The organism is Microbispora triticiradicis (assembly GCF_005864065.1).
Classification (GTDB): Bacteria; Actinomycetota; Actinomycetes; order Streptosporangiales; family Streptosporangiaceae; genus Microbispora; species Microbispora triticiradicis.
Map to the genome: position 1 here is coordinate 1 of NZ_VANP01000002.1, position 57,063 is coordinate 57,063.

Genomic DNA, 57,063 nt, shown 5'->3' on the forward strand with positions numbered 1-57,063 from the left:
GGTGTTGGTGGCGATGGTGTCGGTGGATGGCATTGCGGCCCCCGAATGACGATCGGTTCGGACACCGCTGATCTGCCACCGGGCCTGGTCAGGAACGGGACAAGATCAGTTGCCGCCGCGGCCCGCGCCCGGCGGCCTGCGTCGGCGGCGCACCCGGCGCGCGGGGGCCGCGGCCCGCCGGTCTCCCGGCGGCCCGCGTTCACGCCGTGTCCCCGGCTTCGAGAGGACCGGTCTCCACGTGACCCGTCTTCCCGCGACCGGTCTCCACGTGACCCGTCTCCCCGAGGCCGAAATGGCCGGTCCCCGCGCGGCCGTGCGCCGCGTGCGTCCCGCCACGGCCGTTGTCCGCCGCGTCGCCAAGGTCGCCAAGGTCGCCAAGGTCGCCGGGGGCGCGGGGGTCGCCGTCCGTCGTGTCCCCGCCGCCCGGGGGTCCGACGGCCCCGCCGGCCAGGACGTACGCGGTGAGCGCGGCCACGAGGCGGGCCCGGACCGGCATCTCGGCGACCACGACGTGCTCTCCGGCGGCGTGCGCGCCGCCGCCGACCGCGCCCAGGCCGTCGAGCGTGGGGCAGCCGGCCCCGGCGGTGAAGTTGCCGTCGGAGCCGCCGCCGACCGCCACCCCGCGCAGCGGCGCCATGCCCAGCTCGCGCGCGGTCCGTACGGCGACCTCGAAGAGCCCGGCGGAGGCGGCGGGGTCGAGAGGCGGGCGGTTCGGCCCGCCCCGCAGCTCAAGGCGTACGCCCGGGGTGCGGGGGGTGAGCGCGCGCATCAGCTCGTCCACCCGCCGCTGCGCGGCCTGGTCGGGCACCCGCACGTCGACCGCGACCCGGGCCCGCGCGGGCACGGTGTTGGTGCTCGTCCCGGCGGACAGCATGGTGGGGGTCACCGACGTGGCCCCCGCTCTGGACGACGACCCGACCTGGTCCCCGATCGCCGCGACGGCCAGCACCTGATGGGCCAGCTCCACAGCGGCGTTGGCGCCCAGCTCGGGTTCGAGTCCGGCGTGCGCGGCCCGGCCGTGCACGATCAGCTCGTAGCGGGAGATGCCCTTGCGCGCCGTCTTGAGCGCGCCCCCGTCCGCGCTGGCCTCCAGCACGAACGCGGCGGCGCACCGCGCCGCGATCGACTCGATCAGCGGGCGGGAGGTCGGCGAGCCGAGCTCCTCGTCGCCGACAATGAGCACGCTTAGGCCGTTGGCGGACGGCAGCGAGGCGGCCGCGTGGAACAGTTGTACGAGCCCGGCCTTCATGTCGAACACCCCCGGGCCGCGTGCCACGCCGTCCGTCACCGACCAGGGGTGCTCGCGCAGCGTGCCGACGGGCCAGACGGTGTCGTGGTGGCCGAGCAGCAGCACCCGCGGGGCGCCGAACGACCAGAGCAGGTGCGTCACCCCGTCGATCACCAGGATCTCCGGGTCCGCCCCGAGCAGCCTGCGGCCCTGCGCGGCCACGACCCGGGCGCTGCGCGCCACCGCGTCGTGGTCGCTGGAGTACGACTCGCAGAGCACCAGATCTTCGAGGTCGGCCAGCATCGCGTCCAGGTTCACCGCGCGGGCTGTTCCTCTCCCGCCCCTTCGGGCGCCGGCCGGCCAAGCTCGGCCCGGAACAGGCGCATCACGTTCGCGCCCAGGATCTTCTGGATCTCCTCCTCCGAGAATCCCCGCTTGACCAGCGCGTCGGTCACCAGCGGAAGCCCGCGCGGCCCCTCCAGGCCGGGGATCGCCGCCGCGGCGTCGATCCCCGGATAGCCGAAGCCCTCGCAGCACGGTGGGGTGAGGTCTTCGTGGACCTCGCGCATGAAGTCGGGGCCGAGACCCACGTGGTCGATCCCGGCGACGGAGGCGACGTGCTCGATGTGGTCCACCAGATGGTCGGCGGTGGCCGAGCGCGCGTCCTCGGTGAGGAAGGCGGCCAGGAAGTTCACGCAGATCACGCCGCCGCCCGCGGCGACGCCCCTGAGCTGCTCGTCGGTGAGGTTCCTGTGGTGGTCGCGCAGGGCGCGGGCCGAGGAGTGGGTCGCGATGACCGGCCGGGCCGCGATCTCCAGCACGTGCGCGACCCCCGCCGCGCCCAGATGCGAGATGTCGAAGAGCATGCCGAGCCGTTCCATCTCGCGCAGCGCCTGGACGCCGTGGCTGGTGAGCCGGGAGCCGGCGCCGTCCTGGCCGCTGCCGTCGGCGAGAGCCGTACGGCCCCAGTGGGCGATCGACGCGACGCGGACCCCGAGCCGGTGCAGGGTCGGGATCAGCTCCACGCTCTCGTCGATCCCGGGCATGCTCTCCAGGGCGAGGACCAGGGCGATCCTGCCGAGGGCGAGCGCCTCGTCGATCTGCTGCCCGTCGTGGCACAGCGCGACCGCGTCCGGGTTGCCCTCGGCCAGCACGTGGGCGCACTCGATCATGCGCAGGGTCTGGCGCAGCGCCCCCTCCGGGCGGAACCGGCTCTCCACGAACACCGGCAGCACCTGCACGTCGACCCCGCCCTCGGCGAGCTGGGGCAGCCATCGGTCGCGGAAGAACGAGGACCAGACCTCGGGGGGCCTGGCGGAGACTGCCATCAGAAGGTCGTTGTGCGTGTCGGCGACCACGAATCTGTCGTGCGGGCTCTGCTGACCATCGGGCACGGCGGGGTCCCTCCCTGTGTCGAGTCCTCGGTTGGGACGTTACCTTTCCCGGGCCGCCCCGCGGCCAGGCTGTAGTGTGCGCGGGTGGATTCGATCTCCTCCTGCGCCCTCGCCGAGGTCGTCGCGCGCCTGGACGCGTTGTACGACCCCTCCTGGGCCGAGTCGTGGGACGCGGTGGGCCTCGTCTGCGGCGACCCGGAGCAGCCCGTACGGAAGATCCTCTTCGCGGTCGACCCGGTCGCGGTCGTCGTCGACGAGGCCCTCGCCTGGGGGGCCGACCTCGTCGTCACCCACCATCCGCTCTATCTGCGCGGCACCACGAGCGTCGCCGCGACCACGTTCAAGGGCCGGGTCGTCCACCGGCTCATCCGCGGCGGCGCCGCGCTGTACGCCGCGCACACCAACGCCGACGTGGCCGATCCGGGCGTCTCGGACGCGCTCGCGCGGGCCGTCGGCCTCGCGGGTGAGCTGCGGCCACTCCAGCCCGCCGCGGACGATCCGCGCCGGGGGCTCGGCCGGATCGGGGACCTGCCCGCCCCGATGCCGCTGCGGGAGTTCGCCGCGCTGGCCGCCGCCGGACTGCCGCGTACGGCGGCTCCGCTCCGCGTCGCGGGCGACCCGGACCATACGGTGCGGACCATCGCCGTCTGCGGCGGCGCCGGCGACTCCCTCCTGGGCACGGCCCGGGCGGCGGGGGTGGACGTCTTCCTGACGGCCGACCTCCGGCACCACCCCGCCGGTGAGCACCTGGAGGCGGGCGGGCCCGCATTGGTCGACGCCTCCCACTGGGCCACCGAATGGCCGTGGCTCGCCGACGCCGCCGAGCGTCTGACGTCAGCGTTGGCGGCAGGGGGCATTACTGTTGAGGCGCGCGTCTCGGGCGCCGTCACCGACGCCTGGACGGCGACGACCACCGACTTGGACCCCCGAGCATCTTGAGGGATTTGGGATGAAGGCCGCACCGGAAGCACAGAAGCGTCTGCTCGATCTCGCGGAGCTCGACACCAGTCTCGACCGGGTGCGGCATCGCCGCCGCACCCTGCCCGACCTGGCCGAGATCGACGAGCTGTCCAAGAGGCTCGCACGGCTCGCCACACAGGTCATCGCCGCCGAGACCGAGGCCGGCGACCTCGCCCGCGACCAGGCCAAGGCCGAGTCGGACGTGGACGCCGTACGCGTCCGGGTCGACCGCGACACCAAGCGTCTCGACTCCGGGCAGGTCTCCTCGCCCAAGGACCTGGCGAGCCTCCAGTCCGAGATCACCTCGCTGCGGCGCAGGCAGTCGGACCTGGAGGAGGTCGTCCTGGAGATCATGGAGCGCCGGGAGGCGGCGGACGCCCAGGTGGAGTCGCTCAGGTCGGAGCGCGACAAGGTCACCGGGACGCTGCGGGCCGCCGAGGAACGGCGTGACGCGGCCTTCGCCGAGATCGACAAGGAGGCCGGCGAGCTGACCGGCGGCCGGACCGCGATCACCGCCGACATCCCCGCCGACCTGCTCGCCCTGTACGAGAAGCTGCGCGAGCAGAGCGGCGTCGGCGCCGCCATGCTGCACGGCGGCCGGTGCCTCGGCTGCCGTACGACCCTGTCGATCGCCGACCTCAACCGGATCAGGGCCGCCGCCCACGACGAGGTGGTCCGCTGCGAGGAGTGCCGCCGGATCCTCGTCCGCACGGCCGAGTCCGGGCTGTGACATCGGCTGCGTGAACGAGGGTGTGCGGATGACGAGGGCGTGCGGGTGACGGGGGTGCGTGGATGACCGGGGGGTATGTCGTCGAGGCCGACGGCGGGTCGCGGGGCAACCCCGGCCCGGCCGGGTACGGCGCGGTGGTCAAGGACGAGGCCGGGCACGTGCTCGCCGAGGCGGCCGAGTCGATCGGCACCACGACAAACAATGTGGCCGAGTACCGCGGCCTGATCGCCGGGCTCGAGTCGCTGCTCGCCCTCGGCGTGGAGGGCGCGCGGGTCGAGGTGCGGATGGATTCCAAGCTGGTCATCGAGCAGATGGCCGGGCGCTGGAAGGTCAAGCACGAGGGGCTGCGCCCGCTCGCCCTGGAGGCGGCGGCCCTGGCCCGGCGCCTGCGCGTCACCTGGACCTGGATTCCGCGGGAGCGCAACACCCACGCCGACCGCCTCGCCAACGAGGCGATGGACGCCGCGGCCCGGGGGGAGACCTGGCGGGCGGGGCCGGCCACCTCCGCCCCGTGGACCCCGCCCCCTGCCGGGCCCGCCGTGGGCCCGGGCACCGACCCGTCCGACCCCGGCACGCTCTTCCCCGCCCCCGCCCCCGCACCCGCGTCGGACGCCGGCACCGGTGCCCCCGGCGGGACCGCATCCGTGGAACGCGGTGCGAGACCCGCGGATCGCGAGGCTCGGGGCACGGACTCCGGCGGTGACCGGAGAGCTCGGAGCGCGGCCGGCGCCGCTGTTTCCAGCGCGAATTGGGGCGGGGACGCTGCAGGTGGCGTCGCGGGTCCCGGCGGTGCTGCCGCGGGGGGCGTCGCGGGTCCCGGCGGAGACGCCGCGGGCGGCCTGGCGGGTTCCGGTGGAGTCGCCGTGGCCGACGATCGGCGCGGGCACGGATGGATGCCCGGGGCCACCCGGACCGCCACGTCGCTGCTGCTGCTCCGGCACGGGCAGACGCCGCTCTCGATCGAGAAGCGGTTCTCCGGGCTCGGCGACCCGGAGCTCACCCCGACCGGGCTGGCGCAGGCCGAGGCCGCCGCCGCACGCCTGGCCCGCGGGCCGCGGCGGGTGGAGGTGATCGTCACCTCCCCGCTCGCCCGCGCCCGGCAGACGGCGGAGGCCGTGGCGTCCCGTACGGGTTCGGCGGTGCTCGTGGACGAGGACCTGCGCGAGACCGACTTCGGGGCGTGGGAGGGGTACACGTTCGCGGAGATCCAGCGGCGCTGGCCCGATGAGCTGGCCGCCTGGCTGGCCGACCCTGACGTGGCGCCGCCGGGCGGCGAGAGTTTCGCCTCGACGGCCCGCAGGGTCGAGGAGGCGAGGGAACGCATCGTCAAGGCCCACGAGAGCCGCAGCGTCGTCGTGGTCTCCCATGTGACCCCGATCAAGACGCTGATCCGCTTCGCCCTGGGCGCGCCGCCCGAGGCCCTCTATCGGATGCACCTCGATCTGGCCTGCCTGTCGGCGATCGACTACTACGCCGACGGTCCTTCCGTGGTGCGGACGTTCAACGACACGGCGCACCTTGGCTGAGGCCACCCGCCCGGAGGAGTCGGCGCGCCGGTCGCCGGGTGGACGGGCAGGACGACGCGGAAGGCCGCCCCGGCGCCGGGCGCGGTCCGCAGTTCCACCCGCCCGCCGTGGGCGGCGACGATCGACCGGACGATGGCCAGTCCGAGGCCGGCCCCTCCCGCGCCGCCGCGGCTGCGTGATCCGTCCAGGCGGTAGAAGCGGTCGAAGACCCGCTCAGCCTCCTCCGGCGGCAGTCCCGGCCCCTCGTCGGCGATCACCAGGACGCCTTCGGCGCCGCCGCCGGTACCGACCGTGCCGACGCCGATCCTCACCGGGGTGCCCGGCGGCGTGTGGGCGACTGCGTTGCCCACCAGGTTGGAGACCACCTGCCGCAGCCGCGCCTCGTCGCCGCGTACCGGCGCGGCGCCGGCCGGGCCCCCGTCGGGGCCGGTCAGCGTGACCGTCCGGGCGGGATCGAGCGCGCGGAGGTCGTGGTGCGCGTCGGCGGCGAGCGTCCGCAGGTCCATGGGCGCGAGGTCCATCGGCAGGGCGTCCTCGCCCTCGTCGAGGCGGGCCAGCAGGAGCAGGTCCTCCACGAGCCGGACCAGGCGCACCGCCTCGCTCTCGATCCGGCCGAGGGTGTGGTCGACGTCGGGAAGGCCGCCCATCCGGTGCAGTTCCGCGAATCCCTTGATCCCGAAGAGCGGCGTGCGCAACTCGTGGCTCGCGTCGGCGACGAACCGCCGCATCCGGGCCTGCGACCGCTCCCGCCCGGCGAACGCCGCCTCCAACTGGGCGAGCATCGTGTTGAGCGCGGCGGCCAGCCGCCCGACCTCGGTGTGCGGAGCGGCGGGCACGGGCACCCGCCGGGACAGGTCGCCCGCGGCGATCGCCGCCGCCGTCCGCTCTATCGCGCGCAGCGGCCGCAGCCCCCGGCGTACGGCGAACCAGCCGATGACGGCGAGCGACGTCATGAGGGCGGCGGCGGTCGCGGCGCAGACGAGCGTCAGGCGGCCGACGGTCGACCTGACCCCGCCGAGGGACGCGGCCACGACGACGGTGCCCACCTCAGCCGCACCCGCACGAGGCCCCTCGCCAGGCCCCTCACGAGGCCCCACGGAGGTGAGAGCGGCCCGGGGGGCGGCGACGACCCGCCACGCGGCGCCGTGGTCGTCCCTCGCGTCGAACGGCCGCCCGCCCAGCCGGCGGACCGCCGCGGCGTCGAGCCGGGGGAGCTCCGGGCCCTCTCCCCGCAGCCAGGGGCCGCCCTCCTGCTCGACGGTCCCGTCCGCCCGCAGGTACGCCAGGTACACCTGGTCGATCAGGTCCATGCCGGGCAGGGCGCTCAGCGGCACCCGGCTCTGCCCGGTGAGCGGGGCCGTCACCAGCCGGGCGGGGACCCGCGACAACAGCGTCGCCATCGGCCCGAGCTGCTGGTCCACCCGTTCGATGAGGTGGGCCCTGAGCGTGGCGACGGCGACCGCGCCGCTGATCGCGAGGCCCGCCGCGAGCAGGGCCAGGGTGATCAGCAGGAGGCGTCCCCGCAGCGACAGGCTCCTCCGGCGTGCCGTCCGGCGGGTCACGGGCGCGGCCCGCGCAGGACGTAGCCCACGCCGTGCATGGTGTGGATCAGTTTCGGCCCGGCCTTGTCGACCTTCCGCCGCACGTAGCTCACGTACGTGTCCACGATGCTGGTGTCACCCGCGAAGTCGTACCGCCAGACGTGCTCAAGGATCTGCGCCTTGGAGACGACCCTCCCGGCGTTGAGGATCAGGTAGTGCAGCAGGCGGAACTCGGTCGGCGACAGCCGTACGGGAACGCCCGCCCGAGTCACCTGGTGGCCGCCGGGGTCGAGTTCGAGGTCGGCCACCCGCAGCGTGCGGTCCTCCGGGGCCGCCCCGGCCCGCCTGAGCACGGCCTCGATCCGGGCGAGCAACTCCTCCAGGTCGAAGGGCTTGGTCACGTAGTCGTCGCCGCCCAGCCGAAGCCCGTTGATCTTGTCCTGGGTCGTGTCGCGCGCGGTGAGGAACAGGACGGGCACCTGTCCCGGACGGTCACCGGACAGCGGGCGGGGGCGTTCCCGGAGACGCCGGATGACCTCGAACCCGTCCATGTCGGGCAGCATGACGTCGAGGAGGACGAGATCGGGAGGCTCGGCCCCCGCCGCCTCAAGGGCCTGCGACCCGGTCGCGGCGGAGGTCACCGTGTATCCCGCGAAGCGCAGCGTGGCCGCCAGCAGTTCCCGCACCACGGGCTCGTCGTCGACCACGAGCAGGCGCCGCCCGTCCACTCCGGCCTCCCTTCGTCAGCGGCAGGATAGGTCCGCCGTCCAGGATCACGTGCCTTCAGACGTCCCGTGCCCGGAAGACGGCGGCGGCCGCGCACAGCAGCGCGAGCACGGCGGCGGCCAGCACCCCGATCCCCGCGAGCGGGGCGAGCCCGCCGGACCCCGGATGGACCGCGAACACCCGCGCGCCCGCCGCGCTCGGCCACCAGACGACGATCCATTCGGCCATCGCATCGGGGAACAGGGACGCCATGCCGGGCAGGATCAGCAGGAACGTCCCGAGCGAGACGGCGCCCGCCGACCTGCGCAGGAGGAACCCGAGCGCCACGCCGTACAGTCCGACCAGCCCCGTGAACAGTCCGGCGCCCGCGACGGCCCCGAGCACGCCCGGGTCGCCGAGGCCCGCGCTCGGCACGTTCCGCGCGGCCAGCGAGAGCTGGCTCAGCGTGAACGACACCAGCGCCATCGACGGCCCGGCGACGAGCGTGACCACCGCGACGACGGCGGCCTTGCCGCCGAGCAGCAGGCCCCGCCTGGGCACGGCGGCGACGCTGACCGGCATCGTCCCCGAGGCGTACTCCGACGTCACGGCGAGCACGCCGACCGCGCTGACGAGCACCCCCGCGAGCACGAGAGCGCGGAAGCCCGTGTCGGTGGGGTCGAAGGCCGCCCGGTCCGCCGCCGACCCGGCCAGATACCGGCGGGCGTCGGCCAGCCCGAAGAGGTACCCGTACGCCGCGGTCGCCGCCAGGGCCCCGGCCAGGCAGCCGAGCGTCGCCCGGATGCTGTGGAACTTGCCCCATTCCGAACGCAGGACGTCGTACGCGGTCATCGGGCGGCTCCGCTGGTGGTCATGGATGCGGTGGTGGCCTGGGTTTCGGCGGGGGTCGCGGGCCGGGCGCCGGCCGAGGCGAAATCGGCGCTGCCGCCGGTGAGTTCGAGGTACGCCTCCTCCAGGGAGGCCCGCCGCGGTGTCAGTTCGTGCAGGACGATGCCGTGCGCGCCGGCGACGTCGCCGACCGTGGCGCCGGACAGCCCCGTCACCAGCAACTCGTCCCCGGCGCCGGGCCGTACGGTCGCGCCGGCCTCTTCGAGCAGGGCGGCGAGCGGCCGCGCGCCCGGCGTGCGGACCACGACCGTCTCCCGGGCCGCGGACCGTACGAACGCGTCGAGACCGGTGTCCGCGAGCAGCCGCCCGCGGCCGACGACGACCAGGTGATCGGCGGTGAGCGCCATCTCGCTCATCAGGTGGCTGGAGAGCAGGACGGTGCGGCCCTCGGAAGCCAGATCGCGCGTCAAGGAGCGGATCCAGCGGATCCCCTCAGGGTCGAGCCCGTTGACGGGCTCGTCGAGCAGCACGACGCCGGGATCGCCGAGCAGCGCCGCCGCGATGCCGAGGCGCTGCTTCATGCCGAGGGAGAACCCGCCCGGGCGACGCCCCGCGACGTCGGCCAGTCCCACCAGTCCGAGCACCTCGTCCACCCGGCGCCGGCCGATGCCGTTGCCGCGGGCCAGGGCCAGCAGGTGCTTCCCGGCGCTCCTGTACGGATGCACGGCGTGCGCGTCGAGCAGCGCGCCCACCTCGCGGAGCGGCGTGGGCAGATCGGCGTAGCGCCGTCCGCCGATCGTGGCGCTCCCGCTCGTCGGCCGGTCGAGGCCGAGGATCATCCGCATCGTGCTCGTCTTGCCCGCGCCGTTCGGGCCGAGAAAGCCGGTGACGACGCCCGGCCGTACGTCGAAGCTCAGCCCGTCGACGGCCGTGACGTCGCCGTAGCGCTTGGTCAGTCCGCGTATCTCAATCATGCGCAGCAGGCTGGCCCACCCGTCTTGGCGTTCCGGGAGAGAGCCTGTGAGATCTCTGTGAGCGGTCCCCCCGTTGCCTGCGCCGCTGCCGCCGGCCCGCCCGCCCCGGGTGGAGAACTCGCAGAATCCTCACATGACTTCCGGCCGTGCCGGGGAACGGAGCCGGAGCCGATAGGCTTGTCCTCACGGCGGACGAGCCGGCCGGGCGGCCGCGTCAGGGCCTCGCGCCCTGCCGAGGAAGGTCCGGGCTCCACAGGGCAGGGTGGTCGGTAACGCCGACCCGGGGCGACCCGCGGGACAGTGCCACAGAAAACAGACCGCCCCCTTCGCGGGGGTAAGGGTGAAACGGTGGTGTAAGAGACCACCAGCGCCCACGGTGACGTGGGCGGCTCGGTAAACCCCACCCGGAGCAAGGTCAAGAAGGGGCGTTCTCCGGAACGTCCCGCGCGCGACGTTCGAGGGCTGCCCGCCCGAGCCGCGCGGGTAGACCGCTTGAGGCCGCCGGCAACGGCGGTCCTAGATGGATGGCCGCCGGTCAGCCCCCGTGGCTGACCACAGAACCCGGCCTACAGGCCGGCTCGTCCACCTTCACACCCCTGACCACGGCCTTGGGGCGGACCAGGTGCCGCTGTTCAAACCCGGCAGTGACCCGTCGGCGCCCGGCGACCGTGGAACAGACGCTGATCGCCCTGGCTCGCTTACAGGGGGAGGGCGTCTCCGGGGAAGCCGTGGCACGGGTTGACCTCGCAGCGCAGCATCCCGGCTCGAACGCAGGGGTCCCCGGCCATGATCTCCGCGGCCTCTTCGGCCGGCACGGTCATGATCGCGACGCCGGCCACGGTGTCGGAGGCGACCGGGCACAGGATCGCGATCACCCCCTCGGCGCGCAGCGACACCATGCGCCGCTGGTGTTCGAGTTCGATCGCGTCGGCGCCGTCCATGGTCCGCTCCGGCCCCCACTGAAGGAGCGCCAGGCTGTAGGGCTTCGCGGTCGCGGCCAGAGCCCGGATCTGTTCGTCGGTCACGGTCGTGCTCATGATGTCTCCTTACTTCTCGATGCGCTCGGCCAGCGAGACGATGATTCCTTCGGGCCCGCGGACGTAGGCCATCCGCCACACGCCTTCGTATTCGCCGATGCCCCCCACCAGGCCGTAGCCGCCGGCCGCGGCGTGGTGGACCGCGGCTTGGAGGTCGTGCACCTCGAAGGCGACGTTGCGCAGGCCCAGCTCGTTGGCCGGCGCGGCAGGCGAACCCGGGAGGTGGTCCGGCCGCGTGAAGCTCGAGAGCTCCAGCGTCGTACCTCCGCCGGGTGCCCGCAGCATGACGATCTCGGTGCGGGCGCCGGTCATGCCGATCACCGTGTCCAGGAACTCGCCTTCGACGGCCATCTTCTGATCAGCTTCCAGACCGAGGCTGACGAAGAACGCCGTCGCGGCGTCGAGGTCGGCGACGGTGATGCCGACGTGGTCGAAGCGCCTCACGAATGTCATCGGATCCCTTTCGAGGTTTCTTCAAGAGACGCTGAGAAAGGTAACACCCGAGGTTTCGTAAGGGAACCCCACTTGCTAGATTGCTGCCATGCAGCGAACGCGGTTCGGGGAGATGGCGTGTTCCATCGCGCGCACCTTGGACGTGATCGGCGAGCCCTGGTCGCCGCTGATCCTGCGCGACGTGTGGGCCGGGGTGCGCCGCTTCGATCACATCCAGGCCGACCTGGGGATCTCCCGCAAGGTACTCACCGAGCGGCTCAACCATCTGGTCGAACAGGGTGTGCTCGAACGGCTGCCCTACGACGCCCGTCCCCGCTACGAGTACCACCTCACCGCCAAGGGCGTGGATCTCGTCGAGATGCTCATGGCGATGGCCCGGTGGGGTGACCGCTGGCTCGCCGGCGAGGCCGGGCCCCCCGTCCTGTACCGTCACCACGCCTGCGGGCAGATCGGCCACGTCGAGCCACGCTGCAGTCACTGCGGGGAGCCGATGCACGCCGACGACGTCGATCTCCTCCCAGGCCCGGGTTCGGCCGGATGACCGTGACGACGGTCCGGACCCCGCGGTTATCCGAGGACGAGCGGGAGTCTCGTGGCCAGCTCGCCCAGCTCGGTCCTCTCCGCGTCTGTGGGGGCTCGCCGTCCGGTGCCGACCAGCAGCGCGTCCCTGTCTGAGAACGACGAGGGAAACGCGCTCCCCGCGATCTTCTCCAGCATCTCGCGGGACCGGGCAAGCCCTTCCGCGGGCGGCCCCGCGGCGTCCGCCAGGTGCGCGACCAGGTCGAGGTGGTGCAGCGTCCACTCCATGACGTACGCGGACAGGTAGGCGTCCACGGTGAGGACCTCGCCGCGGGTCCCGACCCGGAGGTCCGGGTCGGCGAGCTCAGCGGCGCGGCCTGCGGCGGAGCCGACGTCGTCGAGGTGGAACTTGAGCAGCCGTGGCTCCTCGTACGCGGCGGCCAGCCGGACGGTCAGCGCGTCGAGCGGGTCGTCGCCGGTCGGCGGCGTCGTGGCGACCTCCCAGTAGGTCACCGCGTCGCGGGTCGGTTCCGTTTCCGCGGGGGTCGCCAGGGTGATCAGGACGTCCTGCGCGTCGATGACCAGATGGCACACCAGATCCCGCACGAGCCAGCCGGTACAGCCCGACCGCTGGGCGAAGGCCTCATCCGGAAGCTGGGCGACCGCCCTGCGCAACGCCGTCCACGAACGCGCGAAAAGATCCACATCGGTACGGTACTTCGGCGCCACGAGGACATCCACCTCGCCTTCCTCAGCATCGGGTGCGCCCTGATCTGCTGGCGCCGCCTCAGTTTGCCACGCCAGTAGCGAGCCCAGGCTGAGCGCTGTGAGCGTGAGCGAGCCCACCCTGGAGACCGTACGGGCCTATCTGCTCGCCCAGGCGAACTCCGCTCTGCGGCGACCGAGCATGCACGGCGGAGAGATCGCCGTCCGCCTCTACCTGGACGCGGTCGCCGTCGCCTGCGGTACCGACCGGGGCGGGCAGGAGAGGAGACGGGGCGGTCAGTTCTCCGGGTCAGGGAGCAGGACGGAGGGGAGGGAGGTGTCGGGGTGCAGGCGTAGTAGTTGGTAGAGCATGCCGCCCACTCCCGGCATCAGACCTGGGCTGAAGGCGTCACGTGAAAGGCCACTCACCGGGCCGTGCTCGTCCATGCTGCCGATCACGTACGCGGCGAGGTACTCCGGCGTCAGCTCTTCGGGCCCGACACCCACATCGATCGCGTGGCGCACGATTTCCCAGGTGCCGAGGTCTCCGTGGCAGAGCGTGTGGTTCCAGCCGATGCCCCTCGACCAGGACGACGCGGCGGCCCGGCGCAGCACGTCCGCCCAGCGCGGGGCACCTTCGCGGGCCAGCCGGTCGGCCGCGACGAGGCCGATGCCGGCGGCTCCGTGGCACCATGCGCTGGAGGTCACGCGATGGTCGTCCATTTCACGCAGGTCACGCCAGCCCTTCTCCGCCGGGTCGTACAGTGACTCCTCGTACAGAAAGGCCCTGTCTGCCAGTGCGCGGAAGTCCGCAGCGCCGGCCGTGGCACTGTCAGCGAGCCGGGCCAGCGCCCAGGCGATCCCGGTGGCGCCGTGTGAGACCCCGCCTAACCCTTGTGGGAAGGCGGTGCTGGGCCAGCGTGCTCCCCGGTCGTCGATGTGGGCCAGTGAGAGCAGGCGCTCCCCGATGCGGTCGGCCTGCACGGACCACTGCTGGTCACCGGTCTGTTCCGACAGGCGGAGCAACGGCACGATGGCGCCTGCCATGCCGGTGAGCAGGTCGTACACCCCGTCGGCGGCCACCGCCTCGGGCAGTTGCCCCGCCAGGGCGCCGGCCTGGGCGACCGCCTCCTCCGAGCCGACGGTGCCCAGCCTGCGCAGCAGCAGCCAGCTCCAGATTTGCGAGCCGATGCCGACATAGCCGCCTGGGGTGGCGGGGCGGCGCCGCGGTCCGGTGCGGCGTGCCTCCGCGTCGCGCTCCTCGGCCAGCCTGATCGTATGGAGGAGATCGGCGAGCAGCCCGTCCAGCCCCGGCACCTCATCGGCCCTGCCCTGCCCGGTCTCACTCACGTAGGCGGCCAGAGTGATGGCGACCCCGTACGCCCCGCCGTACACGTCGGGAGACAGCGACTGTACGAACCAGCCGTCGGAGGTGAGCACCGGCGCGGTCCAGGTGACGGTGCCGTCGTCGCCCCGGACCGCCGTGTCAAGCATGCTGCGGGCGATCCCGGCCGCGATCCGGCGCCGGCGCCGCTCGAGGTCCTGGTGCTGGATGAGAGGCACGGTCATACGCTTGTTGGCAGGCATCCACCCTTCATTGAGGTAGGCGCTGACCAGAGCGGACCGGATCACCTCACGGTCCAGGGCCGCGTCGCGGTCGCGCCAGCGCCGCAGCGCGTCCGCGATGAGGTCCTGCTCGTCTCCGTACGAGGTTCCGCCAGGGCCATCCAGACGGCCGCGAGCAGGGGTTGTGGCGAAGAAGGGGATGTCGCCGACCAGCAACTCGGCCACCTCGGCGTCGATCACCTCGGGGTCCGATGGCGCGCCGGGCAGGTTCTCGGCATGCTGGGCCAGCAACCCCGCCGCCTTGCCCATCGCGGTCGGCTCGTCGTGCAGTGAGGCCGGGTGCCACAACATGCGGGCCAGCTCGGCGTACGCCTCGGTGGCGCGGAGCACGACCCGGATCGGACGGTCGGCGAAGTCCGTGAGCAGCCCGGCGAGCTCACCCCGCCGATCCAGCATGTCGAGGTGCTCGGCCAGCTCGGTGAATCCGGACAGCACCAGATCCCAGTAGTGGACGAGGATCGGATCGGGGCTCGGGTGGTTGCTCACCGCTCCCAGCTCGACCCGTTCCATTCCCAATCTCGCCATGTCCGTGCCCGCGTCGACGACGACCGGCACCTGCGTGTACGGCTGCTGGCCAGGCAGGCCTCCGACGGCGGACATGTCGACGCCGCGCCAGGCGAGCGAGACGCCGCGTCCGGGAAGGAGTCCGGTGCGCAGCACCGATCCGCTGAGCAGGTCGGTCGCCTGGTCGACGGCGTCGCCGTATCCGGACGGTTTGGCCGGGACGTGCGGGGTGAACAGCGTCTCGCAGTCGACGACGACGGGCGCGGGACCGGCCGCGATGAGGTTCTCCATGTGCAGGTCGCTGCCGCCGATCAGCCGCATCAGCGCCAGCCAGTGCCCGACACCGCGGTAGAAGGACCGCAGCTCTGTCTCGTCGGCGCAGTAGGTGTGCTGGATGTGCTCCGCCCAGCCGTACCCCTGGCGAATCAGCACGTCGGGTACCCGGATGCGGCTGCCGGCGGGCAGCTGGGGTGCCAGGCGGTCGATCAGCCGCGCCAGCGCCTCGTCCACGGCGAGGGACCGGGGCTTGTAGACCACCTTGCCCTGCGAGCCGTGCAGGACGACGACGCTGTGCCCTCCGCGATGGCTGTCTCCCGCCCCGAAGTCGACTCCGACCAGCTCGCCTCGGAGACCGCCGGGCAGTGTGGTGAGCGCCGCGCGATCGGCGGCGAACCTGCGGGCCAGTTCCACGGCCGCGGCGCACCTGTTGTCGATGATCGTGCCGAGCCTGGACAGCATCGTGGGGTAGTGCCCGGTCAGGGACAGCCAGAACTCGGGCGTCGCGGCCGTCGCCTTCCACTCCTGCCACCGCAGCTGCGGCGTCTCGCCGGTCAGCCTTCCGCTGATCCTGGCGGCGTTGAGTTCCAGCAGCAGAACCCTGTTGACCTTGAGGCGGACGGTCTCCTCCAGCGCTTCGGCGGTGCTCTGGCAGATCAGCCGGGCCTCCGCTTCCGTGAGGCCGGGGATCGATCCCAGCGTGGCGGACAGCCCGGCCAGCGCCGGTGCGGTCAAAAAGTCCAGCGACGGGTCGAAGTCCCCGGCCATTCGGATCCCCCTTCCTTGATCAGCAGCAGAAGCGGCTGCAGGTGCACGAGCTCGCCAGCCGGGTGTCCAGGGCCGTCAGCGTGATCTCCGACTCGGCGTACTCGCCGATGAACAGCGGACCGGCGGGGCTGTCCCAGCCCTCGACGTCGGCTCCGCTGCGCCACGCGGAGACGATCTCCTCAGAGCGATCCAGTGTGAGAGGCATTGCTACTCCCTTCGTGACTGTGCGTTCCGATCCGCATTGACCGGGTAGGTCCGATCAGCAGCAGGGAATGGTGTTGGCGCCCGTGCACGAGCTCGGCCTCCGCGTGTCCAGGGCCGTCAGCGTGATCTCCGACTCGGCGTACTCGCCGATGAACAGCGGACCGGCGGGGCTGTCCCAGCCCTCGACGTCGGCTCCGCTGCGCCACGCGGAGACGATCTCCTCAGAGCGATCCAGGGTGACAGGCATTCTTACTCCCTCCATGACCAGGCGTCCCGATCAGCGTTAGTCAGCCGATCGAAAAAATCAATACATAGCGGGCGAAATATAGACTCATCGTCATTCGGCGGAAATGGCGAAAGCTGCGGTTGGCTGTGACGGAGCTTGCCTGGACGCCGACGGGATGTCCGGAACGCGCGAGCGAGACCGGCCACCCTCCACGCCACGCGCCCACGGCCTCCAAGGGGGCGAAAGCGCAGGTCAGTGGGGGTTCGTCCCGTAACGGGCTATGACCACCACCTCGGCGACGGCGCTCATGTGCGGGACGACCCAGCGAACCGCTTTGATGCGGAAGAGGCGGCCGCGAGAAGGTTTCCGCTGTTCGTAGCGCGGCAGACGGCGGCGAACAGCCCCGGCCACGGGGCGTCCGGCGACATTTCCCACCAATGTGCCGGAGATTCTCCACATATTGCGGGCGACAATTATCGCGATTTGTGAATATAGCCCTCCGGCAGCGCGCCGCCCCGGCCCGAGCGCCCCTCCCTCCAGGCGCAGCACGTGATCCACCACGTGGGCGCTATGCGGCCGTTCACTCACGGTCCGGGGCCTTGGTCGTGAGGTCGCCGTCCTCTTCGTACGGGATCCATTGCATGCCGGCGGGCATGGCGACCGTTCCGACGCCGCTGCGGTCCCATCCCAGCTGGGCCACGGCGAAGATGTTGTCGGCACGCCCTCGTAATCCGGCCATGGCCGGGCACGTCGTCCTGTTCGGCTCGTTGCCGGCGGCGACCGTCATCACCCGTACGTCTCCGGCCGCCGCCACGGCCGCCTCGCAGACATCGCAGGTGCCGTCGCAGGCGAACAGCCCCCAGCGCCGTGAGTAGCAGCCGAGGCTGATGTTGACGCACACCGGCGACGACGTCCTCCGCGCGAAGTCGCGGACCCATTCGATCCCTTTGACGAGGTCGCGGGGGGTCGCGCGGCCGTTGCCGTCGGCGACCTTCACGTTGAGAAGGCGCGGCCGGCGGGTCAGGCCGGCCGCGAGGATGAGCGCCACCATCGTTCCGTGGCCGTTCGCGTCCTCGCCGTCGGGTTCCGTGGTCAGGTTGGTCCCGTCCACGATCAGCCCTCGCAGGAGAGGGTGACGGGAGAGCAGGCCCGTATCGAGGACGGCGTAATACTCAGGCGTCGGTTCCGGGCGCTTCCTCGTCAGTTCGCGCCAGATTTCCGGCCACGCGCGCTCCAACGCGTCCGCGTCGAATTCGGCTCCGGCCTGTGCCTGCAGGTACGCCGCCTTCACGCCCCGCTCGCGGAAGGCGAGCATCTGCTCGCTGTCCGCCGGACGGAGGTACGTGCCGGTGCCGGCGTCGAAAACGTACTGCATATATCTGCCGGGTGAGCTGCCCTCGTCTCCGGCGATCTCGACAATTCGCTCATCCATATGAGCCGTGACCCACGACATCGCCGGCCTAGACGAGAAGGGAAACGATCAGAAGGACCACGCCGGCCGCCACCAGAAGGGCGCAGAGTCTGACCCCGAACTCGGAGAACCACTCGGTGAAGCCTCTCCGGCCACCGTCTCCCAGCACGTTCACCTGCGCCGGCAGTTTGACGGCCACGATCCCCGCCAGCAGTGCGCCCACCACCAGCACCGCGAGTCCGACGCTCGTGGTCTCCGCCTTCGCCCCGGCGACCTCGCCCTTGAACTCGACGACGCCGCCCAGGCCCAGTATCGCCACCACGGCCCCCGCCACGGCGAGCAGAAGTCCCGTGATGATAAGCACCGTGTACGTGATCGAAATTCTGGTTCTGTTGGTTTTCTTGCCCGCACGCCCTTTGCCCATGCTGCCGCTCCAGAGCCCAGATCAATACAGAACCAACGCGAAAGGATCTATATCACATCTTCTTCTGAAGTATCCACGGTTTCCTCGAATAAGGTTTCCGATGGTCCTTCTGCCGGGACTCCGAGAATGGGTGATAAAGACAGCCTTAGGCGATATTTCCGCTTGTGAGAATTACGAGAATCGTTCGATGGTCACGGGGATCGGGCCCGCGTGACGTATCGCCGTGGTCAGGTTCCGGAGCAGCGGCCGGAGGGCGTCGTCGGACGTGGTGCCCAGGCGTGCCGTGAGATCGACGCAGCAGGCGACGCCGGGCCCGATCCGGCGCAGTTCCCAGGTGAACTCGTCCCGCGCCGTCCGCAGCCCGCCCGTGCCGGCGATCCGGGTACGCGGGTCATCGGCGTCCCCGGCGAGCGTGACGACCTCCGGCGCGAGGCGGGCGAGGCCGGAAAGGCGGAGGTCGCCCGCGAACAGGACGCGGTATGTCCGGGAGTCGTGGAACCCGCCGGAGCCCTCCTCCGGGCCGAGGCGCAGGGGAGCGGAGTCCGGAAGGGCGAGGGTGTCGCGGAAGCGGTCCCGCAGTGTCGCCTCGCCGGGGAGTTCCCCTCCTCCGAGGCGGCGATAGGCGGCCTCGGCGTCCGTACGGCCGACGGCGACCACCCGGACGCGCAGTTCCGGGTCCTCGCGCATGGCCCGCCCGAAGGCCGCCGAACTCCACCAGGCGCGGTCGTCCCCGCTCCATCCGGCGGTGTTCAGGCCGATGGTCCGATGGTCGCCGGTGAAGACGAACTCCTCGACGACGAGACCCTCCGCCCGTACGGCGCCGGCCCCCGCCTCGGGCGCGATCACGTAGTAGTCCAGGGCCGGCTGGGTGGGGGCGGAGGCGGTCGCCGCAAGCCCGGCCCGGAGGAGGTCACCAGTCACGGGCATACCGTACTGATCCGCCCCACATCTGAAGCGGTGTCTCCATCGACGAGGCGCCCCCGTCCCTCCGACGGGGGAGGGCTCGGGGGCGCCGTCGCGTCGCGTCCGTACCGCCTGCCGTCGCGACGTACGTGCTCGCTTCAGGCCGGGTGTGCGGTCGGGCGTGTGGTCGGGCGTGTGGTCGGGCGGGGGCCGGTACGCCTCAGTGAGACATGTCCATGCCGCCGCCGGAACCGCCGCCCATGTCATGGCCGCCCGGCACGTTCCCCTTCTCATCGGACACCATGAAGACCCCGGCCATGCCCATGTCGGAGTGGCTCTGCACGTGGCAGTGGTACATCCACATGCCGGGACCGACACGCTCTCCCGCGACCACCTGGAAGCCGAACGACTCGGCCGGGCCGGTGGTCTTCGTGTCGATGATCCGGCTCGGGTCCTGGGGGCTCTCCAGCAGGCCGGTGCGGTTGTCGGCCCACCGGTGCCCGTGGATGTGGAACGTGTGGAACGCGCTCCCGTGCGTGATCACGATGAACTCGACCCGCTCGCCGATCTTGGCGAGGAAGTGCGGCCCGGCCGGGAGGTTGTTGATCCGCACGTCGTTGAAGACGACGGTGAACGTCTTGTCCGGCAGCACGTCGCCCTTACGGCGGACCACCAGCGGGCCGTAGAGGCCCTTCTTGATGCCTCCCGTGCCGTGGTCGGTGCCGACCACGTGGTCGTGGTAGTGCCAGTAGCCCGCGCTGCCGGGCTCGATGGTCCCGCCGGGGCGGCGGCCCGGTGCGTGGGTGCGCCAGACGTAGACGCGCCGGGCCCCCGGCTCGACCACGCTGTCGTTCATCCGCGTGCCGTCGCTGCTCGTCTCGTAGTCCACCCCGTGCACGTGGAGGCTGGCGGTGACGTCCGCGTTGTTCACCAGCTCGACTTCGAGGGTCTCGCCCTCGACCATCTCGATGAGCGGTCCGGGGATCGTGGCCTTGCCCGGCTCGAGGCCGTAGCCCATGTCGCCGTTCGGCAGGTTTTCGACGTAGAGGGTGATGCGGCGCGGGTTGCCCAGGCGAACAGGCGCTGTCGCGTTCCTGCCGACGGGCGCCGCGTCGGCCTGAGCCGACACGACCAGCGGTGCTATCGCGGCGGCCGTCGCCGCCGTGGTGAAGGCGCGCCGCGAGAACGTGCTCCGCGTCGTTCCCCTGCCTACCTCGGTCATGGTTCCCCAATCCGTTGTGCCGTTCCGTCCGCGAGGCGCGTGGCCACGGGCCGGCGGCGGGGCCGGGCCTCGCGGCGTGACGCCGGGGCCGGACCACGGGCGCGGTCCGGCCCTGGAACCAGGCGGGACGAGACGGGTGCCCGATGCTTTCCACCACACCGGGCGACACTTTTGATGGAATTAGGCGATAGTGGCCGAGGAAAGTCAATAAGTTAGACTTAAAGCGATAGGACTTCGTCACATACCGGACTGAAGTGATGTGAGAGGGCTCCGTTCCGTCGTCGCGCCGTCGCATTCTGTCGTCCACGCCGCCGGTTCGACGGCGATTCGCGAGCCGGACGGGAGTGCGTGGCGGGTGACCGCGCAGGGCATGCCGGGCGGCGTGCCGGGCGTGCAGGTGTGCAGGGTGCGCCGGGGGCGGCTCAGTCGGTGCGGAAGGGGTCGTGCTCGGCCAGCAGCTTGTCGAGCCTGGCCTGGTCCACCCGGCTGACGACGGTCGCCTCCTCCTGCCGGTCCCGCACACACTTGGCCAGCGTGAAGGTCGAGGTCACCACGTACATCAGCCCGAGAGCGAGGAACGAGCGCACCCAGGTCGTGACGGGCAGGTAGAGGATCCCGGCGGCCAGTCCGGCGAGGGAGATCGCGAACGAGATGACGGCCTGCAGGTAGAAGGCCGTCGTCGTCGTGCTCTTCACTGGTTTCGTCATGGCGCCCATGCTGCGCGCCCGGCGCCGCCTGGACATGAGCGCCGATACTCAGTTACCGGTGAGTACGATCTCTCGGCCGGGCCGCCGCGGCACGGCCCGGAGCGGCCACGCGGGAACGGCTCGGCGCAGGCGGCGGCCCCAATGGCACAGGCTCAGTGGAGTGGGCTGGGCGACCCGGCTCAGTTCGGGGAGATCTCGTGGAGCCGGCAGACCTGACGCCAGACGCGGGGGTCGAGGGTGCCCGCTCTGTCGTCGAACGAGGCGGAGGGGACCCGGACCGGTCCGGTGAGGTCGAGGAAGCTGTTGTGGTCCGCGCTCGGGTCCCACGTGCGGGTGGGGATCTCGACGTGGTCGGAGCGGTCGCTCCGGTCCTGGCTGGTGATCTTCAGGACCTCCGCGCCGCCGTGGTACGTCCTGAGCACTACGCAGGGACGCACCTTGTGCCCGGGCCCGTCCTCGTACGGCACGTCGGCCCACCAGATCTCGCCCGGCTGCGGGCCGGTGCGCTCGCCGGCGGCGCCCGTCCGGGTTTCGCCTCGGGTCGTACGGGAGGAGGGCGGGGAGGAGGGCCGGGCGCCCCGTGACGGGCGCGTCGTTGCGCCAGGGGAGCGTGGCGCGGGCCGGCGGCGGGACGTCCCGCGGGCGGGCCCGCGGGACGCCTGACGGGCACGTCCGGTCCCGGCCAGCGCGGCGAGCACGATCAGTACGGCCACGATCAGAAGAGCCACCCAGAGCATGCCCGACAGCCTACGGCCCGTGCGCCTCGCGGCGGCAGCCCTGCGCCCCTGCGCCCGGTGCCGCCGGGGTCGTCCATCGTGCCCCGGCCTGTGCGCCTCACGGGCAGCCCTGCGTCCCTGCGCCCGGTGCCGCCGTGATCCATCGTGCTCCGGCCGGCGGCTTCCCGGCGGCCCTGGGCTCTTGCGCCCGGTGCCGCCGGGGTCGTCCATCGTGCTCCGGCCCACGGCTACCGGGGGCCGGACCCGGCTCCTGCTGGGAACGCGTCAGCGGGCGTCCCAGGCAGCGAGCACGCGGCGCTCCTTGTCGGGGTCGATGCCGCTGCCCACCCGGACGCCGCGGAAGCTGCGCCGCTCCTCCGGGATGTCCTTCAGCCACTCCCATGTGTCGCGTACCGTCTCGCGGAGCGGGCGGCAGGTGAGACCGGCGGCGAGGGCCTTGGCGGAGGAGTGGTTCCATACACCCAGGCCGTCCGCCCCCGGATACCACAGCGGAAGCTCGGTCCACGGCTCCACGCCCTGAGCGGTCAGGAAGTCGTCGTCGGCCCAGACGAGCTCCGCGCCCGAGCCGGTGGCCTCCACGCAGTCGCCGAGCCAGCTTCCGAACGTGGCCCTGCCCGGCACACCGCCCGTCATGTAGCGGCCCGTCGTGCCACCGGCGGCCTGGTCGAGGGTGAACGCCGCGATGTCGCGGGCGTCGATGAGCTGGATCGGCTGCGCCGGGTTGCCGGGCGCGAGCACCCGGCCGCCCTTGGAGATGCGGTCGAGCCACCAGGGCAGCCGGCCGACGTTCTCGTGCGGACCGAGGATCAGGCCGGGCTGGACGACCAGGGCGGCGCCGTCGAAGTGCTCCTCCACCGCGCGTTCGCAGCCGGCCTTGAGCACGCCGTAGTCGCCGAACTCGGCGTCCGCGTCCGCCGGGCACTCGTGGGTGGGAAAGGTCTCGTCGACGCCCGTCTTGTCGGGCCAGTCCGGGTAGGCGGAGATGCTGGAGATGAACGTGTAGTGCGAGGCGTGCCCGGACAGCGCCCGCACCGACTCCAGGACGACCCGGGGGACGAATCCGCAGACGTCGACGACCGCGTCCCACCGTCTGCCGTCGGTGAGCCGCCGCAGGTCGCCGGTCACCTCGCGGTCGCCGCGCACCGCCTCCACTCCGGGCAGGTCAGTCCCGCTCCTGCCCCGGTTGAACGTCGTGACCTCGTGACCGCGCCGCAGCGCCTCCTCCACGATGGCCCGGCCCAGGAAGACCGAACCACCGATGACCAGAATTTTCATACGGTCATCCTTGGCGCTGCGGCGCGCGGAGTCCGCCCGGTTTCACGATCGGCGGACATCGTCCGCTCACAGCGGAAGCGGGCACCGGTGCGTTCCCGGCCGCTCCGTTCCCGGCCACTGCGCTGAGGGCCGGTGCGCTGTGGGCCGGTGCGGCTCAGCCGGTGGTGCGCAGCTCCGGGACCGGGGTGAAGCGTTCCTGCTCCAGCACGTGCACCCGGGCCGCGCCGATGTCGAAGTAGAGGCCCGTGAGCTCCAGCCTGCCCGCCCGTACGAGCGTGTCCACAAAAGGGTGGGTCCGCAGGTTGTCGAGCTGCTGGATGACGTTGACCCGGCACAGCCGGTCGAGCGGCCCGGCGTCGTCGGCGTCCTGGCCGGGCCCGGCGGCCACGAACCGGGCCAGGCTCTGCCGTCCGTGCCGCAGCCAGGCGCGCAACGCCGGCAGGTCGGGGACCTCGCCGAGGAGGGCGGCCATCGCGCCGCACCCGGAGTGCCCGCAGACGGTGATCATGCGGACCTCCAGCACGTTCACGGCGTACTCGACCGCCGCCGCCACCGAGTCGTCCGGCGGGACCGCGCCCGCCCGCGGCACGAGGTTGCCGATGTTCCGCACCGTGAACAGGTCACCGGGGCCGCTCGCGGTGATGATGTTGGGCACGATCCGCGAGTCGGCGCAGGTGATGAACAGGTGCGACGGCGACTGCCCGCGGGCCATCCGGGTGAGCAGGGGACGGACCATCGGCGCGGTCCTGCGGTGGAACTCCCGCGTCCCCTCCAGGAGGTCGGGCACGCCCTGCGGCTCGCAGATCACGGCGTCGTCGTGGCCCGCGGCGCTGTCGCCATCCGCGCCGATCACCTCGAAGGACCCGTACGGGCCCGGACCCGCGGAGTGGGCGCCGGCGGAGTGGGCGCGGCGCCGGTAGGCCCAGGGCAGCCACCAGCGGTCGTGCCGGGGCGGGATCCTGGCGGGGAAGAGCCGGGCGCCGCTGATCGCGGCGGCGTACCACTCGCCGTGCGGCTCGTCCACGTCGACCTCGCCGCCGGCGCGTTCGTGCTCCAGCCGCCAGGTGTGCAGCGCCTCGAAGGCGGCGTTGTCCATGAAGTCGAGGTGCAGGTCGAGCTCCACCGCCGACCCGGCGGGGATGGCGCGCAGCGCCTCGGTCAGCCGGGGCACGCCCAGGAACGTCAGCGATCCGGTGACGACGACCCGCCAGTGCCGCTCGCCGTCCTGGCGGACGTCGACCGAGACCCATGCGAGGCGGCGGAGGGCGAGCAGGGCGGCCAGCCCGAGGCCGATCGCCACGCCCTCGGCGAGCCCGATCAGCACGACCCCGGCCATCGTCACGGCGTACACCGGCACCTCGCGGTGGTTGCGCAGGTTCCGTACGTGCCCGAGGTTGACCATCTGCACGCCGATGAACAGCAGCAGCGCCGCGAGCGCCTCCAGGGGGATCAGCGCGAGCATCCAGGCGAAGGCCGCGGTGAACAGCAGCACCCAGACACCGTGCAGGACCGTGGACCAGCGGCTGCGGGCGCCCGCCCGCGCGTTGGTGGTCGTACGGACGACGACCCCCGCCACCGGCAGGCCGCCGAGCACACCGGACACCACGTTCGCCACGCCCTGCGCGGTGAGCTCGCGGTCGAGGTCGGCGCGGGGGCCGTCGTGCAGGCGGTTGGACGCCACACAGGTCAGCAGCGACTCCACCCCCGCGAGGAGGGCGACGAGCAGGACGGCCCCGGCGATCGCGTGCCAGTCGCCCTGGGGCGCCAGCGGCCCCTGGACGGAGGAGAACCCGCCCCTGAGGTCCACCTTCGTCAGGTCCCAGCCCGACACCCCCGCCGTCAGCGTCGCGATCATCAGCGCGGCCAGCGGGGCGGGCACGGCCCGCAGGCGCGGGATCCGGCCCCACACGAGCAGGACCGTGATCGTCAGGACGCCGATCAGCACGGCGTGCGTGTGGTTGTGGACGATCTGGGCGGGCAGTTCGAGCACGTTCTCCAGCGCGGAGCGCTGCGGGCTGCCGCCGAGGACGATGTGCAGCTGGGAGAGCGCGATCACCGCGCCGACCCCGGCCAGCATGCCGTGGACGACGGCGGGGGAGACCCCCAGCGCCGCCCGCGCCACCCGCAGCGCGCCGAGCCCGACCTGGAGGAGCCCGGCCATGGCCGTGATCGCGCACGTCGCGCGCCAGCCGTACGTGTGGACCAGCTCCGCGACGACCAGGGAGAGCCCGGCGGCCGGGCCGCTCACCTGGACGACGGACCCGCCGAGCGCTCCCGCGACCACCCCGCCGACCACCGCCGCGACGAGGCCCGCCGCGACGGGGGCGCCGGACGCGACGGCGATGCCGAGCGACAGCGGCACGGCCACCAGGAAGACGACCAGCGAGGCGGGCACGTCATGGCGGAGCACGGACTTCCAGTCACGATGTGAAATCGTGCCGTCACTGATGGTCATGGGCCGACGATACGTCAGCCACGGAGACCGTCACCAGGCAGGGAACGGGAAAGTCACCGATAGTAGTCGGGATAGTCGGTGTCGGGATCGCGGTGGCTGCCCCGGCGACGGCCGCCGGTCGACGTGGAGGCGTCGCCGTACAGCTCGTCGTAGGAGGGCCAGCTTCCGCCCATGTTCTGCTCGGGCCACGACGGCTGCGTGCCGCCGTACCCCTGCTGTTGCTGGTCGTAGCCGTACTGGCTCTGTCCCGACGGCGCGTCGTAGCCCGCCGACTCGTACGGCGAGGCGGACCCGGGCGTGGTGCCCGTCACGCTGTCGGAGGCGTCGATCGACGCCCAGCCCGGGTTCACCTCGTACGACGGCGTGACCGGCGGCGGTACGGACGACGAGGAGTGGTCCGCCTGGTAGCCGTCGTAGGCCGGGGTCTGGTAGGTCTCGGCGTTCGGCCAGGAGGACGAGCCGTGCGACGGCTCGGGGTCGTCCAGCACGTCCCGTGCGCCCGCCCAGTTGGAGCCCGGCGCGGGAGCCGAGGCGGCGGGGGCCGGCGGGTAACTGCCGGTCACGGGCCAGCCGGGGTCGGTGGCGCCGCCCAGGTTGCCGAGAGCGGGGTTTCCAGGAGCGCCGGCGGGCGGCTCCGGGGTGGGGGAGTACGAGGGGCGCGCGGCCGGGAACGGGCCCGTCGAGGCCTGGGAGGGGTCGTAGGCGTCGGCGCGGGCCGGCTGGCGGGCCGTCCACGGGTCGAAGTCGCTCTGCGGCGCAGGCTCGGCCAGGGCGTCGGCGGGCTGGGCAATGGGTTGAACGGGGGACGCGGCCGCCTCGAACGCGCCGCTGCCGCGGGCCGGGTCGTAGTTGCCCATGACGAAGGTCCCGGTCTCCGGGATGGGAGAGGCCGACGCGGCGTCGTAGGAGCCGGCGGCGTGACCGTCGTAGGAGCCCGTGCCGCCGGTGGCCGGGAACGGGCCGGTGGCCGCGGCGCGGTTGAAGAAGCCGGTGTCCCCGGAGGCGGCCATCGGGCCGGTGTTCGCCTGGACGCCGTCCAGGGCGTCGGCGCCGGGCGTCGCCGGGTACGAGCCGGTGCCCGACGGCGTGGTGAACGGGCCGGTGCCTCGGGGGATGTCGTAGGAACCGCTCGCCTGACCCGCGTCGGCGGAGGCGACGGCCGCGGCGCGGCGGGCCGCTCGCGACGACCTGCCGGACCTGCCCGGCCTGCCGCTCTGCGTACCGGCCGGCGTTCCGGCCGCAGGGGCCGCGAAGGGCCCGCTGGCGGGGGCGGCGGGAGTCGCGGGGGCGTCGAACGGGCCGGTGGCGGGGGAGCCGGCGGCGTCGAGCAGGTCGGGCGTCGGCGCGGCGAACGTCATGGTCTTCTGCTCGGCCATCGCCGAGGCGGGGACGGGGGCGTCGGCGCGGCCGGCCGCGGGGCGCGGGGGCAGGGGAGCCTGCACGGTCACCGCGTCGGCGTCGGCCGTCTGTCCCTGGGACGCGCCCGGAGACGCGCTCGCCGGGCCTGAGGTGTCCTGGACGGGCCGGGGGGTGGCCATCCTCGCGGCGATCGTGCCGCCGAAGCCGCCCTCGTCGGCGCGTACGCGCGACCAGTAGTCGTCGTCGTAGTCGTCCGGCTCGCCCCACTCGTCCACGCCGCGCTTGCCACGGGCGGCGGCGGGCTGCTTGCCGCCACGCTGCGCGGGCCGCGCCTGCCGGCTGCCGGGGCGGGTGCTCGCCGGCCGCGGCTTGGGCGCTTCGGGCTCGGGCTCCTCGAAGGCGTCGAACCCCTTGGGGAAGCTCTCGAAGAAGGTCTCCTCGGCCGGCCGGCGCGGCTTGGGACCCTTGTTCTCGGCCATCGCCTTGATGCGCTCTGAGGAGAGAGCGCTCTCTCTGCGGTTCATCGACCGCATGCCCAGCGCCACGACCAGCAGCACGAGAAGCACGACGGCGACAAGACCGACAATGACCGCAGTCATAGCACCACCTTCAAGGCCATGGCCTTTCTGCGGCGCCGGTGAGGTCGCGCGGCCATCGACGCGACCTGCCCCCTCTGGCCACCTGCGCTCAGCAATTGGAACCGATTCTGCTCGACCACAATGACCGTTGTCACACCCTAGGTGAAGATTGGTGTAGCACGACTACCTCCGGTGCCCAGCATGTCACTCGATCGTGTCCGCCGTGAGGCGTCCACGTGCGATGGTGTGGCTCGCGATGCTCTCCAGCGTCGGCGCGAGGCCGGCACCCTGTTTCAGACCGAGCTTCGCGTCCAACGCGTAGACAGTGAAACGGTAGCTGCCATCGGTCCGGCATGGGGGCGTATAGCCCACCTTCCCGCTCGTCGTCCTGCCCAGCCGGGCGCCCCGGGGGACGTCGTCCATGCCGAGCTCGGTCGTGTCGGGATCGATGTCGAACACCACCCAGTGCACCTCCGGCCCGCCGCGCGGGCTGCTGTCGTCGACCACGAGGGCCACGGACTTCGCGCCCGACGTGCCCGACCAACGAAGAGGCGGGTTCCCCTGCCCCCCCTTGCAGGAGTAGTCCTGCGGCAGGGGGGCGCCGTCGCGGAACTGCGGGCTGGACACGCTGATGACGTCGAGGTTCCTCGGCGATCCGCCGCCGATGATTGCGCAGCCCTGCGTGGCCAGCATGAGCGCCGTCACCGTGACGGCGGCTCCCGCGACCGCTGATTTTCTCGGCGACCCCATGCCCGATGATGCTACGCGGATTGGACAGGTGCCCCGACCGCATCGCGGTGATCCGTACGGCGGTCTGTGCCCGCGTTGGCCGGTTGACCTCTACTTGTTCGCTCTACGAGCAATATGACCGAAAAGTCAGTACGGAGGGCGGCGTGGGCTACCCGCGTACGGCGGGCACCCGGCCGACCGGCGGCAGGCCCGCTCCGGGGTCGTGGTCGTAGAGCCAGGCGGTGGCGCGTTCGTAGGCGAACGGGAAGACGACCGGCATGATCAGGTTGCGGAGCCGGCGGGCGACCGGGCCCAGGGCCTTGGCGTCCCGGTTGTCGTCACCGGCCTTGAGCATCCTGGCGACGCGGTCCCGCCGCGCCTGCCCGTACGCGGCCAAAGCGGTTGCCAGAGTGGTGGACGGAGCGGTTGCCGGGCCGGTGGACGGGCTGGCGGACAGGGCCGTGGGCGCGTCGCCGGTGGCCGCCAGGCAGCGGGCCAGCACGACGGCGTCCTCGATCGCCATCGACGCGCCCTGACCGGCGCCGACGGGGTGCCAGGCGTCGCCCACCAGGGCGATCCGGTCGTCGTGCCAGACCGGCACCGTCGCCAGGGCGTGCATGAGCGTCGGGCGCCGTACGCTCGTCGCGGCGCGCAGCAGTGCGGACGGCGTCTCCTCGTGGCGGTAGAGGTTCCGGAGGTCGTCCAGGCCGGCCTCGTCCGGGCCGGGAGGCGTCGCGGAGGCGGCCTGGGCCGACCACCACACCTCGCCGCCGGGGGCGGCCAGGTAGATGAACGCGCCCTTGCGGCCGAAGACCATGTTGAAGACGCCGGGTTCGACGTCGACGCCGCGTGAGACGCCGGAGACGGAGTAGAACCCGGCGTACGCCGGCTCGGGCGCGGCGGGGTCGAGCACGCGCCGGGTCGCCGACCAGATGCCGTCGGCGCCGACGAGGAGGTCCGCGCGGGCGGTGTGGCCGCTCGCGAACCGGGCCCGGATCCCGTCGCCGTCGCGGACGGCGCCGGTCAGCCGTTCGCCGGTGACGAAGCGGGCTCCCTGGTCGGCGGCGCAGGCGCGGAGCGTCTCGACGAGGCGGCCGCGTTCGAGTGTGACGCTGTGCAGAGGCTCACCCTTGGGGCGGCCGCGTGGTGCGTCGCCCAGGAGTTTGCCGGTGTCGGCCCACAGGCGCTGACGCGCCACGTCGAAGCCCGCCTGCTGGACGGCTTCGAGGCAGCCGAGCGCGCGCAGGCCCTTGAGCCCGTTGGCCGCCAGGCTGAGGAACGAGCCGACCGGTCCGGCCGGGTCGGCGTACGCCTCGTACACGGTGACCTCGGCTCCGATGCGCCCCAGCGCGAGCGCGGTGGTCGCACCGGCCACTCCACCGCCTGCCACGATGACCTGCATCCCATCCTCCTGAATCTAAGTTCACTGAATGTTCATTCGGCGAATCTGAATTCAGTATGATGTGGCCCATGAACGAACGTCAAGGCGGGGTGCGTAAGGCGAAGGCGGCCGAGACCCGGGCCGCGCTGAAAGACGCCGCGCGCCGCCTGTTCATGGAACGCGGCTATCTCAACACCAAGATCGCGGACATCGCGGCGGAGGCGGGTCGGGCGACGGGGTCGTTCTACGAGCACTTCAAGAGCAAGGAGGAGCTGCTCCAAGCCCTGATGGCCGACCTGGAGGGCCAGGCCGACGAGGAGATCGGGGCGGCCGGGCATCCCCGCGACCACGACCTCACCGACCGGGCGCAGCTACGCGGGCACATGGCCGTCGCCTGGAGCGTGCTGCGGGCCAACCTGCCGGTCGTGGCGGCGCGGATGCAGGCGCTGATCGCCGAGCACCCGGCCTCCGGAGCCGCCTGGGCGAGTCTGACCGCCGAGTCGGAGGTGCTGCGGGACCACCTGGAGTATCTGCGGGATCGCGGGCATCCATTGCCGGGCGATCCCGCCCTGCTCGCCGCGATGATGGCGGCGATGCTGTCGATGTTCGGCTACGCCGTCCTCACCGCGGGCGAGCACGGGCCCACCGCCACGGACGACGAGATCGTCGACGCGCTCACCGGCCTGCTGCTGCACGGCCTGGCCGGTCCCTGACGCCCGGCGCCGGACGTCAGGGAACGCGCATCAGCAGGGCTCAGCAGGCGACGTCGGCGGCCGGCAGCGTCCCGGTGGTGAGGAAGGCGTCGACCGCGCCGTTCAGGCACGCGTTGCCGTACGCCGGGTAGGGCGCGTGGGTGTGGGCGTCGATGGTGACCATGCGCGACCCCCGGATGCGCGCGGCTACGGCGCGGCTGTTGGCGATCGGCACGGCCACGTCCCGCAGCGCGGCGGTCACCAGGACCCCGGGCGACCGGTTGGCCGACAGCCGCACCGGCTCGTCCTCGATCCGCGGCCAGAACGCGCACGGGGTGATGTTGGCGTTGGCCGGCCCGAACAGCGGGTACCGCTCACTGTAGGAGGCGATGTCCCGCAGGTAGTCGCGGGGATCGCGGGGCCACGGCCCGTCCCCGCACCGGTAGGCCATGTTGGTCGCGGTGTGGTTGTCGGCGGGCACGCCGGGCACTCCGGCCGGGGGCAGCGGGCGCAGGGGGAACGGCACGAACGGCTCCCGCCCCGCGGCGAGGGCGGCGAAGGCCGCCGCGACCAGGCCGAAGGACCGCTCGTCGTAGATGCCCACCACCAGCAGCGTCCCCAGCTCATCGGACGTCCAGGCGTGGCCCGCCACGACGATCGGGGCCGTCCGGGCACGGCGGATGAGCCCCGTGACGGCGTCGGTGACCTTCTGTGCGGTGTCGCCGAGCCCGTAGTCGGCGTTCCGCTGGGCCGTCCAGGCGGCGAAGGCGGCCGTACCGGCCTCGAAGGCCGGGGTGCGGGCCAGTTCGTACGCCCGCCAGACCGTGTCCGGGTTCGGCGGGCTGTCCAGCACGAACCTGTCGACCCGGCGCGGGAACAACGTGCTGTAGACGGCCCCGAGCATTCCGGCGTACGAGCCGCCGAGGTAGGAGATCTTCTCCTCGCCGAGCGCGGCACGGATGACGTCCATGTCCCTCGCGGCGTTCGCCGTGGTGGCGTGGGGCAGTGCCCACCCGGCGGCGCGCACACACGCACGGGCGTACGCGCGGGCCTCGGCCGTGTCGGCGGGGAAGCTCCCGGAGGTGGCGGTGCGGACCCAGTAGCCGCCGGGCTCCTCCACGTCCTGGCCGCAGCCGATGGGCGTGCTGCGCTCGACGAACCGCATGTCGAAGCCGATCAGGTCGTAGCGCGCCCGCACCTCGGAGGACAGCAGGGGGGCCAGGCTCGACGGCAGCGGGACGCCCGGCCCACCGGGGCCGCCACCGGTGGTGAGCAGCACTCCGCGGCGGCGGGTGGGGTCAGTCGCGGGCAGCCGCGAGACGACGATCGTGATCTTCCGGCCGTTGGGGCGGTGGTAGTCCAGCGGCACGGCGACCTCCGTGCACCGCAGGGCCGGGTCGGCGACCCCCGCGCAGTCGCCCCAGTGCAGCTCCTGCCGCCCGAACCGGCCCGCCACGCTGTCCGCGCCCCCTGCGGCGGCCTCCGTGCTCTCTGTGCCGTCCGTGCTCCGCTCGGCCGCCGCGCTGTCCGCCCCCTGCGAGGCCGCCCCCTGCGAGGCCGCCACCGCGCTGTCCGCTGCCCGCGCGGCTGCTGCCGGTGGTGCGGCCAGCACCGCCCCGAACACGGCGGCGAACACCGCGACGAGCACACGCCGAGACCCACCCATTTGGTACGCCATCCCGCACGGCCTCCTGATCATGTGGATGGCGTGGATCATGGACGACGTGCCGCACTCCGCGCCACCCGCCGCAACTGGGGCGACGACCGTACGGGAGGGCACGCAGTTCCCGGGCACCTCACCCAGGTCCGCGCGTGAAACTTTCTCGCGGGCGCGCACTCCGCGTGCGAAATCCGGACCGGACGGTCGGCTCCGACACATCAGCCGGACGAGGCCGTCGCGCGGGCCTCGACCAACCGCGCCGCGCGCTTACGCAGCTTGGTGCGCTAGGGGATGTGGCTGCCATGACTCGATCCTCCCAAGGGAACGAGCCTGCACCGAAGCAGCGGAGCGCTTCACCGGTAGCTGCGGACGAGCAAGGCCAGAGCGCCGCCGCGCTCGTCAGTCCTGCTTGCGCGCCCCGAACATGATCTCGTCCCAGGTCGGGACTGAGGCCCGTCGGCCACGCGACTTGCGAGGACGCGGGGGAGCGGGCTTCGGAACCGGAGGAGCGGGAGTCTCCGGCTTCGACTCCTTCGGACCTTCCTTGGCGGTGTCCTTCGGGCTGTCCTTCAGCCCTTCCTTCGTGCCGCCCTTGGCCTCATCTCTCGCACGGTCTCCCGCTTGCCGTGGTCGCGGCTGAGGGGCCGGGGCGGCCGCCTCAGCGGGCGGCGCAGGCGCGGGCACGGCGGGCCGCGTCTCCCGGGCCGCGTCATCCGCGGCGGCGGGTGCGGCAGGCTCCGTTGCAGCAGCTACGGTCGGCGGGACGGCGGTGCCCGCCGCACCGTCCGCCGCGCTGTCGGCCGTGGCTTCCGTCCCGGCGCCCGCTGAAGTGCTCGCTGCGGTGTCCGTCTCTGGAGCCGATGCCGCGACGTCGGCAGTCGCGGTGTCGGCTACCACCGGTCTCTCCGCCGTGGCAGAGGCGCTGTCGTCGGTGCTCGCCGTCCTGCCGCCCTTGGCGGTATCGGTGTCCGTCACGCCGGCGTTCGCCGCGTCGGTGTTCCCTGGGCCGCCGGTGGTGGTGTTCTCAGCCGACGCTGCGGGTGCTGCGACGCTCGGCGCGCTGGGAGTGCTGTCAGCGGGCGCGTCCGCGCTCCTGGCGTCGGGGGCCGCGGAGCCCGTGCTCATGTCGGTGCTCGGCGCTTCGGACGCCTTGGCGACCGCCTCCGCCTGCTTCGGCGCGTCGGTGGCAGGGTCCTGGACGGACGGAGCGTCGCTGTCCGCGCTCGCGGTGGTCGCCGGGGCGGCTGCCGCTGAAGCGTCGGCAGACGACACGCTGACAAGCGAAGGGGCGGGTGCTTCGACGTCGCGTGCCGCGGCTTCTCCCACCGGCTGGGCACCGGCGTCCGATCCGCGAGCATCGGCATCCGCCTTCGGAGCGGGTGTCGTAGCGGCAGCCGGGGCGTCATCGGCGGCGGTCCGAGAGCCGGTGGCGGCATCGGCGTGAGTGTCCGGCACCGGGGCGGGCGTGACGGCCTGCACGGCAGGCGACGCTTCCGCACCCGAATCCGTCCGGTCGCCGGCAGCGCCATCCTCGGCGGCCGTGAGCTGTGGCGGCGCGTCCGCGCCACGCTCCGCCTCCGCGACCGCGGGCGTGGCGGGCGGCGCGGTGTCCGTCCCTGCGGCGCTCTGCGCCGCAGGGGGCGCGGAGGCGGCAGGCGTGGCCTGCGCTGCGGGTTCGGTCCGTGCGGCAGGCACGGCGGTCGCGGCGGCGTCCGGGACCGAAGCGGGTGCTGCGGCTTCGGCCGGAGGCAGGGCGGGCGTTGCGGCCGGCGCAGGCGTGGCCTGCGCTGCGGGTTCGGTCCGTGCGGCAGGCACGGCGGTCGCGGCGGCGTCCGGTGCCGAAGAAGGTTCGGGTTCCGTCCGGGCCGGAGGCAGCGCGTACGCCGCGACGTCCGGGGCCGAAGCAGGCTCGGGTTCCGTCCGGGGCGGGGGCGGCGCGTACGCCGCGGCGTCCGGGACAGGCGCGGCCGGGGACACCGGGGGGGCCGCGTCGTGTGCGTCCCGGCTCACCGGGGGAGCGGGTTGCGGCGTGTCGTACGGGTCTCGGCTTGCCGGGGGAGCGGGCGGGGCGGCGTCGTACGGGTCGCGGGCCGGGGGAAGGGCGGGCGGGGCGACCGGTTCGGGCGCGGAGATCAGCGACTGCGGCAGCCGGAAGGGCACCGGGGTGAGCTCCGGCCGGTAGGCGGCCAGCTCCTCCTCGGACGGATCCGTCCCTCCCGGGTCACGCCGTGCGGCGGGGTCCTGCTGCCGACCGGGCTCAGGGCGCAGCGGAGCGCCCAGCCGCGGCAGCGGCTCGACGAAGGCGGCGGGCTCGGCGAAGGCCGCGGGCTCGGCCCGCGGCGGCTCATAACGCACCGGCTCGGCACGCGCGGGCTCGGGACGCGACGGCTCGTACCGCACGGGCTCAGGACGCACCGGCTCGGGACGGAACGCGGACTCGTCGCGGCCACGGACCTCGTTGGGCAGTGGTGGCACAGGCGCGAGCTTGGAGGCGAGGCGGGGCACGAACGGCCGCACGGTGGCGTCGTCCGCCTGGTCCGGCTCGACGTACTCGGCGGCCGACAGGCGCATGGCCTCGTCGTCATTGGGCGTGATGTGGCGGCGGCGGGGGTCGAAGAGCCACTCCGCGTGCCGGGTGTGGCCGTTCCAGACGAAGCCGAGCCGCACCCGCCAGAGGTTGTCGTCGCGCTTGGCCGAGTCCCAGTCGATCTCGTCGGCGGGCACGCCGCGCCGGGTGAGCCGCTCGGCCACCAGCTCGCCGAGCGTCGGCCCGGGGGTGGTCTCGCCGGGCATCCGGACCGGGACCCGCTGGGCCTGCTGGGCCATGTACTCGCGCTCCTGGAGAACGGGCCCCTCGAACCAGCGGACTCTTTCCACCGGGATCCCGGCGGTGGCCGCGATCTCCTCCGCCGTCTCGCCGGCACGGATGCGCGCCTGGATCTCCTTGGGACGCAACGGGCTCTCCACTTCGATCTCGTACTGGCCGAGACGGGAGAAGTTGCCGCGAACCGCAGCACGGAGCCGGTCGTCGACGGGCAGCGTGAAGCGCGTGCCCCGCCCGGCCGTCGCCAGGACGAGGTACGTTCCGTCTTCACTCACCGCGACGAGACGGAGCTCCTGCATGCGAGTCCCTTCGTCGTCGTGCTCTGTCTTCCCCCGGACCCTTGAGTCTCTCGCGTGAACCGGTTGCCTTCCAGCACCGTACCCGGCATGTCCGAACATCGCCTCGCCGGGAGGCGAGGCAGGTGTTGTGACCCCGGTCACATTTTTGACGTTCACTTCGCCGCAACCCGTCGGTCATGATCGACCAGAGGAAAGGCGGCACCCGGAACGCGAGAGTGAGGGTCGTGTCTCGGATGGCGCGCGCCCACGGCCCGTCCGTACGGCCTGGCGACGGCGCACGTGCCGTACGCCGTGCGGCCGGACCTGCGGGAGGGTCTCATTACTGCGTTGCTCCCTCGGGTTCGAGTGGCGCGCCGGGCTCCGGTCTGCCCGTGCTCCGCAATGTGCCTGCCCCGGGGGAGGCTTGGGCAACGCGACACGCGGAAGACGCCAGACCGTGGAGAGGGACTTTACGCGGCGATGGGGTCAGCCATCCCGCGACGCGCCGAGGACCCGGTCGAGGTAATCGTTGGCGAACAGCCCGTCAGGGTCCATCTCACGCCGCAGCGCCACGAAGTCGCCGAACCTGGGATAGACGCCGCGCAGGTAGTCCGCGTCGCGGGTGTGCAGCTTGCCCCAGTGGGGCCGGCCCTCCAGCCGGGTCATGATCTCCTCGACGCCCGCGAAGTACTCCGGGTCGGGCGCGCCCCGGTAGACGTGGCAGGCGATGTACGCCGAGTCCCGGCCGTACGCCGTGGACAGCCAGGCGTCCGACGGCGGCGTGACCCTGACCTCCACCGGGAAGGTGACCGGTCGGCCCGACCGGTCCAGCAGGTCGCGGACCTCCCGCAGGGCGCGGGCGAGGTGGCGGCGCGGGATCGCGTACTCCGTCTCCAGGAAGCGGACCTCGCGGACGGAGGTGAAGACGCGGTGGGAGGCGTCCACGTGCTCCGACGCCCCCAGCAGCCGGGCGGACGCCCGGTTGATCGCGGGCACCGCCCGGGGGAGGCGGGCGCCGAGGGCGCAGGCCGCGCCGAACGCCGTGTTCTCCAGGAAGACCTCGTCGAGCCACCTCCTGAACGCCGTTGGCGGCCGGGCCGGGCCGGCGTCGCGGTTGTTGCGCTTGACCAGGCAGGTGTCGGTGTGGGGCAGCCAGAAGAAGTCGAGGTGGTCGTCGGCCCCGGTCAGGTCGTCGAGCCCGTCGAGGATCCGGCCGAACGCCATCGGCTCCCGTCTGGCGCGCAGCAGGAACGCGGGCTCGACCCGGAACGTGACGGCGGTGAGGATGCCGAGCGCGCCCAGCCCCACCCGGGCCGCGTCGAACAGGTCGCCCTCCCGCACGGTCGCGACCGAGCCGTCGGCGAGCACCATCTCCAGTTCGGCGACCTGGTCGGCGAGCCCTCCCGTGTGCCTGCCGGAGCCGTGCGTGCCGGTCTGGATCGCCCCGGCGGCGGTCTGCGCGGTGATGTCGCCCATGTTGGCGAGCGCGAGCCCCCGCCGGTGGAGCTCCTCGTTCAGCGCGTGGAGCGGCGTGCCCGCGGCCACCTTCACCCAGCCGTCGCCCACGGCGAGCACCCCGGTCAGGGCGTGCGGCCGCAGCAGGACGCCGTCGGTCAGCGCCACCCCGGTGAACGAGTGCCCGGTGCCGGTCATGCGGACCCGGCGGCCCGTTCTCGCGGCGTCCCGTACGGCGTCCGCGACCTCGGTGGCCGAGGCGGGGGTGCGCATCTCGGCGGGCGTGACCGACTGGTTGCGCGCCCAGTTGACGAAGGCGTCCATGCTCTTGTGCTCCAGTGCCCGGCAGTGAACGCGAACACTACTCATGAACGCCCCCGCTGCCTACAGCCCGGACGGCGGAGCGTCAGCCGGCCCGCTGCCGCACGCGGGCCAGCGCCGACCCGCCGAGACCCACCGCGACCGCGAGCAGCGCGCACGCGTAGGAGAAGCCGTACGCGTTGGACGCGCCGTAGGCGTCGGTGAGCCGCCCGCCCGCCCACGCGCCGACGGCCACCCCGAGGCCGATGGACGTGGAGATCCACGCCATGCCCTCGGTGAGCTGCCCGGCCGGGACCATCCGCTCGACGAGCGAGAACCCGGTGATCAGGGTGGGGGAGATCGACAGCCCGGCGAGGAAGAGCGCCAGGGCCATCGCGCGGATGTCGTCCATGAGCAGCACCGGGGTGAACCCGGCCGCGAACAGCGACAGCCCCCGCACGAACCGGCTGCGCAGGCTGATCTTCCAGTGCCGGGAGCCGAACCACAGGCCGGAGATCATGCTGCCGGCCGCGATCGAGGCGAGCAGCAGCCCGGCCGCCGCCTTGTTGCCGTGCTCGTCGGCGAAGGCGACCGTGATGATGTCGATCGAGCCGAACACCGCGCCCATGGCGAGGAAGACAGCCGACAGCAGCGCCACCCCCGGGATCGCGATCGGCGACCCGCCGGACCTCTGGTGCCGTACGACCGGGGGCTCGGTGCCGCGCAGGCAGGCGAAGACCAGGGTGCCCGACACGGCCAGGACGATCGTGGCGATGAGCCCGGCGTAGGCGTTGACGCCCGTCGTCAGCGCGGTGACGAACGCCGGGCCGCCGACGAAGATCAGCTCGTCGGCCACCGACTCGAACGAGAACGCCGTGTGCAGCCGGGAGGGGTCGTCGAGCACGTGCGACCAGCGCGCCCGCACCATGGAGCCCAGCGACAGGCCGGTGGCGCCGGACGCCACGCCCGCCGCGTACAGGGCCCACTGGGGGGTCCGGCCGTGCGCGCACAGCATCAGCGCGGTGATCGAGGCGGCGTGCAGGAGGATGAACGGGACGAGCACCCGCGACTGGCCGAAGCGGTCCACGAGCCGCCCCGACAGGGGCGCGGCGACGGCGAAGGCCACCGAGACGGTCGCCGCGACCGCCCCGGCCGTCGCGTACGAGCCGGTGACGGCGTTGACGAGCAGGATGACCCCGATGCCGAGCATCGACATGGGCGCCCGCCCCACGAACCCCGCGAGAACGAAGCCCTTGACTCCGGGCGTGCCGAACAGCCCGCGATACGGCCCGACCATTGGTGTTTCCCCTTCGGCACGATGGTGCGTGTGCGTCCGGGCCGGCCGTTCGGACAGCGGCGGCGGCCTGCGGAAAGTTCCGGTGAGAACTCCTGAGGCACGCGGACGTCGTTTATTTCCGGTTTCGACCATCGCCTGCCCGCCTATCATGGGGCAAGTGATTTTCCGTCGCCGGGGGTGCGGGGTCTGACTGTGCGTTCCCGCTCTTCCTACGCTACCGGGCGCCTCCGCCCCATCGTGACCGGGCTCGCGGTCGTGATCCTCAGCGTACTCGCCATGGGCTCCGCCGCCCTCGTGACCTGGCCCGACGCCGGCGCGCTCGCGGACGGTGACGTGGCCGGCGACCGGCCGCGTCCGGACAAGGCGCGCCCGGCCGCGCGGGCCACCGCGGCCGCCCTCGTGCCCGACCGCACGCTGCCGTCGAGCGCGCCCGTCGCGGGCGGGCCGGGCGTGCAGGTCACGCCGCCGCAGCTCCTGGCGATCTCCCCGGCCACGGTTCCGGCGCGGACACTACGCAGGATCGCCAGGTTGCCGCACGTGCAGAAGGTGGCGGTCACCGACGGCGGCGCCGTGCACGTCGCCGGTACGGCCCTGCGCCTGCTCGCGGTCGACCCGGCGCAGTTCCGCTCGTGGACGCCCAAGCGGGTGGCCGAGCACCCGGAGGTGTGGAGCGGACTCGCCCGGGGCGAGTTGGTCGCCGACAGCGGGACGATCAAGCGGCTCGGCGTGCGGCTGGGCGTCGACTACCAGATCGACGGCGGCCCCCGGCTGCGGGTCGCGGCCTCGGCCTCGCTCGGGCTGCCCGACATCGACGGGCTGGTCAGCCAGGAGATGGGGCGGCGCCTCGGTTTCCCCGCCGGGGTCGTGGTGCTCGTGCACGGAGACCCCGGCAAGGTGGACCGGGATTCGGTCGCCCGCGTGCTCGGCAAGGGCGCGCAGGTCGTGCGGATCGGCCCGGAGAGCGAGCGGCCGAAGGCCGCCACGCCGCAGGGCCAGGCCCTGGTGGGGCGGCCGGAGAGCTACCTCGACCTCTACCAGCGTTCGGCGACCGTCTGCCCGGGCCTCTCCTGGACCGTCCTCGCCGCGATCGGCCAGGTGGAGAGCAGCCACGGCCGCAACAACGGCCCGTCGTCCGCCGGGGCGCTCGGGCCGATGCAGTTCATGCCCGCCACCTGGAAGTCGTACGGCGTGGACGGCGACGGCGACGGCGAGGCGGACATCTGGAGCCCCTACGACGCGGTGCCGTCGGCCGCCAAGTACCTGTGCGCCAACGGGGCCGGCGCGGGGGGCGAGAAGCTCAGGAAGTCCGTGTGGTTCTACAACCACTCCTGGGACTACGTGAACAAGGTGCTGTCCCTCGCGGACGCCTACGCCCGCTCGTACGCCTCCTAGGAGGGCCGGCGGGCGGGGGCCGGGCAGCAGGTGCCCGGGCACGGCGCGGGCGCGGGTTCGGCGAGCAGCTCGGCCACCATCGACACGAACCGCGGGTGGGTGCCCGCGGTCGCGGCCCTGGTGAGCGGCATGCCGAGCTTTCCGGCCAGGGCGGCCGCCTCCGTGTCGAGGTCGTAGACGACCTCCATGTGGTCGGACACGAACCCGATCGGCACCAGCACCACGGCCGGCACGCCCTCGGCGTGCAGCGCCTCCAGGTGGTCGCAGACGTCCGGCTCCAGCCACGGGACCTGCGGCGGGCCGCTGCGGCTCTGCCACACCAGGTCCCACGGCCGTCCCTCGTCCACGGCCGCGACGACCAGCCGCGCGGTCTCACGCAGCTCGGCCTCGTACGCACCGCCGGACGGGCCGGCGGTGCGCGCCATGGAGACGGGGATGCTGTGCGCGGTGAAGACGAGCCGGGCGCCGGTCCGCACGTCCTCGGGGAGCGCGGCGAGTGCCTCGCGGGTGTGGTCGGCCATCGCGGCCACGAACCCCGGGTGGTCGTAGTAGTGGCGCAGCTTGACGATCTCGGGGGCCCCCGGCAGGGCGGCCCGGGCGCGGGCTATGTCGTCGAGGTACTGCCGGCAGCTCGAATAGGAGCGGTAGGCCGCGGTGACGAAGGCCGCCGCCCGGCGGACGCCGTCCTCCTTCATCCGCCGGACCGTGTCCTCCAGGAACGGATGCCAGTTGCGGTTGCCCCAGTAGACCGGGAGGTCCACATCCAGCGCGTCGATCAGCTCGCGGCACTGCCGGTTGATCGGGCTGACCCCGCCGAACCGCTGGTAGTGCGCCTCGACCTCCAGCAGCCGCTCACGCGGCACGCCCCGGCCGCGTACGACGTTCTCCAGGAACGGCATGACGTCCTCGGGGCCTTCCGGCCCCCCGAACGAGACGACGAGCAGGGCGTCGTACCCCGCGTTGTCCCCTGCGTCAGACCCCGTGGTGCTCCCCATGAACGACAACACTATCGGGGGGTCGAGACGGTCGGCCCGGGCGAGTAGGTTCGAGCGGTGACCCAATTTCCCGACATCCGCGAGTACATGGCCCTGCCGCGCGTGGCGTCGCTGCGGCTGTCACCCGACGGCACCCGGCTCGTCTCCGTGGTCCAGTCCCTCAACCCCGACGGCAGGTCGTACGGAACGGCGCTGTGGGAGATCCCTCTCACCCCCGAGGGCGAGCCGCACCGGCTGACGCGGTCGGCGAAGGGGGAGGCGGGCGCGGAGTTCGCCCCCGGCGGCAGCCTGCTGGACGGAGGCCTGCTGTTCGTCTCCCGGCGGCCCGACGAGACGGTCAAGGAGCCGGGCGGCGACACGCCCGCGCTGTGGCTGCTGCCGGAGCGGGGCGAGCCCGTACGGCTGGCCACCCGCCCCGGCGGGATCGGCGCGGTCCGGGCGGCGGGCGGTGTGGTGGTCTACGCGTCGGAGGTGCTGCCCGGCGACGCCGCGACCGAGGAGGAGCGCCGCAAGGGCCGCGAGGACGACGGCGTCAGCGCGATCCTGCACGAGGGCTACCCGATCCGCTTCTGGGACCACGACCTCGGCCCGGCGCAGCCGCGGCTCTTCGCGGGCCGCGCCGCCCGGGATGGCCTGGAGGACGTCCGGGACCTGACCCCCGAGCCGGGCGGCGCGCTGCGCGACGCCTCCTTCGCGGTCACCCCCGACGGCTCGGCCGTGATCTCCGCCTGGCGGGAGTTCCTGCCGAACGGGGCGGGGCGCACCGACCTGGTCGCGATCGACCTCGCGGACGGGTCCCGGCGGACGCTGGCGACCTCGCCGGGCCACGACTTCGGCGGGCCGGTCGTGGTGTCGCCCGACGGGCGGCACGTCGCCTGCACCCGGGAGCGGCACGCCACCGAGCGGGTCTCGGCCACGGTCGACGTCTGGGTGATCGACCTAACCACCGGTGAGGGGCGGGCCGTCGCCGAGGAGATCTTCCCCGCGTCGGTCGCGTGGGCGCCCTCGTCGGCGGAGCTGTTCGTCGCCGCCGACGACCGGGGCCGCCGGCCGGTCTTCCGCGTCTCCCTGGACGGGCCTGCCGCCTCGGCGACGACCCGGCTGACCTCCGACGACGGCGCGTACGCCGAGCTGTGCCCGGCCCCCGGCGGCGAGGTCTACGCCCTGCGCGGCGCGGTCGACTCGCCGCCCGTGCCGGTGCGGATCGACCCGGACGGCACCGTGACCGCGCTGCCCTCGCCCGTTCCCGCGCTCGACCTGCCGGGCACCCTGACCGAGGTCACCGCCACGGCCGACGACGGCACCGAGATCCGGGGCTGGCTGGTCGTCCCCGCGGAGGCGACCGCCGAGGACCCCGCGCCGTTCCTGCTGTGGATCCACGGCGGGCCGCTCGGGAGCTGGAACGACTGGAGCTGGCGCTGGAACCCCTGGCTGATGGCGAGGCACGGATACGCCGTGCTGCTGCCCGACCCCTGCCTGTCCACCGGGTACGGCCAGGGCATGATCGACCGGGGCTGGGGCGACTGGGGCCCGGTCACCCACGCCGACCTGATGGCCATCACGGACGAGTGCCTGAAACGGCCGGAGATCGACGAGCAGCGTACGGCGGCGATGGGCGGGTCGTTCGGCGGCTACATGGCCAACTGGGTCGCCGGGCACACCGACCGCTTCCGGGCCATCGTGACGCACGCCTCCCTGTGGAACCTGGAGCAGTTCGCGGGCACCACGGACGGCGCGGACTACTGGCAGCGCGAGTTCGGCGCGCCCGGCTCGGCCAGCTACGAGAGGCTGTCGCCCCATCGCTGGCTCGGCGAGATCAGGACGCCGATGCTGGTCATCCACGGCGACAAGGACTACCGCGTGCCGATCGGCGAGGGCCTGCGGCTGTGGTGGGACCTCCAGCGGTCGGGGGTCGAGGCGAAGTTCCTCTACTTCCCCGACGAGAACCACTGGGTGCTCAAGCCCGGCAACGCGATCGCGTGGTACGAGACCGTCCTGGCCTTCCTGGGGCAGCACGTGCTCGGGGAGGAGTGGCGCCGCCCGGCCTCCCTGCGGTGACCGTCCGAGAGCTCTCGATCCTGGTTTGGGAGGATGTGGGAGCTATCCGTGGCCGTTCCGTTCCAGCGGGCGGCCACGATCACGAACTCAGGAGGGGGCACACCGGCATGGACGAGCGGGAGCGGCGGGACGACCGCGTTCGGGAGGAGGAGCTGCTGGAGCTGGCGGCCCGCATAGCGGAGGAGGCCGGCCAGATGCTGCTCGCCAAGCGGCCCGCGCGGCCCGAGGTGCTCGCCACCAAGTCGAGCCCCACCGACGTCGTCACCGCGCTGGACCGGGCCGCGGAGGAACTGATCCGCGCCCGCATCGCCGAGGCCAGGCCGCGTGACGCGATCCTCGGCGAGGAGGGCGGCGACACCCCCGGCGAGGGCGTGGTCCGCTGGGTCGTCGACCCCATCGACGGCACGGTCAACTTCCTGTACGGCGTGCCCGACTGGGCGGTCAGCATCGGCGTCGAGGTGGACGGCGAGATCGTCGCGGGCGCGGTCAACAACGTCCCGCGTGGTGAGCTGTTCACCGCCCGCCGGGGCGGCGGCGCGTGGCTGCGGGGCGAGCGGCTGCGCTGCAACACCGGCGTCCCGCTCGACCGGGCGCTCGTCGCGACCGGCTTCGGCTACGGCGCCGCCCGCAGGCGCGTGCAGGCCGAGGTGGTCGCGCAGGTGGTGCCGAGGGTCAGGGACATCCGGCGGGGCGGCTCCTGCGCGATCGACCTCTGCTCCGTGGCGGCGGGCCGGGTGGACGCCTACTACGAGCGCGGCGCCAACTACTGGGACCACGCCGCGGCCGGTCTCGTCGCCGCGGAGGCGGGGGCCCGGCTCGGCGGCCTCAACGGCAAGAAGGTGAGCCCCGACATGGTGCTGTGCGCCGCGCCCGGGCTCTTCGAGGAGCTGCACGACCTGCTCGTCCCCCTCGACCCCGAACGGGACTGACCACCACGGCGTTCTTCCACACGGCCCGGCACAGTCGAAGGGGCCCGCCGTACGGCGGGCCCCTTCGTCAGGTGATGGCGCGGTCAGCGGTTGATGGAGACGCCGTGATCCTCCGCGAGGCGGTGCAGGTCCTCGATCTCGGCGGTGAGGGTGTCGGCGAGGAAGTCGTCCCCGCTCGTCGTGGCCTCTTCAAGACCCTTGTAGGCCTGGTCGAGCCTGGATTCGATCGTGGTCGTGAACTCGCCCATCTCACCTTCTTTCTCAGGGGGCGAACGTGTCGCGGGGACGCCGGCGCGGAATCCGCTCAGGAGAGACGCGCCTACCCCGGCACACGACAATGGAGGGTGCCCGGGGCCATACCCATAACGGGACCGAGCGCAAACCTGTGAATTTCTGTGCTCTACGTCACGTAGAGTGCCGGGGCCGCTTACCGGCGGCTTACGCCGGTCATGGCCACAATGAGGGCGTCCGTACCAGCGAGGAGGACCTTGATGCGCGTGCTAGTGGTGGAGGACGAGAGGGTGCTCGCGGACGCGATCGCCACCGGCCTCCGCCGGGAGGCGATGGCCGTGGACGTCGCCTACGACGGCGCCGCCGCCCTAGAGAAGACGGGATACATCGACTACGACGTGATCGTGCTCGACCGCGACCTGCCGAAGGTCCACGGTGACGAGGTGGCCCGCCGCCTGGTCGCGGAGCGGTCCGCCTCGCGGATCATCATGCTCACCGCCGCGGGCGACGTCGACGCGAAGGTGGAGGGGCTGGAGCTCGGCGCCGACGACTACCTGGCCAAGCCGTTCGTCTTCATGGAGCTCGTGGCCCGGGTGCGCGCGCTCGGCCGCCGGTCCGCGCCGGCGCTGCCGCCCGTGCTGGAGCGGGCCGGCATCCGGCTCGACCCCGGCAAGCGCCAGGTGGCCAGGGACGGCGCGGAGATCCATCTCACCAAGAAGGAGTTCGCGGTGCTGGAGGAGCTGATGCGCGCCGAGGGCGCGGTCGTCAGCCAGGAGGACCTGCTCGACAAGGCGTGGGACGAGAACATCGACCCGTTCACCAACGTGGTCAGGGTGACGATGATGACCCTGCGCAAGAAGCTGGGCGACCCGCCGGTCATCGAGACCGTGCCGGGCGTCGGCTACCGGCTGTGACGCCCGGCCGGATGTCGGACCCGATGGGCACCGGTCCCTACCGAAGCCAGGTTCCGCCGCCGCCCAGCGGGCCGCCCGCCTGGGACGGCCCGCCGCCCCTGGTCGCCCACCCGGTCCAGCGGGCCAACCTCCTCGACGAGATGCGGTCGCTGCAGAACCGCGTCAGCATCCGCTGGCGGCTGACCCTCACGTACGCCGCGCTGGTCTTCGTCGCCGGCGCGCTGCTGGTGATGGTCATGTACGTGCTGGTCGGGCATGCGATCAACGTCGGGTGGCAGAGCGTGCCGAAGATCCTGCTGCCGCCGAGCGTGCCGCAGGAGGTGATCGACGAGTTCAACAACAACTACGCCAACCTGCAGGCGGAGGCCACCGCGGCGGCGCGGAGCGAGCTGCTGCAGCGGTCGCTGCTGGCGCTGCTGGGCGTGGGCATCTTCGCCCTGATCCTCGGATACGTCGTGGCCGACCGGGCGCTGCGGCCGATCAAGAAGATGACGGTCACCGCACGGAAGCTGTCGGAGACCTCCCTCGCCCACGAGCGCATCGACCTCCAGGGCCCCGACGACGAGCTGAAGGAGCTGGCCGACACGTTCGACGCCATGCTCACCCGGCTCAACACCGCCTTCGACGCCCAGCGGAGGTTCGTGGACAACGCCTCGCACGAGCTGCGCACGCCGCTGGCGATCAACCGCACCGTGCTTGAGGTGGCCCTGTCCGACCCCGAGGCGTCGGACGACCTCAAGGTGCTCGGGCGCACGCTCCTCGGCACCACCGCCCGCAACGAGCGGCTCATCGAGGGCCTGCTGCTGCTCGCCCGCAGCGAGCGGGAGCTGTCGGTGCGCAAGCCCGTGGACGTGCAGGAGGTGGCGCGGACGGCGGTGGAGCAACTGGCCGCCTTCGCCGAGGAGGAAGGGGTCACGGTTGAACACGACCTTCATCCCGCCGCCACGACGGGTGATCCGGTTCTCGTCGAACGCTGCCTCTCGAACCTCGTCGAGAACGGCATCAAGCACAATCTTGGTCCCAACGGAAAAGTATGGGTCCGTACGGGAATGGTGGACGGGGGTGCGGTTGTTCAGGTCGCGAACACGGGACCGCACGTTCCCGCGTACGAGGTGGAGAGCCTGTTCGAGCCGTTCCGGCGGCTGAATGCCGACCGGGTCCAATCCGCCAAAGGCGCGGGTCTCGGCCTGTCCATCGTGCGCGCGATCGTCCGGGCGCACGGCGGAACGGTCGTCGCCGTTCCCCGCGACGGGGGCGGGCTCGTGGTGACGGTGCGACTCTCCGGAAACGGGGTTTCTCCGGGGATGCCGCAGTCGGCGCGCTGATGGAGCGTGCGCGCCGTACATGTGGTTGGATGTGCCGTCGAACACGGTGGGGATACCGCCGATACTGTGGTTTTCGCCATATTTGGCTAACCGCAGTCCCCGGCGGTGCACGCCACCCGTGTCGGGAGGTTCAGTGTTCGTTCAAGCGGGTACCGATTGCACGATTTCCCGGCCCCCGCGGGCACAACACCGGCCTCCCGAGCGTTAGGACGCGCGACACGAGCGCAGGCAGATAGATGAGGGGGATGGAGTAGCAGATGGCTACCGACTACGACAGCCCGCGTAAGACCGACGACGACCTCAGCGAGGACAGCCTCCAGGAACTACAGGCGCGCCGGAGCGACAAGTCGTCGGGCAGCATCGACATCGACGAGACCGATCTGGCCGAGTCGCTGGAGCTGCCGGGGGCGGACCTGTCGAACGAGGAGCTCTCGCTTCGGGTGATTCCTCGGCAGGCCGACGAATTCACCTGCTCGCGGTGCTTCCTGGTGCACCACCGCAGCCAGCTGGCCTCGGAGAAGAACGGCCAGCAGGTCTGCCGCGAGTGTGCCGCCTAGGAGACCCTGAGGAGGGTCCGTGACTTCAGACGCGGATCGATCGAACGACGAGGTGGCCGACCTGGTCGGCAAACTCGTGGCCCCTGAGGAGACGGACGGGGCCGAGCGGCGACGGCTGCTCGGCCGCCTCAGCCAGGCCCTGGCGAAGTCCGCGGGGAAGGCGCGCGAGCGCGGGACCGGCCGGGGCCGATGGCTGGCCGACGTCTTCATGAACATCGCCCCGCGGTTACCGATCAGGGACCTGGCGACGCTGCGGGAGCACCACTACGGGCTCACCGGCGATCAGCTCGCCGACGACCTCGTCCGCACCGCCGCCAAGGCGACCATGGCGGTCGGCGCGGTCGGCGGAGCGCTCGCCGCCGCCGAGTTCGCCGCCCCGCCCCTGCTGCTGTCCGCGCCCGCCCAGATCGTCGCCGAGACGCTCGTCGTGGCGGCCATCGAGGTGAAGCTCCTCGCCGAACTCCACGAGGTCTACGGCGTGCAGGTGCCCGGCAACGGCACCCAGAGGGCGGCCGCGTACGCGCTCGCCTGGTCGAAACAGCGGGGTGTCAATCCCCTCGCCCCCGGTTCGGCCACGATCGCGCTCGGCACCGCAGCGAAGACCGCACTGCGCAACCGCCTGATGCGCACACTCGGCCGGCACCTCACCACCCTCGGCCCCTTCCTCACCGGGGCGGTCGCGGGCGCCGCCCTCAACCGGGCCGCCACCAAGAAGCTCGCCGCCTCCGTTCGCGCGGACCTGCTCCGCGGGCACGCCCTCCCGCCGGGCTGACCCCCGTTCCCGGCCGCTCTCCGGCCGTCTCCTCCCCGCGTCCCCTCCACCGTCTCCCCGCCGTCCGGCACGCCTCCGGCGACGGCGGCCGGTCCAGGTGACCATCCCAATCGGCACTCTCCGGCCGTCCCGATGTTCCGGGTAGAGAAGTGTCACCGATTGGTCTAAACCACTTGGCGAGCCCCCGTGAGCTGCGTGAGATCATTCTCACAGTTTCAGCTGTGAATTGTGCACGTCATTACGGGTATGGGGTCGCCTGGTGGCTTTCCGTATGGTGGTCACAGGCGACCCTGGAGGGGTTCATGCGTGATGGCACCAGCTCATTTCTGATCGTCGCGAACCGGCTGCCGGTGGACCGCGTGGGTGAGAACGAGTGGCGTCGCAGCCCCGGAGGGCTGGTGACCGCCATCGCGCCCGTCATGCAGCGCCGTGACGGCGCCTGGCTCGGCTGGACCGGCGCGGCGGGAGAGGAGCTCAAGCCGTTCGACCACGACGGCATGCACCTGATCCCCGTTCCGCTGTCCCAGCTCGAGGTCGAGCTGTACTACGAGGGGTTCTCCAACGCCACCCTGTGGCCGCTGTACCACGACGTGGTCGCCACCCCGATCTACTCCCGGGTGCTCTGGGACGCCTACAAGGCGGTCAACGACCGGTTCGCCCGGGCCGCCGCCGAGGCCGCCGCCCCCGGCGCGGTCGTGTGGGTGCAGGACTACCAGCTCCAGCTCGTGCCGGCCATGCTGCGCAAGCTGCGGCCCGACCTGAAGATCGGGTTCTTCCTGCACATCCCGTTCCCGCCGGGCGAGCTGTTCTACCAGCTCCCCTGGCGCAACGAGATCCTGGAGGGCCTGCTCGGGGCCGACCTGGTCGGCTTCCAGCGGCCGGGCGGCGCCGCCAACTTCCTGCGCCTGTGCCGCCGCCTGCTCGGCGTGCAGTACCTGCGCAACGAGATCCAGCTCGAGGACCGGACGGTGCGCGCCGAGTCGTTCCCGATCTCGGTCGACTTCGGCGAGCTGGACCAGCTCGTCCGCGAGCCGCGCGTCCAGCAGCGGGCCAGGGAGATCCGGGCCGAGCTGGGCGACCCCGAGCACATGCTGCTCGGCGTCGACCGGCTCGACTACACCAAGGGCATCGGCCAGCGGCTCAAGGCCTTCGGCGAGTTGCTCGACGACGGCTCGGTCAAGCCGGGCGAGGCGGTGTTCGTCCAGGTGGCGACGCCGACCCGGGAGCGGGTCGCCGAGTACATCCGGCTGCGCAACGACATCGAGCTGCGGGTGGGCCGCATCAACGGCGAGCACGGCATGCTCGGCCGTCACCCGATCTCCTACCTGCACCAGTCGTACAACAAGGAGGAGCTGGCCGCCCTGTACTGTGCGGCCGACGTCATGGTCGTCACGCCGCTGCGCGACGGCATGAACCTCGTCGCCAAGGAGTACGTCGCCTGCCGCCACGACCTGCGCGGCGCGCTGGTGCTGAGCGAGTTCGCGGGTGCGGCCGACGAGATGCGCCAGGCCTACATGGTCAACCCGTACGACATCGCCGGCATGAAGCGGGCGATGCTGGCCGCGATGCGGGCGACCCCGCACGAGCTCGCCCGCCGGATGCGGTCGCTGCGGCGCAGGGTCGCCTCGCACAACGTGGACAGGTGGGCCAGCGACTTCCTCACGGCCCTTGAGTCCGGGGAGCCGGCGCCCGCGCCTACGGAGTGAGGTCGCGGGCGGCGTCCTTCCAGGAGCGCCACTTCCTGGCCGCCGCCCGGGTCGCCACGATCCGGGTGACCTCGATGCCGAGCCCCATCACGACGGCGTAGGCGATCGCCTCGCCGAGGCCGATGTCCGGGGAGTCGGCGCTCGCCGGGGGCTCCTTGCCGGTCGCCTTCTCCCAGGCGTACGCCAGCACCTTGCGGGAGGCGAAGCCCACCGCGAGGCCCAGCAGTCCGCCGATGATCCGCCACTGCATGTCGGGCTTTTCCGACAGGCCGAGTTCCCGCTTGGCCGCGCGAGCCGTGTCCGCCATGATTCCTCCTCCATAACGACCTTAGTGTCTCCCCTCGGGGAGGTGCGCCACGCCATACCATGTGGTGGCATGACCGAACAGCGACTCCCCGCAGCCATGCCCGAGAAACCTGCTCTCGACGGCCTGGAGGCGGTATGGGTAGCCCGCTGGGAGGCCGACGGGACCTACAGGTTCGACCGGTCCCGCGGCAGGGACGAGATCTACTCCATCGACACCCCGCCGCCGACCGTGTCCGGATCCCTCCACGTGGGGCACGTCTTCTCCTACACGCACACGGACACGATCGCCCGTTACCAGCGGATGCGGGGACGCGAGGTCTTCTACCCGATGGGGTGGGACGACAACGGCCTGCCCACCGAGCGCCGGGTGCAGAACCACTTCGGCGTCCGATGCGACCCCTCCGTGCCGTACGACCCGGACTTCACGCCGCCGGAGAAGCCGGACGCCAAGCGGCAGGCGCCGATCTCGCGCCGCAACTTCATCGAGCTGTGCGAGCGGCTGACCGCCGAGGACGAGAAGGCGTTCGAGGAGCTGTGGCGCCGCCTCGGCCTGTCGGTGGACTGGTCGCTGACCTACGCGACCATCGACGCCGGCGCCCGGGCCGCCTCGCAGCGGGCGTTCCTGCGCAACCTCGCCCGCGGCGAGGCGTACGTCGCCGAGGCGCCCACCCTGTGGGACGTGACGTTCCGCACCGCCGTGGCCCAGGCCGAGCTGGAGGACCGGGAGTGGCCCGGCGCCTTCCACCGCATCGGCTTCGACCTGTCGCCCGCGCAGCGTGAGCAGGGGTTCGGCGAGCGCGTGTGGATCGAGACGACCCGGCCCGAGCTGATCCCGGCCTGCGTGGCCCTGGTCGCCCACCCCGACGACGAGCGCTACCGGCCGCTCTTCGGCACCACCGTGCGCACCCCGGTCTTCGGGGTCGAGGTGCCGGTCGTGGCCCACCACCTGGCCGAGCCGGACAAGGGCTCGGGCATCGCGATGATCTGCACCTTCGGCGACGTGACCGACGTGACCTGGTGGCGCGAGCTCGACCTGCCGACCCGGCCGGTGATCGGCTGGGACGGCCGCCTGCTCCCCGAGCCGCCGCACGGCGTGCCCGCCGGGCCGTACGCCGAGCTGGCCGGCAAGACCGTGCACAGCGCGCGCGAGCGCATCGTGGAGATGCTGCGCGAGTCCGGCCACCTGGACGGCGAGCCGCGCAAGATCCAGCGGCCGGTGAAGTTCTACGAGAAAGGCGACCGCCCGCTGGAGATCGTGACCACCCGGCAGTGGTACATCCGCAACGGCGGCAGGGACCTCGCCCTGCGCCGCGCGCTGCTCGACCGGGGCGGGGAACTGGAGTGGCACCCGCCGCACATGCGGGTCAGGTACGACAACTGGGTGGAGGGCCTGGCCGGCGACTGGCTGATCTCGCGCCAGCGGTTCTTCGGCGTGCCGATCCCGGTCTGGTACCCCCTCGACGCCGAGGGCGAGCCCGTCTACGAGGCCCCGATCACCCCGCCGGAGCGGGCGCTGCCCGTCGACCCCTCCAGCGACGTGCCGCCCGGCTACAGCGAGGACCAGCGCGGCAAGCCGCTCGGCTTCGCCGGCGACCCCGACGTCATGGACACGTGGGCGACCTCCTCGCTGACCCCGCAGATCGCCGCCGGGTGGGAGCGCGACGACGACCTGTTCCGCCGCGTGTTCCCGATGGACCTACGGCCCCAGGCCCACGAGATCATCCGTACCTGGCTGTTCTCGACGGTCGTGCGGTCGCACCTGGAGCACGGCGGGCTGCCCTGGCGGCACGCGGCGATCTCCGGGTGGATCCTCGACCCCGACCGCAAGAAGATGTCGAAGTCCAAGGGCAATGTGGTCACGCCCCTGGGCCTGCTGGAGGAGCACGGCTCCGACGCGGTCCGTTACTGGGCGGCGAGCGGCCGGCCCGGTACCGACACCGCCTTCGACACGGGTCAGATCAAGATCGGCCGGCGGCTGGCCATCAAGATCCTGAACGCGTCGAAGTTCGTGCTGGGCTTCCGGTCCGAAGGCGGCGGGGAGGTCGTCGAGCCGGTCGACCTGTCCATGCTGGCCGCGCTGCGGACGGTCGTAGGCGAGGCCACCGAGGCGTTCGAGGCGTACGACTACACGCGGGCGCTGGAGCGGACCGAGCGGTTCTTCTGGTCGTTCTGCGACGACTACGTGGAGCTGGTCAAGGCCCGCGCGTACGCCGGGGACGCGTCGGCGGTCACCGCCCTGCGCGCGGCGCTCGGCGTGCTGCTGCGGCTGTTCGCGCCGTTCCTGCCGTTCGTGACCGAGGAGGTCTGGTCGTGGTGGCGGGAGGGGTCGGTGCACCGCGCCGCCTGGCCGTCGCCGCGGGACCTGCCCGAGGCGGAGCGCGGCGACCCCGCGGTGCTGGACGCGGTGGCCGAGGTGCTGCGCCGGGTGCGGCGGGCCAAGTCGGAGGCCCGGCGGTCCATGCGGGCCGAGGTGTCCCGGCTGACCGTGTCGGGAGACCAGGCCGACCTCGTCAGGCTCGCCCAGGACGACCTGTGCGCGGCGGGGAACGTCGACGAGTTCGTCCTGGAGCCCGGCGACGCCCCCCTCGACGCCGTGGCGGAGCTGGCCGCCTGACGCGCCGCAGGCAGACGGAAGGTAAAACGACTGCGCGCCGCGCCCCCGGGCATGCCAGGCTGGAGCCGTGATCCCGTCTAACCCGTCCAAGAGGCGATCCCCCGAGGGGGTGCCGCCGACACTCGCCACGCTGGCGGCGTGGAGCTGGCGGCTGCTGCTGGTGGGCGCGGCGATCTACGTGCTGGCGATGATCATCGGCAGGATCAGCTTCGTGGTCCTGCCGGTGGCCGTCGCGCTGCTGCTCGCCGCGCTGCTGTACCCGCTCACCAGGCGGCTGCGGGAGGCCGGGCTGCGGCCGATCTACGCGACGTGGATCACGATGCTTCTCGGCCTCGCCGTGATCGTGGGCATCGGCATCCTCATCGGCACCCGGGCGAACGAGGAGTTCCCCGGGCTGGTCGCGCAGATCCAGCTCACCGCGCGCAACCTGCAGAGCTGGCTGCTGCACGGCCCCCTTCACCTGAAGGAGGCCCAGATCGCCGACATCGTCGACCAGCTGAGCCGGCAGGTCAACGAGCAGCGCAGCCAGATCACCAGCACGCTGCTGACCGGCGCCACCGCGTTCGTCGAGGTCCTGGCCTCGATCGTCCTGCTGCTCTTCGTGACGTTCTTCCTGCTCAAGGATGGCGACCGCATCTGGGCCTGGTTCCTGCGCGGCTTCGGCCAGGCCGCGCCCCGGGTCGACCGGGCCGGCCGGGCCGCCTGGGTGACGATCTCCCACTACGTCCACGGAACGGTGGCGGTCGCGGCCATCCACGGCATCGTGATCGGCATCGTGCTCGCCGGGATGCGGGTGCCGTTGTGGGCCCCGCTCGCCGTGCTCATCTTCTTCGCGAGCTTCATCCCGATCGTCGGCATCCTCTTCGCGGGCGCGATCGCGACGCTCGTGACGTTCGGCTCGCAGGGGTGGGTCTACGCCCTGGTGTTCGTCGGCGTCCTCGTGGTCGAGCAGCAGCTGGAGAACCACGTGCTCCAGCCGCTGATCGTCGGCCGGGCGCTGGCCTTCCACCCGCTGGCGATCATCCTCGCCCTGGCCGTCGGCGGTGTGCTCGGCGGCATCGCCGGGGCGGTCGTGGCCGTGCCGCTGACGGCGGTCATCTACCGCGCCCTCCCGGAACTGCGCTCGGACCGGCCCGCCATCGAGCCCTCGGGGGACGGGGGAGACGCGGGCCCCCCGGACGGCCCTCCGGGGCCGGCCGGGACCGCTCACGAGCCCGCGCCGGAGCCCGGGCACGCCGGACCCGCGGCCGAGCTCACAGCCGGTTCCGCGGCCGCGGGGGGCGGGGAGGGGGAGGTGGACCGGCCCCCGGGGACGGCGCCCCCGTCCTCCGGCGCGGGAGAGGCGGTGTCGCCCCAGCGCAACGGGTAGGGTCTTGCCTCATGAGCAGCCCTGTGCCGAACGCCACATCGCCGGCTCCGGCGGGCCCGGGTCCGGGAGGCACCGTCCCGGGACGCGGCACCGTCCCCTTCGGGGGAGCCGAGGCCGCCGCATGAGCGTCGAGATCCTGATCCACCGGCTCGATCCGGGTCTGCCGCTTCCCGCGTACGCGCATCCCGGCGACGCCGGGGCCGACCTGTACGCGGCGGAGGACGTCGAGTTGCTCCCCGGTGAGCGGGCCGTCGTGCGGACCGGCGTCGCGATCGCGCTGCCGGACGGCTACGCGGCGTTCGTGCATCCGCGTTCGGGCCTCGCCGCCCGGCACGGCGTGACGCTGGTGAACGCGCCCGGCACGGTCGACGCCGGCTACCGGGGCGAGATCAAGGTCACGATGATCAACACCGACGCCAAGGACGCCGTACGGTTCCGGCGGGGCGACCGGATCGCCCAGCTCGTCGTCCAGCGGGTGGAGCGTGCGGCGTTCTACGAGGTGGACCGGTTGCCCGGCTCCGTACGGGGCACGAACGGGTTCGGTTCGACGGGGAGCTGACAGCCCCAAGCACGCACATGCCCGGCACACGCAGATGCCCGGCACACGCAGGACACGAGGAGAGTGAGCGAAGTGTTTCGACGCCGGCGACGCGCGGAGGAGGAGACCGCACCGGCCGTCGTGCGGGAGGACGGCCCCGCCACGGCGCGGGCGACGGGCCCCTGGGACGCGGCGGACGACTATCCGGAGGCCGAACGGGTCGACCTGGGAGGCCTGCGCCTGCCCGTCGACCCCCGGTTCGAGATCCAGCTCAGGGTGGACGGCGACCAGATCACCGGGGTGATCGTCCTGCTGGGGGAGAGCCTGCTGCAGGTGCAGGCGGTCGCCGCGCCCAAGCGGAACGGCATCTGGGACGAGATGCGGGCCGACGCCGTCAGGGACGTGACCGCCGCGGGCGGGGCCCTGGAGGAGCGGGACGGCCCCTTCGGCCCCGAGCTCGTGGGCCGGGCTCCCGCGCAGGGCCAGACGGAGCCGCAGCCGGTGCGTTTCCTCGGCGTGGACGGCCCCCGCTGGTTCCTGCAGGCCGTCATCAGCGGCCCGGCGGCGTCCGGCGGGGAGGCCGGCGACGTCCTGGAGGACGTGGTCCGCGGCATTGTGGTGGTCCGCGGCGACGAGCCGATGCCGCCCAGAGAGGTGATCCCGCTGCGCCTTCCGGTGGACCGGCAGCCCGCCGACGAGCAGGCCCCCCACCGGGATGAACTGCGGCCGTTCGAGCGCGGCCCGGAGATCAGCGAGATCCGCTGAACGGCGGCGCCCGGCCCGCCGGGACGTCGCCGTCGGGCCGGGCGGTCCGGCACGCCGGGACCGCGCCCGCGGGCCGTTGACGAATCGGGGGCAAGCCCTGCCCTTGCCGTCCTTCTGACCGGCTGGCGTTCTCACGTATGCTGCGGGGAGGCATGGCCCGGGAACGACACCCGGGGTGGAGCCAGACGATGGGTCCCCCCGTGGGGACAGCGAGCGAGGAAGCCGGGTGAGCGACCGATGGACACGCCGGAGCCTGCCAGACGGGGCGGACTGCGGGGTCTCCTGCGGCGGCTGACCACCAGCCAGGCCGAGCTGGAGGCCGCCGAGCTCCAGGAGGACCTGGAGCAGGAGGGGGCCACGCCCATCGCCAGGTGCGGCGAGCGCCAGCGGTCGTGCGTGGCGGGCACGCTGCGCACCGTGACCCTGCGCCCGCGCGGCGGCGCGCCCGCCCTGGAGGCCGAGCTGTACGACGGATCGGACGTGATCGACCTCGTCTGGCTCGGCCGCCGGAAGATCGCCGGGATCGAGCCCGGCCGGGTGGTCCGGGCCGAAGGACTGATCAGCGTCCAGGACGGCCGGAAGGTCATGTTCAACCCCCGCTACGAGCTGCGTCCGGCTGGTGGCCCTTGATCTCTCAGGAGACCGTATGAGCACAGCGGACATGACGGCCCCCGCCGCGCACGCCACCGTTGAGGCGGCCGTTCGTGCCCAGATGAGCAAGGCGCTGGGCGGCAAGCGAGGGATCGTCGAGGCGGCGGTGCCCACGATCGCCTTCACCGGCACGTGGATGGCCACCCAGGACCTCAAGACCTCCCTGATCGTGGGCATCGCCTCGGCGGTGGCGCTCCTGGTGGTGCGGATCGCGCAGCGGACCACGCCGCAGTTCGTGCTCAACAGCCTGGTCGGCATCGGGATCGGCGCGTTCTTCGCCGCCCGCACCGGCGACGCCAAGGACGTCTTCCTGCCCGGGATCCTCTACAACGGGGCCTACGCGGCCGGCATGCTGCTGTCGATCGTGGTGCGCTGGCCGATCGTGGGCTTCCTGATCGGCTCGGTGACCGGCGACCCGACGGCCTGGCACAACGAGCCGGCCCTGGTCCGGCTGTGCGCGCGGCTGACGTGGCTGCTCATGCTGCCCTGCCTGCTGCGGGTGGTGGTGCAGCTGCCGCTCTACCTGGCCGACCACGTGACCGCGCTCGGCGTCAGCAAGATCGTTCTGGGCTGGCCGCTCCAGGTGGCCGGACTGGCGGCGATGGTGTGGGTGCTCGCCCGGGGCCGTACGCCGATCGAGCCGCCCGCCCAGCCCTCCGTCTGACCCTCCCGGCGGACCGGCCGCCCGGGGCGATGCCCGCGCGGGCGGCGCGGCCGGCGTACGGCTCAGGAGCGGTCGTGGGCCGACAGCAGTTCGGTGAGCTCCTGCTCGACCTCCTGGCTGGCGACGAACAGCAGTTCGTCGCCGGCCTCCAGCGGGTCGTCGGCCGAGGGGACCAGCACCCGGCCCTCACGCAGGATCGCGACCAGGGCGGAGTCCACCGGCCAGGGAACCGAGCCGGTCCGCTGGCCCACCACCGGGGCGTCCTCGGCGAGGGTGAGCTCCACCAGGTTGGCCTGGCCCTGCCGGAAGGTCATCAGGCGCACCAGGTCGCCGACGCTGACCGCCTCCTCGACCAGGGCCGACAGCAGGCGCGGGGTGGAGACGGCGACGTCCACGCCCCACGACTCGTTGAACAGCCACTCGTTCTTCGGGTGGTTGACGCGGGCGACCACCCGGGGCACGCCGTACTCGGTCTTGGCGAGCAGGGAGACCACGAGGTTCACCTTGTCGTCGCCGGAGGCGGCGATGACCACCTGGCAGCCGTTCAGCCCCGCCTCGTCCAGCGAGGAGATCTCGCAGGCGTCGGCCAGCAGCCACTCGGCCCGCGGCACGCTGTCGATCTTGATGGCGCGGGGGTCGATGTCGATGAGCAGGACCTCGTGGCCGTTCTCCAGAAGCTCGACCGCGATGGAGCGGCCGACGGCTCCGGCGCCGGCGATGGTGACGCGCATCAGTGCTCCTCGTCGGACGGCGGGGCGGACAGCGCCTTGTTGACCCGGTCCATGTCGTTCTCGGCGGCGACCAGGTGGAGGATGTCCCCTTCCTGGACCACGGTCGCGTCCCTGGGCACGAGCGCCTCGCCCATCCGGTTGACGAAGGCCACCCGCGCGCCGGTGGCGTCCTCGATCGCCCTGGCCCGGGTGCCGATCCAGCCCTGGTGGAAGGCCACCTCGGCGAGGACGACCGTACCGGTCGGGTCGCGCCACAGGGGCTCGGCGCCCTCGGGCAGCACCCGGCGCAGGATCTGGTCGGCGGTCCAGCGGACCGTGGCGACGGTGGGGATGCCGAGCCGCTGGTAGACCTCGGCCCGGCGGGGGTCGTAGATGCGGGCGACCACGTTGTCCACGCCGAACATCTCGCGGGCGACCCGCGCGGAGATGATGTTGGAGTTGTCGCCGCTGCTCACGGCGACGAAGGCGGCGGCCGAGGCGATGCCCGCCTCTTCGAGGACGTCGCGGTCGAAGCCGATGCCGGTGACCCTGCGGCCCCGGAACCCGGCCCGCAGCCGCCGGAAGGCCTGCGGGTCGCGGTCGATGACCGCGACCGAGTGGCCGTTGTCCTCCAGGATGTGGGCCAGGGTCGAAC

The 57,063-nt window shown here is 72.7% G+C and carries 50 protein-coding genes, 1 other RNA gene and 1 pseudogene (1 of these 52 only partly in view); 20 read left to right on the forward strand and 32 right to left on the reverse strand.

Going from position 1 to position 57,063, the window contains the following annotated elements; all coding sequences use genetic code 11:
• Positions 1-199: 199 nt before the first annotated feature.
• Together FED44_RS05150 and FED44_RS05155 are read right to left on the reverse strand one after the other, a co-directional pair.
• Positions 200-1,546: a M20/M25/M40 family metallo-hydrolase gene (locus FED44_RS05150; RefSeq protein WP_208758841.1), complete on the reverse strand. Its 1,347-nt coding sequence runs from the start codon at positions 1,544-1,546 to the stop codon at positions 200-202.
• Positions 1,543-2,622, reverse strand: a complete 1,080-nt coding sequence (locus tag FED44_RS05155) for a dipeptidase (protein WP_244301731.1) — start codon at positions 2,620-2,622, stop codon at positions 1,543-1,545. Before FED44_RS05155 ends, FED44_RS05150 begins: the two co-directional genes overlap by 4 nt.
• An 84-nt stretch (positions 2,623-2,706) precedes the next feature.
• On the opposite strand from FED44_RS05155, the gene FED44_RS05160 reads away from it, so the two are divergent.
• From FED44_RS05160 to FED44_RS05170, 3 genes are all read left to right on the forward strand, one after another.
• Positions 2,707-3,561: a Nif3-like dinuclear metal center hexameric protein gene (locus FED44_RS05160; RefSeq protein WP_138459942.1), complete on the forward strand. Its 855-nt coding sequence runs from the start codon at positions 2,707-2,709 to the stop codon at positions 3,559-3,561.
• Between the two features lie 10 nt (positions 3,562-3,571).
• Positions 3,572-4,312, forward strand: a complete 741-nt coding sequence (locus FED44_RS05165; RefSeq protein WP_111701607.1) for a zinc ribbon domain-containing protein — start codon at positions 3,572-3,574, stop codon at positions 4,310-4,312.
• Between the two features lie 62 nt (positions 4,313-4,374).
• Positions 4,375-5,838, forward strand: a complete 1,464-nt coding sequence (locus FED44_RS05170; protein WP_138459943.1) for a bifunctional RNase H/acid phosphatase — start codon at positions 4,375-4,377, stop codon at positions 5,836-5,838.
• Here the strand turns inward: FED44_RS05170 and FED44_RS05175 are convergent.
• The 4 genes from FED44_RS05175 to FED44_RS05190 are packed head-to-tail and all read right to left on the reverse strand — an operon-like array spanning position 5,781 to position 9,907.
• Positions 5,781-7,400 (reverse strand): sensor histidine kinase, encoded by a 1,620-nt coding sequence (locus FED44_RS05175; RefSeq protein ID WP_138459944.1) that lies wholly within the window; start codon positions 7,398-7,400, stop codon positions 5,781-5,783. The genes FED44_RS05170 and FED44_RS05175 overlap by 58 nt on opposite strands.
• A complete protein-coding gene (locus FED44_RS05180; RefSeq protein WP_138459945.1) occupies positions 7,397-8,107 on the reverse strand; it encodes a response regulator transcription factor in 711 nt (236 codons plus the stop codon). The genes FED44_RS05175 and FED44_RS05180 overlap by 4 nt, the downstream gene beginning before the upstream one ends.
• Before the next feature lie 55 nt (positions 8,108-8,162).
• A complete protein-coding gene (locus FED44_RS05185) occupies positions 8,163-8,936 on the reverse strand; it encodes a hypothetical protein (RefSeq protein WP_138459946.1) in 774 nt (257 codons plus the stop codon).
• Positions 8,933-9,907 (reverse strand): ABC transporter ATP-binding protein, encoded by a 975-nt coding sequence (locus FED44_RS05190; protein WP_138459947.1) that lies wholly within the window; start codon positions 9,905-9,907, stop codon positions 8,933-8,935. The genes FED44_RS05185 and FED44_RS05190 overlap by 4 nt, the downstream gene beginning before the upstream one ends.
• Before the next feature lie 193 nt (positions 9,908-10,100).
• Between FED44_RS05190 and rnpB the strand changes: the two genes are divergently transcribed.
• Positions 10,101-10,492, forward strand: an RNA gene (rnpB, locus tag FED44_RS05195) — RNase P RNA component class A.
• Between the two features lie 113 nt (positions 10,493-10,605).
• Here the strand turns inward: rnpB and FED44_RS05200 are convergent.
• Both FED44_RS05200 and FED44_RS05205 read right to left on the reverse strand, forming a co-directional pair.
• On the reverse strand, positions 10,606-10,944 hold the full coding sequence (locus FED44_RS05200) for a YciI family protein (protein WP_138459948.1): 339 nt from the start codon (positions 10,942-10,944) through the stop codon (positions 10,606-10,608).
• A 9-nt stretch (positions 10,945-10,953) separates the two neighbouring features.
• Entirely contained in the window at positions 10,954-11,397 is a 444-nt protein-coding gene (locus FED44_RS05205; protein WP_138459949.1) for a VOC family protein, read from the reverse strand.
• 88 nt (positions 11,398-11,485) lie between these two features.
• Between FED44_RS05205 and FED44_RS05210 the strand changes: the two genes are divergently transcribed.
• Positions 11,486-11,938, forward strand: a complete 453-nt coding sequence (locus tag FED44_RS05210; RefSeq protein ID WP_138459950.1) for a winged helix-turn-helix transcriptional regulator — start codon at positions 11,486-11,488, stop codon at positions 11,936-11,938.
• 26 nt (positions 11,939-11,964) lie between these two features.
• Here FED44_RS05210 and FED44_RS05215 read toward each other — a convergent pair whose 3' ends face one another.
• The 15 genes from FED44_RS05215 to FED44_RS05285 all read right to left on the reverse strand — a co-directional run bounded on the left by FED44_RS05215 (position 11,965) and on the right by FED44_RS05285 (position 29,427).
• The gene (locus FED44_RS05215; RefSeq protein ID WP_138459951.1) at positions 11,965-12,621 is read right to left on the reverse strand and encodes a maleylpyruvate isomerase N-terminal domain-containing protein; all 657 of its coding nucleotides are present in this window, start codon (positions 12,619-12,621) and stop codon (positions 11,965-11,967) included.
• Between the two features lie 297 nt (positions 12,622-12,918).
• A complete protein-coding gene (locus FED44_RS05220; RefSeq protein ID WP_138459952.1) occupies positions 12,919-15,795 on the reverse strand; it encodes a type 2 lanthipeptide synthetase LanM family protein in 2,877 nt (958 codons plus the stop codon).
• 19 nt (positions 15,796-15,814) lie between these two features.
• Complete coding sequence (locus tag FED44_RS05225; RefSeq protein ID WP_111701617.1) at positions 15,815-16,000, reverse strand: DUF6229 family protein; 186 nt, start codon at positions 15,998-16,000, stop codon at positions 15,815-15,817.
• Between the two features lie 54 nt (positions 16,001-16,054).
• Positions 16,055-16,246, reverse strand: coding sequence for a DUF6229 family protein (locus tag FED44_RS05230; protein WP_208758842.1), 192 nt, complete (start codon positions 16,244-16,246; stop codon positions 16,055-16,057).
• A gap of 559 nt (positions 16,247-16,805) precedes the next feature.
• Positions 16,806-17,657, reverse strand: a complete 852-nt coding sequence (locus FED44_RS05235; protein WP_167521399.1) for a S8 family serine peptidase — start codon at positions 17,655-17,657, stop codon at positions 16,806-16,808.
• Positions 17,658-17,685: 28 nt separating this feature from the next.
• Positions 17,686-18,000, reverse strand: a complete 315-nt coding sequence (locus FED44_RS05240; protein ID WP_138459955.1) for a hypothetical protein — start codon at positions 17,998-18,000, stop codon at positions 17,686-17,688.
• A 231-nt stretch (positions 18,001-18,231) separates the two neighbouring features.
• Positions 18,232-18,981 carry a hypothetical protein gene (locus FED44_RS05245; protein ID WP_138459956.1) on the reverse strand — a complete coding sequence of 250 codons (750 nt, stop codon included), beginning with the start codon at positions 18,979-18,981 and terminating at the stop codon, positions 18,232-18,234.
• A 202-nt stretch (positions 18,982-19,183) separates the two neighbouring features.
• Positions 19,184-20,185: a multicopper oxidase domain-containing protein gene (locus FED44_RS05250; RefSeq protein ID WP_138459957.1), complete on the reverse strand. Its 1,002-nt coding sequence runs from the start codon at positions 20,183-20,185 to the stop codon at positions 19,184-19,186.
• Positions 20,186-20,607: 422 nt separating this feature from the next.
• Positions 20,608-20,892 (reverse strand): YiaA/YiaB family inner membrane protein, encoded by a 285-nt coding sequence (locus FED44_RS05255; protein WP_111701634.1) that lies wholly within the window; start codon positions 20,890-20,892, stop codon positions 20,608-20,610.
• Between the two features lie 179 nt (positions 20,893-21,071).
• A complete protein-coding gene (locus FED44_RS05260; protein WP_138459958.1) occupies positions 21,072-21,629 on the reverse strand; it encodes a type II toxin-antitoxin system PemK/MazF family toxin in 558 nt (185 codons plus the stop codon).
• 264 nt (positions 21,630-21,893) lie between these two features.
• Positions 21,894-22,904 carry an NAD-dependent epimerase/dehydratase family protein gene (locus FED44_RS05265; protein ID WP_138459959.1) on the reverse strand — a complete coding sequence of 337 codons (1,011 nt, stop codon included), beginning with the start codon at positions 22,902-22,904 and terminating at the stop codon, positions 21,894-21,896.
• Positions 22,905-23,058: 154 nt separating this feature from the next.
• On the reverse strand, positions 23,059-25,359 hold the full coding sequence (locus tag FED44_RS05270) for a SulP family inorganic anion transporter (RefSeq protein ID WP_138459960.1): 2,301 nt from the start codon (positions 25,357-25,359) through the stop codon (positions 23,059-23,061).
• A gap of 53 nt (positions 25,360-25,412) precedes the next feature.
• A complete protein-coding gene (locus FED44_RS05275) occupies positions 25,413-27,317 on the reverse strand; it encodes a hypothetical protein (protein WP_138459961.1) in 1,905 nt (634 codons plus the stop codon).
• Positions 27,318-27,500: 183 nt separating this feature from the next.
• Positions 27,501-28,046, reverse strand: a complete 546-nt coding sequence (locus FED44_RS05280) for a YbhB/YbcL family Raf kinase inhibitor-like protein (RefSeq protein WP_244301732.1) — start codon at positions 28,044-28,046, stop codon at positions 27,501-27,503.
• 148 nt (positions 28,047-28,194) lie between these two features.
• Positions 28,195-29,427: an FAD-dependent oxidoreductase gene (locus FED44_RS05285; protein WP_138459962.1), complete on the reverse strand. Its 1,233-nt coding sequence runs from the start codon at positions 29,425-29,427 to the stop codon at positions 28,195-28,197.
• A gap of 68 nt (positions 29,428-29,495) precedes the next feature.
• Here FED44_RS05285 and FED44_RS05290 point away from each other — a divergent pair, with 68 nt between their 5' ends.
• Entirely contained in the window at positions 29,496-30,119 is a 624-nt protein-coding gene (locus FED44_RS05290; protein ID WP_111701628.1) for a TetR/AcrR family transcriptional regulator, read from the forward strand.
• Between the two features lie 40 nt (positions 30,120-30,159).
• Here the strand turns inward: FED44_RS05290 and FED44_RS05295 are convergent, their stop codons facing one another.
• The 4 genes and pseudogenes from FED44_RS05295 to FED44_RS05310 all read right to left on the reverse strand — a co-directional run bounded on the left by FED44_RS05295 (position 30,160) and on the right by FED44_RS05310 (position 37,912).
• Positions 30,160-31,764, reverse strand: coding sequence for an alpha/beta fold hydrolase (locus tag FED44_RS05295; RefSeq protein WP_138459963.1), 1,605 nt, complete (start codon positions 31,762-31,764; stop codon positions 30,160-30,162).
• Between the two features lie 2,088 nt (positions 31,765-33,852).
• A pseudogene (gene sepH / locus FED44_RS38610) lies at positions 33,853-34,881 on the reverse strand (septation protein SepH); the annotation flags it as partial.
• Between the two features lie 465 nt (positions 34,882-35,346).
• Positions 35,347-36,639, reverse strand: coding sequence for a D-arabinono-1,4-lactone oxidase (locus FED44_RS05305; protein WP_138460237.1), 1,293 nt, complete (start codon positions 36,637-36,639; stop codon positions 35,347-35,349).
• 82 nt (positions 36,640-36,721) lie between these two features.
• Complete coding sequence (locus FED44_RS05310; protein WP_111701631.1) at positions 36,722-37,912, reverse strand: MFS transporter; 1,191 nt, start codon at positions 37,910-37,912, stop codon at positions 36,722-36,724.
• A 255-nt stretch (positions 37,913-38,167) separates the two neighbouring features.
• Here FED44_RS05310 and FED44_RS05315 point away from each other — a divergent pair, with 255 nt between their 5' ends.
• On the forward strand, positions 38,168-39,304 hold the full coding sequence (locus FED44_RS05315) for a lytic transglycosylase domain-containing protein (protein ID WP_244301734.1): 1,137 nt from the start codon (positions 38,168-38,170) through the stop codon (positions 39,302-39,304).
• On the opposite strand, the gene FED44_RS05320 is transcribed toward FED44_RS05315, so the two are convergent.
• The gene (locus tag FED44_RS05320; protein ID WP_138459965.1) at positions 39,301-40,299 is read right to left on the reverse strand and encodes a ferrochelatase; all 999 of its coding nucleotides are present in this window, start codon (positions 40,297-40,299) and stop codon (positions 39,301-39,303) included. The two genes, FED44_RS05315 and FED44_RS05320, sit on opposite strands and share 4 nt — an antisense overlap.
• Before the next feature lie 87 nt (positions 40,300-40,386).
• Between FED44_RS05320 and FED44_RS05325 the strand changes: the two genes are divergently transcribed.
• Together FED44_RS05325 and FED44_RS05330 are read left to right on the forward strand one after the other, a co-directional pair.
• Positions 40,387-42,357: a S9 family peptidase gene (locus tag FED44_RS05325; RefSeq protein WP_138460239.1), complete on the forward strand. Its 1,971-nt coding sequence runs from the start codon at positions 40,387-40,389 to the stop codon at positions 42,355-42,357.
• A 107-nt stretch (positions 42,358-42,464) separates the two neighbouring features.
• Complete coding sequence (locus FED44_RS05330) at positions 42,465-43,286, forward strand: inositol monophosphatase family protein (protein ID WP_138459966.1); 822 nt, start codon at positions 42,465-42,467, stop codon at positions 43,284-43,286.
• A gap of 83 nt (positions 43,287-43,369) precedes the next feature.
• On the opposite strand, the gene FED44_RS35665 is transcribed toward FED44_RS05330, so the two are convergent.
• Complete coding sequence (locus tag FED44_RS35665) at positions 43,370-43,534, reverse strand: hypothetical protein (protein WP_165900481.1); 165 nt, start codon at positions 43,532-43,534, stop codon at positions 43,370-43,372.
• A 243-nt stretch (positions 43,535-43,777) separates the two neighbouring features.
• Between FED44_RS35665 and FED44_RS05335 the strand changes: the two genes are divergently transcribed.
• The 5 genes from FED44_RS05335 (at position 43,778) to FED44_RS05355 (ending at position 48,791) form a co-directional block, all read left to right on the forward strand.
• The gene (locus FED44_RS05335) at positions 43,778-44,431 is read left to right on the forward strand and encodes a response regulator transcription factor (RefSeq protein WP_111698089.1); all 654 of its coding nucleotides are present in this window, start codon (positions 43,778-43,780) and stop codon (positions 44,429-44,431) included.
• Entirely contained in the window at positions 44,428-45,756 is a 1,329-nt protein-coding gene (locus FED44_RS05340; RefSeq protein ID WP_244301735.1) for a sensor histidine kinase, read from the forward strand. The genes FED44_RS05335 and FED44_RS05340 overlap by 4 nt, the downstream gene beginning before the upstream one ends.
• 257 nt (positions 45,757-46,013) lie before the next feature.
• The gene (locus FED44_RS05345; RefSeq protein ID WP_030454398.1) at positions 46,014-46,313 is read left to right on the forward strand and encodes a DUF4193 domain-containing protein; all 300 of its coding nucleotides are present in this window, start codon (positions 46,014-46,016) and stop codon (positions 46,311-46,313) included.
• 19 nt (positions 46,314-46,332) lie between these two features.
• Positions 46,333-47,085, forward strand: coding sequence for a hypothetical protein (locus tag FED44_RS05350; protein WP_244301736.1), 753 nt, complete (start codon positions 46,333-46,335; stop codon positions 47,083-47,085).
• 302 nt (positions 47,086-47,387) lie between these two features.
• Positions 47,388-48,791 carry an alpha,alpha-trehalose-phosphate synthase (UDP-forming) gene (locus FED44_RS05355; protein ID WP_111698088.1) on the forward strand — a complete coding sequence of 468 codons (1,404 nt, stop codon included), beginning with the start codon at positions 47,388-47,390 and terminating at the stop codon, positions 48,789-48,791.
• Here FED44_RS05355 and FED44_RS05360 read toward each other — a convergent pair.
• Complete coding sequence (locus tag FED44_RS05360) at positions 48,781-49,098, reverse strand: DUF4235 domain-containing protein (protein ID WP_187406012.1); 318 nt, start codon at positions 49,096-49,098, stop codon at positions 48,781-48,783. The two genes, FED44_RS05355 and FED44_RS05360, sit on opposite strands and share 11 nt — an antisense overlap.
• Before the next feature lie 69 nt (positions 49,099-49,167).
• Between FED44_RS05360 and valS the strand changes: the two genes are divergently transcribed.
• The 6 genes from valS to FED44_RS05390 all read left to right on the forward strand — a co-directional run bounded on the left by valS (position 49,168) and on the right by FED44_RS05390 (position 55,698).
• Complete coding sequence (valS, locus tag FED44_RS05365; RefSeq protein WP_138459967.1) at positions 49,168-51,711, forward strand: valine--tRNA ligase; 2,544 nt, start codon at positions 49,168-49,170, stop codon at positions 51,709-51,711.
• Positions 51,712-51,778: 67 nt separating this feature from the next.
• Positions 51,779-53,080, forward strand: coding sequence for an AI-2E family transporter (locus tag FED44_RS05370; RefSeq protein ID WP_244301737.1), 1,302 nt, complete (start codon positions 51,779-51,781; stop codon positions 53,078-53,080).
• A gap of 121 nt (positions 53,081-53,201) precedes the next feature.
• On the forward strand, positions 53,202-53,639 hold the full coding sequence (dut, locus tag FED44_RS05375; protein ID WP_111698086.1) for a dUTP diphosphatase: 438 nt from the start codon (positions 53,202-53,204) through the stop codon (positions 53,637-53,639).
• A gap of 63 nt (positions 53,640-53,702) precedes the next feature.
• Positions 53,703-54,383 (forward strand): DUF3710 domain-containing protein, encoded by a 681-nt coding sequence (locus FED44_RS05380; RefSeq protein ID WP_244301738.1) that lies wholly within the window; start codon positions 53,703-53,705, stop codon positions 54,381-54,383.
• Between the two features lie 237 nt (positions 54,384-54,620).
• Positions 54,621-55,013: an OB-fold nucleic acid binding domain-containing protein gene (locus FED44_RS05385; RefSeq protein ID WP_111698084.1), complete on the forward strand. Its 393-nt coding sequence runs from the start codon at positions 54,621-54,623 to the stop codon at positions 55,011-55,013.
• 16 nt (positions 55,014-55,029) lie between these two features.
• Positions 55,030-55,698 carry a DUF3159 domain-containing protein gene (locus FED44_RS05390; protein WP_111698083.1) on the forward strand — a complete coding sequence of 223 codons (669 nt, stop codon included), beginning with the start codon at positions 55,030-55,032 and terminating at the stop codon, positions 55,696-55,698.
• Between the two features lie 62 nt (positions 55,699-55,760).
• Here the strand turns inward: FED44_RS05390 and FED44_RS05395 are convergent, their stop codons facing one another.
• Complete coding sequence (locus tag FED44_RS05395; RefSeq protein WP_111698082.1) at positions 55,761-56,429, reverse strand: potassium channel family protein; 669 nt, start codon at positions 56,427-56,429, stop codon at positions 55,761-55,763.
• On the reverse strand, positions 56,429-57,063 hold the 3' portion of the coding sequence (locus tag FED44_RS05400; RefSeq protein ID WP_111698081.1) for a potassium channel family protein. The gene runs 34 nt beyond the window's last position; 635 of the gene's 669 nt are visible here — the last part of the coding sequence; the start codon falls outside the window, past its right edge; its stop codon occupies positions 56,429-56,431. Before FED44_RS05400 ends, FED44_RS05395 begins: the two co-directional genes overlap by 1 nt.

Coding starts and splice junctions, on each gene's coding strand:
- FED44_RS05265 (WP_138459959.1), bottom strand. CDS start 22,904: ATGAAAATTCTGGTCATCGGTGGTTCGGTCTTCCTGGGCCGGGCCATC.
- valS (WP_138459967.1), top strand. CDS start 49,168: ATGACCGAACAGCGACTCCCCGCAGCCATGCCCGAGAAACCTGCTCTC.
- FED44_RS05290 (WP_111701628.1), top strand. CDS start 29,496: ATGAACGAACGTCAAGGCGGGGTGCGTAAGGCGAAGGCGGCCGAGACC.
- FED44_RS05270 (WP_138459960.1), bottom strand. CDS start 25,359: ATGACCATCAGTGACGGCACGATTTCACATCGTGACTGGAAGTCCGTG.
- FED44_RS35665 (WP_165900481.1), bottom strand. CDS start 43,534: ATGGGCGAGTTCACGACCACGATCGAATCCAGGCTCGACCAGGCCTAC.
- FED44_RS05260 (WP_138459958.1), bottom strand. CDS start 21,629: ATGCTCTGGGTGGCTCTTCTGATCGTGGCCGTACTGATCGTGCTCGCC.
- FED44_RS05335 (WP_111698089.1), top strand. CDS start 43,778: ATGCGCGTGCTAGTGGTGGAGGACGAGAGGGTGCTCGCGGACGCGATC.
- FED44_RS05225 (WP_111701617.1), bottom strand. CDS start 16,000: ATGCCTCTCACACTGGATCGCTCTGAGGAGATCGTCTCCGCGTGGCGC.
- FED44_RS05275 (WP_138459961.1), bottom strand. CDS start 27,317: ATGACTGCGGTCATTGTCGGTCTTGTCGCCGTCGTGCTTCTCGTGCTG.
- FED44_RS05190 (WP_138459947.1), bottom strand. CDS start 9,907: ATGATTGAGATACGCGGACTGACCAAGCGCTACGGCGACGTCACGGCC.
- FED44_RS05250 (WP_138459957.1), bottom strand. CDS start 20,185: ATGACCGAGGTAGGCAGGGGAACGACGCGGAGCACGTTCTCGCGGCGC.
- FED44_RS05170 (WP_138459943.1), top strand. CDS start 4,375: ATGACCGGGGGGTATGTCGTCGAGGCCGACGGCGGGTCGCGGGGCAAC.
- FED44_RS05390 (WP_111698083.1), top strand. CDS start 55,030: ATGAGCACAGCGGACATGACGGCCCCCGCCGCGCACGCCACCGTTGAG.
- FED44_RS05230 (WP_208758842.1), bottom strand. CDS start 16,246: ATGCCTGTCACCCTGGATCGCTCTGAGGAGATCGTCTCCGCGTGGCGC.
- FED44_RS05330 (WP_138459966.1), top strand. CDS start 42,465: ATGGACGAGCGGGAGCGGCGGGACGACCGCGTTCGGGAGGAGGAGCTG.
- dut (WP_111698086.1), top strand. CDS start 53,202: ATGAGCGTCGAGATCCTGATCCACCGGCTCGATCCGGGTCTGCCGCTT.
- FED44_RS05220 (WP_138459952.1), bottom strand. CDS start 15,795: ATGGCCGGGGACTTCGACCCGTCGCTGGACTTTTTGACCGCACCGGCG.
- FED44_RS05205 (WP_138459949.1), bottom strand. CDS start 11,397: ATGACATTCGTGAGGCGCTTCGACCACGTCGGCATCACCGTCGCCGAC.
- FED44_RS05395 (WP_111698082.1), bottom strand. CDS start 56,429: ATGCGCGTCACCATCGCCGGCGCCGGAGCCGTCGGCCGCTCCATCGCG.
- FED44_RS05235 (WP_167521399.1), bottom strand. CDS start 17,657: ATGGATGAGCGAATTGTCGAGATCGCCGGAGACGAGGGCAGCTCACCC.
- FED44_RS05210 (WP_138459950.1), top strand. CDS start 11,486: ATGCAGCGAACGCGGTTCGGGGAGATGGCGTGTTCCATCGCGCGCACC.
- FED44_RS05185 (WP_138459946.1), bottom strand. CDS start 8,936: ATGACCGCGTACGACGTCCTGCGTTCGGAATGGGGCAAGTTCCACAGC.
- FED44_RS05165 (WP_111701607.1), top strand. CDS start 3,572: ATGAAGGCCGCACCGGAAGCACAGAAGCGTCTGCTCGATCTCGCGGAG.
- FED44_RS05200 (WP_138459948.1), bottom strand. CDS start 10,944: ATGAGCACGACCGTGACCGACGAACAGATCCGGGCTCTGGCCGCGACC.
- FED44_RS05305 (WP_138460237.1), bottom strand. CDS start 36,639: ATGGACGCCTTCGTCAACTGGGCGCGCAACCAGTCGGTCACGCCCGCC.
- FED44_RS05255 (WP_111701634.1), bottom strand. CDS start 20,892: ATGACGAAACCAGTGAAGAGCACGACGACGACGGCCTTCTACCTGCAG.
- FED44_RS05310 (WP_111701631.1), bottom strand. CDS start 37,912: ATGGTCGGGCCGTATCGCGGGCTGTTCGGCACGCCCGGAGTCAAGGGC.
- FED44_RS05280 (WP_244301732.1), bottom strand. CDS start 28,046: ATGGGGTCGCCGAGAAAATCAGCGGTCGCGGGAGCCGCCGTCACGGTG.
- FED44_RS05355 (WP_111698088.1), top strand. CDS start 47,388: ATGCGTGATGGCACCAGCTCATTTCTGATCGTCGCGAACCGGCTGCCG.
- FED44_RS05345 (WP_030454398.1), top strand. CDS start 46,014: ATGGCTACCGACTACGACAGCCCGCGTAAGACCGACGACGACCTCAGC.
- FED44_RS05285 (WP_138459962.1), bottom strand. CDS start 29,427: ATGCAGGTCATCGTGGCAGGCGGTGGAGTGGCCGGTGCGACCACCGCG.
- FED44_RS05320 (WP_138459965.1), bottom strand. CDS start 40,299: ATGGGGAGCACCACGGGGTCTGACGCAGGGGACAACGCGGGGTACGAC.
- FED44_RS05325 (WP_138460239.1), top strand. CDS start 40,387: ATGGCCCTGCCGCGCGTGGCGTCGCTGCGGCTGTCACCCGACGGCACC.
- FED44_RS05295 (WP_138459963.1), bottom strand. CDS start 31,764: ATGGGTGGGTCTCGGCGTGTGCTCGTCGCGGTGTTCGCCGCCGTGTTC.
- FED44_RS05385 (WP_111698084.1), top strand. CDS start 54,621: ATGGACACGCCGGAGCCTGCCAGACGGGGCGGACTGCGGGGTCTCCTG.
- FED44_RS05360 (WP_187406012.1), bottom strand. CDS start 49,098: ATGGCGGACACGGCTCGCGCGGCCAAGCGGGAACTCGGCCTGTCGGAA.